The following is a 56082-nucleotide window of genomic DNA, read 5'->3' as shown; positions in this document are numbered from 1 at the left end:
CCTTGCTGGGCGCTCCAGCCCGCCGCCATGTAGGCCGGGGCCAGCCAGGCCACGACGATGCCGTAGCCGCTGTTGATGATGCCAAAACAGGCGATGAGCAGCCAGGTGCGGGGCAGGGGGTGCAGCCGCTGCTCCCCGGTGGGGGCGGGCGTGCAGGCCGGGGCGGGCAGGGGCACCCGCCAGGCCAACCAGCCGAGGGCCAGCAGCACCGGCAGGCCCCAGAGCGCCAGCGCCCGAGACCAGTCCAGATACTCGGCAAGGCGCGGGGTGAGCACGGCCCCGAGCGCCCCGCCCCCCATCATGCAGGCGGAGAAGATCCCCATCACCAGGGGCACCTTTTGGGCGAACCCCTCCTTGATGAGGCCGGGCAGCACCCCCTGCACCAGGGCTGAGCCCAGCCCGCACAGGGCGGCGCTGGCGATGAGCAGGGCGCCACTCGCGAGATCGAGGCGCAGGGCGCTGCCAAGGGCAAGCAGCAGCAGGGCCGTCCCGAGCAGGGGGCGCGGGCCCGTGCGACCCAGGAGCGCCGGGGTGAGCAGCACGCCGACCCCGATAAGCCAGAGGGGCAGCAGGGTGACCCAGGCCAGGGTATCCACCCCCAGGGCCAGCCTCGCGTCGATGCGAGGGGCCAGGGGGCCGATGGCGGTGAGGAAGGGGCGCAGGTTGAGGGCGATGTGGATCACCAGCACCAGCAAGGCGCCGCTGCCCGGGGGGAGGAGGCGCTTATGCATGGGGCAGGGGACCGTAGAGGGTTTCGGCCGCGATGGGGCTCGCCAGCTTGATGAGGGGCAGGGGCGGCGGACTCAGCGGCAGTCGCAGCGCGGCGTAGGCTGCGCGGCTGTCATAGCCGAAGGGGGCGGCATCGTCGTTGTCAAAGGCGTAGTAGACCGCCTGGATGCCGTTCATCACCAGGGCCGACAGGCACATGGGGCAGGGGTGCCCGCTGGCATAGACGATGGCCCCTGCCAGCGGCCCCTGGCGACTCCCTTCCCGCAGCGCTTCCAGCTCCGCGTGACGGGTGGGGTCCCCCGCCTCCAGCATGCGGTTGACGGCGCTCGCCACCAGCCGGTTCTCCCTCACCAGCAGGGCGGCGAAGGGGCGCCCCCCTTGCTGGCGATGGGTCAGGGCCAGGTGCAGGGCCTGCTCCAGCCACTCCTGATGGCTGGGGGCCGAGGCGGCGGTGAGGGAGTTGAGGAGGCGGGCACCGGACTGGGAAGGGGGTGGCATGGTCATATCCTGGCAAAAAGGGGGAGGACAGCAGCCTAGAGGGTCGCCGCATCATTTGGAAATTAAATGATAAAATGACTTCCAGTGGTTTTATAAATGGAGATTGCCCATGGAGCGCCCCCTGCTGGACCCCCAATTGCTGCGGAGCTTCGTCGCCATCGTCGAAACCGGCAGCTTTACCCGCGCCGCCGAGCGTATCCACCTCACCCAGTCCACCCTGAGCCAGCAGATGCGCCGCCTGGAGCAACAGCTGGGTTGCACCCTGCTCGACCGATCCGGCCGCCAGGTGGTGACCACGGCCCAGGGGGAGACCCTGCTCGGGCTGGCGCGCCGCATCCTGGGGCTGCTGGCCCGGGCGGGGGAGCGGGTGAGCGAGGCGAGCCACCCCCTGCGCCTCGGGGTGCCGGAGGATTTTGCCGCGGGGGCCATGACCCCGGTGCTGGCCGCCTTCGCCCGCACGCACCCTCAGGTGCGGCTGGAGGTACAAAGCGATCTCAGCCATGCCCTGTGGCAGGCATTCGAAGGGGGAGAGCTGGATCTGGCCCTCATCAAGCAGGGGCGCGGCCAAGGGGAGCCCATCGCCCGCTGGCGCGAGCCCCTGGCCTGGGTTGACAGCCGGGAGTGGCCCGCCGCCGGGCGCGACCCCCTGCCTCTGGTGGTGTTTCCAAGTGAGGGGCTCTACCGGCGCCAGATGACCGACGCCCTGGATGCCGAGGGGATCCCCTGGCGCATCGCCTACGTGAGCGGCAGTCTCGCCAGCCTGCAAGGGGCGGTGAGCGCGGGGATCGGGGTCAGCCTGCTGCCGGCGCGCCTGCTGCAACCGGATCAGGTGGTGCTGGCCCACTGGCCTGCGGTGCGCTCGGTGGAGCTGGCCCTGCACCAGGGACCGGGCACGAGCGAGCCCCTCGCCCGGCTGGGGGAGGCGCTGATCGCGCTCTGTGACGAGGTGATGGGGCCGAGGTAGCCCGGGCGGCCAGGGGTCAGGCCAGGGCCTGTTTTGGTACCACGGCGAGCCAGATTTCCACTTCGCCGCTGCCGGTGACGGCGTCAAAGCGGGCGCCGTAGCGCTCGAAATCCGGCTGCTGGGCAGATTGATAGTCCGATTGCGCGAGCCACGCCAGGGCCTGGCGCCAGGTGTGTGGCAGGGTCGCGACATGCCCCTCATGCAAGAAAATGGCGTAGGTCTGGGGGGCGATGCGCATGCGGCCAAGCCCGGGAGGCAGCACCTCCAGGGCGGCGACCTCCACCCCGCAGAGGTATTCGCAGTGGGTGTCGGTGGCGGCGCAGATGACGCCATAGGCGTGCTCCCCGAGCTGGCCCGGCAGGGGAAGCAGGGCGCTGAGGTCGCGCCACTGGCCGGCGAAGTCCCCCTGCTCAAAGGGGTGGTGACGGCGCAACCCCCCGAGGAGCATGGCGCGGCCTTGTTCGATGCGAATGGGTGCTGACATGGTGCCTCCTGCGGGGGCGCTCAGGCCTCCCGACCTTCCTCGAGCTTGCGCTCATAATCCCGGCGAACGATGGCGAGTGCCGCCAGGGCCAGCGCGGGGGCGATGTGGTTAGTTTCCAGCAGTTCAATCAGATCCACCGCGAGCTGGACCTCGGGGGGGGCATTTTCCAGGGACATCTTGGGTTCTCAAGGGCAAGGGTGGTCGCCATTATAGCGCCCGGCGGCGCGAAGACACGCCCCGGCTGCCCGGGGCGGGACGGGTCACATGTGCTGGCGCATCTCCTTGTCCAGCTCCTCGCGCAGGGCCATCAGCTTTTTGGCGTACTGCTGCAACTGCAGATCGCTCTCGCTCACCGGCTGCCACTGGGGCACCGGAGTGGGTTTGCCATGCTCGTCCATGGCCACGAAGATGATGATGCAGTGGGTGGTCTTGCGCCGCTCCGGGTCGGTGGGGTGGCGGCTGTAGACATCCACCGCCAGGTGCATGCTGGTGGTGCCGGTGTGGATCACCTTGGCGTGCACCTCCACCAGTTGGCCTATCTGGATGGGGCGCAAGAAGCGGATGCCCCCCACATAGACGGTGACGGCATAGCCGCCACACCAGCCGGCGGCGCAGGCGTAGCCGGCCTGGTCAATCCACTTCATCACCATGCCGCCATGGACTTTGCCGCCAAAGTTGACATCGGCGGGTTCGGCGAGAAATTGCAGGGTCAGTTCACGGGCGCTCATGGTACTTCCTTATGTCGAGGCAAGGGGGGACTCCTTGGCTGTCCCCCGGGGACAATAGCAGCGGGCGGGGCCGGCACTGATCCAACCAGCGCCTCTTCTTGTCTGCGCCGTCATTCACCTTGAGTTCAGCGCAGGCGGCCCAGCATGACTCATCACGCGAGCGAGGAGGCCCCATGAAACAGATGCTGGAGCAATTGATGGGAGCTGGCAAGGGCTGGCTCAACGACGGTGGTGACACGCGCAAGGCCCAGATGAAGGGCATGGCCCAGGGGGGGTTGGCCGCCGGGGCCATGGCGCTGCTGCTTGGCAACAAGAAGATGCGCAAATATGGCACCAAGGTGGCGGCGGTGGGGGGGGCGGCAGCTCTCGGGGGGCTGGCCTACAAACTCTATCAGGACTGGCAGACCCAGCAGTCCACCCCGGCCCAGCCGACCCAGCCCCTGGACACCCTGGAGGGCAAGGCCCTGGATGCCCGCGCCAACCTGCTGGTGCGCGCCATGGTGGCGGCGGCCCGGGCCGACGGCCACATCGATGCCGCCGAGCGCCAGAAGATCCAGGAGTACCTGACCGAACAGGGGGAGCGGGATGCGGCCCGCTGGATTGACGCCGAGCTCTCCCGCCCCCTCGACCCCCATGTCCTGGCGCGAGAAGTGACGGACATGGAGCTGGCGACCGAGGTCTACCTCGCCTCCCTGCTCACCATCGAGGTGGATCACTTCATGGAGCGCGGTTATCTGGACGAGCTGGCGCGTGCCTTGAAGCTGGATGACAACCTCAAGGGGAGCATAGAGCGCCAGGTGGCCCAGCTGGGGGCGCCGGGCTGAGCCCGCATTGCCATCAGGATTGTCCACAAGGCCCCGTCATGGGGCCTTGTCGTTGCCGGGGCTGTTGATTGCCGTGACGAGCCGATAAGATGCGGGTTCCAAAGGGTGACCGCCGAGCCTCTTTCCTCGCTGGCGACCCTCACTGCAAGGAGCATCAGGTGAACATTCGCAAGGCAACTGAACAGGATATCGACGCCATTCTGGCCCTGAACCGGCAGATAGGTCAGCTCCACTTCGAGCAGGTGCCCGAGGTGTTCTGCCCCCCGTCCCCGGAGGACAGGGCCTTCTTGCTCGGCGCCATAGCCGACGAGGCGCGTCTTTTCTGCGTGGCGGTGGTGGCGGGGGAGGTGGCGGGCTTTCTCACCGCCCGCATCGACCTCAACGAGAGCGTCCCCTTTCTCAGCAAGCTGCCCGTCTGCCGCATCACGACCGTGGTGGTGGATGAGGGGCAGCACTCCCGGGGCATCGGCCGGGCGCTGATCGCCCACGGGAACCAGTGGGGCAAGGCGCGGGGCGCAAGCCAGCTGCGCCTGGAGGTGATGGCTTTCAACGAGCGGGCCAGGGCCCTCTACGAGCGATTGGGCTTCAAGGCCCAGTCACAGACCATGGCCAGATAAGGCGCACTCGCTTGCAAAAGGGCCCGTTACGGGCCCTTGTCGTGTGAGGCGTCAGGGGGGCTCTGCCAGGTTTCCCGTTGCCGGGCGATGAGGCCCGCCAGCCGGGTGAGGGCCGCGTCCAGTTGCGGGCTCCAGGGATGGGAGCTGTTGAGGCGCAGGCAGTGGTTGTGCTGGCCCTGGCTGGAGAAGAGGGCCCCGGGGGCGATGGAGACCCCCTGTTCGATGGCGCTGGCATAGAGCGCCCGGCCATCGAGGCGGGCGTCAAATTCGAGCCAGAGAAAGTAGCCTCCGTCCGGGGAGGAGATGCGCGCCTCGGGGAAGAGGCGCATCAGGGCTGCCCGCATCTGCTGCTGGCGCTGGGCCAGGGTGTGGCGCAGGCGGCGAAAGTGGGCGTCCACCCCGCCCTGGCGCAACATGTCGGCCAGCGCCAGCTGACTGGGCACATTGGTCGAGAGCGTCGACATCAGTTGCAGCCGCTGGATGCGCTCGGCGTGGCGCTTCGCCACCACCCAGCCGACCCGAAAGCCGGGCGCCAGACACTTGGTCCAGGAGCCGCACAGCAGGCTCTCTCCCCGCACATCCCAATGGGTGATGGGCCTTGGCCGCTCGCGCCCGACATAGAGCTCCGCATAGACGTCATCCTCCACCAGGGGGACCTGATGGCGGTTGAGCAGCCCCATCAGTGCCTGCTTGTGCTCATCCGGCATGGTGTGGCCGAGGGGGTGCTGCACATTGCCCATCAGCCAGCACGCCTTGACGGGGCGCTGGGCGAGGGCCTCCTCCAGCAGGGCGAGATCGATGCCCACCCCGGGGATCACCGGGATCTCCACCACCTTGAGCTTGAGCCGCTCGATGGCCTGCAGGGCGCCGTAGAAGGTGGGGGACTCCACCACCACCCAGTCGCCGGGCTCGGTCAGCACCTGAAGGCTGAGGGAGAGCGCCTCCATGGCCCCCGTGGTGATGATGATCTGCTGGGGATCCACCGCCATCCCCTCGCCGGCGTAGCGCCGGGCGATGGCGCGGCGCAGTGCCTCGTTGCCGGGGGGCAGATCTGCCACCGTGCTGAAGGGATCGAGGCGGCGCATGCAACTGCCGAGGGCCCGGCCGAGCTGGGGGTGGGGGAAGAGTGTCGGGTCCGCCACCGCCATGCCAAGGGGCACCAGCTCCCGTGACTTGCTCGCCTGCAGCACCTCGAACACCAGATCGTTGATGTCCACCGAGCCGCTGTAGCGGGCCTGCTGGGGCTGGCTCTCCCGCCGGGCCGTGCTCGCGGCCTTGACGTAGTAGCCTGACTGGGGCCGCGCCAGGATGAGGCCCCGGCTTTCGAGCAACTGATAGGCCTGGAGCACCGTCATGGGGCTGAGGCCATGGGTCTTGCAGCTCTGGCGGATGGAGGGGATGCGCTCCCCCGGCTGCCAGAGGCCGCTCGTGATCTGCTGTTGCAGCTGGTCTGCCAACTGGCCGTAGCGGGACATGGTGGGCCCAAACTGTTATAGGTGTTTTTCACTATAACTGCATCTGTTATAGGTGTCATGGACCATGGTGTACTTGGCGGGCGAAAACCTGTCCGTTAAATGCAACATAGAGAGTCATGCATGATAAGCCTGGATGATGTGGTCAGCCTCTCCCGAATACAGTTCGGGGCGACGGCGATGTTCCACTTTCTGTTTGTGCCCCTCACCCTGGGGCTGTCCTGGATCCTGGTGATCGCCGAGTCGGCCTACGTGATGACCGGCAAGGTGATTTACAAGGACATCACTCGCTTCTGGGGCAAGCTGTTTGGCATCAACTTCGTGATGGGGGTGACCACCGGGATCACCCTGGAGTTCCAGTTCGGGACCAACTGGGCCTATTACTCCCACTATGTCGGCGATATCTTTGGCACGCCGCTGGCGGTGGAGGGGCTGATGGCCTTCTTCCTCGAGTCCACATTGGTGGGCCTCTTCTTCTTCGGCTGGGACAAGCTCTCCCGCGGTCAGCACCTGCTGGTGACCATGCTGGTGGCGCTCGGTTCCAACCTCTCCGCCCTCTGGATCCTCATCGCCAACGGCTGGATGCAAAACCCGGTCGGCGCCGAGTTCAATCCCATGACCATGCGCATGGAGCTGGTGGACGTGGCCGCGGTCATCTTCAACCCGGTGGCCCAGGTCAAGTTCGTCCACACGGTGGCGGCAGGCTATGTGGCGGCCTCCCTGTTCGTGATGGGGGTGAGCAGCTGGTATCTGCTGCGCGGCATGGAGGTGCGCTTCGCCCTGCGATCCTTCGCCATCGCCTCGGGCTTTGGCCTCGCGGCCATCCTCTCTGTCATCGTGCTCGGGGACGAGTCGGGCTATCGCTCGGGGGAGGTGCAGAAGGTCAAGCTCGCCGCCATCGAGGCGGAGTGGGAGACGGAGCCCGCCCCGGCTTCCTTCACCCTGTTCGGCCTGCCGGATCAGCGTGCCGAGACCACCCACGCGGCCATCAAGATACCCTATCTGATGGGCATCATCGCCACCCGCTCCCTGGATGAGCAGGTGACGGGGCTCAAAGATCTGAAAGCGCAGCACGAGGCGCGCATTCGCAGCGGCATGTTGGCCCACGAGGCGCTCGAAGCGATGCGGGCAGATGGCAGCAACCAGGCGGCCCGCGCCACCTTCGAGCGCCACCGAGGCGATCTGGGCTACGGCCTCTTGCTCACCCCCTATGCCAAGGAGATTGGCAAGGCGGACGAGGGGGCCATCGCCAAGGCGGTGGCGGACTCCATCCCCCAGGTGGCGCCGCTGTTCTGGAGCTTTCGCCTGATGGTGGGCATCGGCGTGGCGCTGCTGGTGCTCTTTGCTGCCGCCTTCCTGCAACTGTGCCGGGGCCGGCTGGTGCAATCCCCGCGGCTGCTCAGGGCCCTGCTCTGGTCTATTCCGCTGCCCTGGATTGCCATCGAGGCGGGCTGGTTCGTGGCCGAGTTCGGTCGCCAGCCCTGGACCATCAGCGACGTGCTGCCGGTGTCGGCCTCCGTCTCCCTGCTGCAACCGGGGCAGCTCTGGTTCAGCCTCATCGCCATCTTCCTCATCTACAGCAGCCTGCTGGTGGTGGAGTTGTTCTTGTTGCGTCATGTGATCCGCAAAGGGCCTGCCAGCCTGCAGACGGGTCGTTATCAAGGTGAAGTGTTGCAAAACGGGAGTCCTGCCTGATGGATTACGAAACCCTGAAAGTGATCTGGTGGGGGCTGGTGCTCTTCCTGCTGGTCGGCTTCGTGGTGATGGATGGCTTCGATCTCGGGGTCGGCATGCTGCTGCCCGTGGTCGGCAAGACGGATGACGAGCGGCGGGTGCTGCTCAACAGCGTGGGGCCGGTGTGGGAGGGCAACCAGGTGTGGCTCATCGCCGGTGCCGGCACCCTGTTTGCCGCCTGGCCCCTGGTCTATGCCGCCGCCTTCTCGGCACTTTACGTGCCCTTCATGTTCCTGCTGTTCGGTCTCTTTTTGCGCCCGGTGGGCTTTGACTATCGCAGCAAGCTGCCGGACCCGGTCTGGCGCCGCTGGTGGGACCGTGCCCTGGTGGTGGGCGGTCTGCTGCCGACCCTGGTGTTTGGTGCCACCCTTGGCCTGGTGCTGCAAGGGCTGCCGTTTCGCTTCGATGCGGCCCTTCGTATCCACCATGGCGCCTTTGCGTTCCACTGGCCGCTGCTGTTGACCGCCATGGGAACGGCGCTGGCGCTGCTCTTGCTGCACGGTGCCAGCTTCCTGCAGTGCAAGACCCTGGGGGCCATAGCGGCGCGCAGCGCCCGCCTCGCCCTCTGGCTCGGCCCCCTGGCGAGCGCCCTCTTTGCCCTTGGCGGCGTCTGGCTTGGAGAGATGGCGGGGTATCGCATCACGGCCATCGGCGATCTCAACGGCGCCCTCACTCCGCTGATGAAAGAGGTGGTGGCGGTGCCGGCGGGCTGGCTTGGCAACTTTGTCGCCCATCCGGTGCTCTGGGCCGTGCCTGTGCTCGGGCTCCTGCTGCCCCTGGTGTGCGCGCTGGCAAGCCGCCTCGGCAAGTCCGGGCTGGCGCTCGTGGCCAGCGGCGGTGCCTGCGCCGCCATGATGCTGACCGTGGCCATCGCGCTCTTCCCCTTCGTGCTGCCCTCGTCCCTGGATCCGGCCAGCAGCCTGACCCTGTGGGACAGCACCTCCAGCGAGCGCACCCTGCTTATCATGCTGGGGATCGTCGGGGTACTGATGCCGGTCAACATCGGCTACACCCTCTGGGTCTATCGGGTGGTGCGCGGCAGGGTCAGCGCCGAACAGGTGCGCCAGCACGGCCACAGCCTCTACTAATCCGCTTCAACACAAGGATCAACGCGATATGTGGTATTTCACCTGGTTGCTGGGGCTGGGGTTCGCCTTGCTCTGCGGGCTGGTCAACCTGCTCTGGCTGGAGGCGCGCTGGGCTGCCGATGAGGATCTCAAGGAGCCCTGAGCCTCGCATCTTGCCCATGAAAAAGGCCGACACAGGGTGTCGGCCTTTTGCTTGCCCGGGGTCAGGCAAGGGCGGCGCGGCGCTCGCCCGCTTCGCTGACATGGGTGAGGCCGTAGGCCAGCAGGACGATGAGGGCGCCAATCCAGGGGGTGTGCATCAGGCCGAGGTGCTCCACCACGAAACCGCCGACCACGGAGCCCAGCGCAATGCCGACGTTGAAGGCGGCGATGTTGAGGCCGGAGGCCACATCCACGGCATTGGGGGTGTGGCGCTCGGCCTGTTTCACCACCAGTACCTGCAGACCCGGCACGTTGCCAAAGGCGAAGGCGCCCCACACCAGCACGGTCAGTACCGCCAGCACCGGGTGCGGCGCGGTGAAGGTGAGCACCAGCAGCACCACGGCGAGACCTGCAAACAGCAGCTTGAGCGCAGGCAATGGGCCCATCCGGTCGGCGAGCTTGCCGCCCCATATATTGCCGACGGCGACCGATACCCCGTACACCAGCAGAATGAGGCTCACCGCGCCGGCGCTAAAGCCGCTCACCTGTTGCAGGATGGGGGCGAGGAAGGTAAACGCCGTGAAGGCACCGCCGTAACCGAGCGCCGTCTTGGCGTAGACCAGCAGCAGCGGTTTCTTGGTGAGCACCGAGAGCTGCTCGCGAACGCTGGAGGCGGCCCCCTTCGGCAGGTTCCCCGGTACCAGCAGCAGGCTGCCCACCATGGCGACGAGGCCGAGCAGGCTCACCACCAGGAAGGTCTCGCGCCAGCCAAAGACCTGACCAATCCAGGTGCCAAGCGGGACGCCGGTCACCAGGGCGACCGTGAGGCCGCTGAACATGATGGCGATGGCGCTGGCCGCCTTCTCTTTGGCCACGAGACCCGTGGCGATGGTGCTGCCTACCGAGAAGAAGACCCCGTGGGCCAGCCCGGTGAGGATGCGGGCCACAATCAGGCTCTCGTACCCGGGGGCCTGCCAGGCCAGCAGGTTGCCGACGGTGAAGAGGGCCATCAGCCCCACCAGCAGCCACTTGCGCGGCAGCTTGCCGGTGAGTGCCGTGAGCACGGGGGCGCCGATGGCGACGCCGAGGGCATAGAGGCTGACCAGGAGGCCCGCCGAGGGGAGCGAGACATTGAGCTGCTCGGCGATGGTGGGGATGAGCCCCACGATCACGAATTCGGTGGTGCCTATGGCAAAGGCACTTAAGGTGAGGGCAAATAACGCCAGTGGCATAACAACTCCTTGGATTGGGACTCCCGACGGGAGAATGGCGCCAGTATGCCGAGGGTGTTTGTTGGTAAAAATGACGGCAACGTCAAATTACTTTTGCCAAATCAGCAGCAATGGGGCCGTGAAATGGGGTTCCGGGAGTGGGCGAGGCCGCGAGACACACACGGCCATGCAGCACAAGTGAATGCAGAGGCAAAGCCTGTAGAGGCAAGGCGTATAGAGGCAAGGCGTATAGAGGAAGCTGGGGACAAAAAGGCAGGGGCACAAAGAGGAAAGGGCAAGGGAAGGTGGCAGTCGCGCCCGGTATTGAGACAAAAAAACGGGAGGCACAGTGCCTCCCGCTCAGGTTCTCGTCGATGGTGTCGGGTTTTCTTTGCTCCCTTCTCCCCTTGCGGGAGAAGGGCTGGGGATGAGGGGGCTATCTGGTTGAAGGCCTGATGACCTGAATAGAAGAGCCTGCCCTCACCCTCTCCCATAGGGAGAGGGGATAGCCCGTGGTTGCAGTCTGTTCGTGAGGGTCGCCGCTATCCACCGCCAAATCGAGAGGCCATGGTTTAATCCCAATTCGGCGCAAAGTCCGGGTTGGCGCAGCGCTCACCCCGATCCAGGGTGGCGATGGCGGCCATCTCATCGCGACTGAGTTGCACCTTCAGCGCAGCCAGGTTGGCGGCCAGATTCTCCCGTTTGGTAGAGCTCGGGATCACCGTCATGCCCTGGGCCAGCAGCCAGGCCAGCGACACCTGGGCCGCCGAGACGCCGTGGCGCTGGCCGATCTCCATCAGCAGCGGCTCGGCGAGCACCTTGCCATAGGCGAGCGGCATGTAGGCGGTGATGGCGATGCCGTGGGCCTGGCAGAACTCCACCACCTTGCGGTTTTGCAGCAGGGGGTGGATCTCCACCTGCTGGTGGGCGATGGCGCCCGGCCCCAAAATCTTGATGGCTTCTTTAAGCTGGGCCACGGTGAAGTTGGAGACCCCGATCTCCCGGGTCAGGCCCCGGGCTTTGGCCTCGGCGAGCTGCTCCAGATAGACCGCCATCGGCACCTCATCCTGGGGGGAGGGCCAGTGAATGAGCGCCAGATCCAGATAGTCGGTGCCGAGTTTTTCCAGGCTCACTTCCAGGCTCGGGATCACCTTGCCCGGACCGAACTCGCTGGTCCACACCTTGGTGGTCAGGTAAATATCCTGGCGGGGCACGCCACTCTCGCTCATCAACTGGCCGACTTCGGCCTCGTTGTCATAGATCTGGGCGGTGTCGATATGGCGGTAGCCAAGTTCCAGCCCCTGGAGCAGGGAGTCGCGAAGTGGCTGATCTTTCAGGCGGAAGGTTCCAAGACCCAGGTTGGGCATCTTCATCATCAAATTCCTCAGGTTAGTGTTTCTACTGCGTAAAATGATGGGCTTTGCCTGCGCCGAGGGCGGAGGCAGTCAGGCGCGCCGGTAGCGGCTCACGACCCGGTTGGCAAACCAGGGGGAGGCGAGGCTGGCAAAGGCGATGTAGTGGGGCTGCTGCTGGTGGGCGAGCAGGGCGGCTTCACTCTCCCACTCCTCGTACAGCATCCAGCTATGGGGGCTCTCCAGGCTCTGATGCAACTGGTAGCGAAGGCACCCTGGCTCTTGCAGGGTAGCGGCGATCAGCGGCTCGAGGGCGGCGCGAAACTGGGCGGCGAATTCGGGTTTGGCGTCAAGCTGGGCAATCACAATCAGGGGGGATGGCATCTGAACCTCCTTGCAATATCGGCGGTCAGTATGCCCGCCACAGACTGGGGGAAACAGGGCAGCAGTAGCAAAACACTATTGAGATAAGAGCAGCAATGGGGCACATAAATGCCACCGACAAAGGGCGGTGTCAGGTGATAGCTAGATTTGTACAATCCATATGTACAAATCTAGGGAAGGTGCGAATAAGTCATATGGCACGAGAGCATTTACTGGTAACCCATTGATATTAAATGACTAAAATTTTCATTTTTTGTTCTTGGGATACTTGTTCGCACTTTCCATAGAGGTTACCAATCATGGAGTTGGCATCGAATGGCGATGATAATCTATTTGGTCCTCTAATTGGCAGCGCAAAGATCACAAAAATATGTTCACTCAGGCTTTTTGTTGTTGATACAACTAGGGACAACGGCTGGCTTGGTATATGGGGGTGGGGCTGAATTGTTTCTCGCCCCCCCTCGCCATCAGGCCGCCGGTTCGGACCAGACCGCAAACTCGTTGCCGCTGGGTTCCACAAAGTGGAAACGGCGGCCACCGGGAAAATCGAACAGGGGGCGCACTATGGTGCCCCCTGCGCCGGCTACCTTGCTCTGGGTCGCCTCGATATCGGCGCTGTAGAACACCAGGAGCGCCCCGCCCTGAGCACTCTGGCTGCACAGTTCGGTGCGGTAGAAGCCGCCATCCAGCCCTTCTCCCTCGAAGGCGCAATAATCGGGGTCGTAGTCGGCGAACTGCCAGCCGAAAGCGGCCTGAAAGAAGGCTTTGGTGGCGGCAATATCCCTGGCCGCAAACTCCACATAGTTCAGTTTTTCATGGGCCCTGGTCATAAGGCGCTCCTTGTCGACATCGGTGGTTATTTCGGTTGCCAGCGCTTTTGCGTGCGGCTCGTGGAGTGGGGCAAGGCGTCCCAGGGGGTCAGCTTGAGCTGCTTGCGCCTAAACCAGAACCAGGTCCCCATCAGCAGACCGAGCCCGATGCCAAACAGCAGGCTCTGGCGCAGGGCAAACCCCGGGCTCACCTCATCCTGCCAGCCGAGGCACCACATCAACACCCCCCAGATAGCGCCGATGGGGAGTCCCAGGGCAAGAACGTTGATCAGAAAGCGTTCGTAGTGGGGCGGCCTGATGGTGAACCCCGCCTTTCGCAGCAGCCAGATGATCGGCGGGTTGTAGTTGAGCGTTTGCACGCCCTTCTCGGCCAGCTCCCGATGGGCGGCGGCCAGCCTGTTGTCGAATGTCATGGATCGTCCCTGTCATAGTGTGGCGCCATACGGTGCCGGTTGGCGGCATTGTACTGGCAAGGGCGCAGATAAAACAGGTGGTGCGTCACGATACGAAGCGACGCCTGTCTTGCCAACTCCCGGCCATTGCACCTATAAAGACCCATTACTCTTGCCAGGATGACAACAATGAAGACCCATTCCGATGAATTGACCCTGTTTGTGGCGGTGGTGGAGGCGGGCAGCTTTCGCCAGGCGGCGGAGAATCTCGGCATGGATAATTCCGTGGTGAGCCGCGGCATCAAGCGCCTCGAAGAGAAGCTCGCCACCGTGCTCCTCAACCGCACCACCCGCCGGGTCAGCCTGACCGAGGAGGGGAGCTGGTTCTATCAGCGGGCGGTGAAGATCCTGGCCGAGATGAGCGAGGCGGAAGGGTTGCTGCTGATGCGCCGGGAGCAGCCGGAGGGCATATTGCGGGTGGACGCCGCCACCCCCTTCATCCTGCATAGATTGGTGCCCATCATCGGCGAGTTTCGCCGCCGCTACCCCGCCATCGAGCTGCAACTGCACAGCTCCGAGGGCTTCATCAACCTGATGGAGCGGCGGGTGGACATGGCCATTCGCATCGGCGAGCTGACGGACTCCTCCCTGCGGGCCCTGCCCCTTGGCCGCTCGCGGCTGCGGCTGCTGGCCTCCCCCGACTATCTGAAGGCACGCGGTACCCCGCGCCAGCCAGCTGACTTGCTGGCTGGCCACGAGCTGCTCGGTTTTTTGCACCCCGATCACCTCAATCATTGGCCCCTATTGAGCGAGGAGCAGGGGGACCGATTCGCCATCACCCCGACCCTGCGGGCCAGCAGCGGGGAAACCTTGCGTCAGCTGGCGCTGGCGGGGCAGGGGATCGTCTGCCTGTCGGACTTCATGACGGGGGATGACAGGGCGAGCGGGGCGCTGGTGGAGGTGCTGGCCCGCAGCAACAGCGGCGCCTCGCGCCCCATCCATGCGGTCTTCTACTCCGATGCCCAGCGGGACATCCGGCTGCGGGTCTGGCTCGATTTCCTGAAAGAGCAGCTCGGTGCTGAGGCGTTGTAGAGGGCTTGTCGACAGTTCCAACCCCCTCCACGAGGGGGAGGGGTCATTTTCTCCCACCCCTTGGCAAGGGGAGGGCTGGGGTCGGGGGCGGTCAGAACAGTCGTGCTCGCCAATAAAAAGAGGCCGACATCGCTGTCGGCCTCTTTGCTTTTTTCATCTCAAGGACGCGTTGGTTACCCCATCACTCCTCTTCGGCCCAGCGGCGTGAGCGTTCCACCGCCTTCTTCCAGCCGCTGTAGCGCTTGGCGCGATCGTCGCGGTCCATCTGCGGAATGAACTCGCGGTCCACGCTGAACTTGTCTTCCAGCTCGTCGGAGCTCTTCCAGAAGCCCACGGCGAGGCCGGCCAGGAAGGCGGCGCCCATGGCGGTGGTCTCGATGCGGGTCGGACGCACCACAGGGGTGTGCATCATGTCGGCCTGGAACTGCATCAGGAAGTCGTTGGCCACGGCGCCGCCATCCACCTTCAGGGCTGCCAGCTTGATGCCGGAGTCCTGCTGCATGGCATCCAGCACGTCGCGGCTCTGGTAGGCGATGGATTCCAGCGCAGCGCGGATGATGTGGTTGCGGTTGGCGCCACGGGTCAGGCCGACCATGGTGCCGCGAGCATACGGATCCCAGTAGGGGGCGCCCAGGCCCACGAAGGCCGGCACCAGGTAGACGCCGTTGGTGTCGCCTACCTTGCTCGCGAAGTAGTCGGTATCGCGGGCATCGTGGATGATCTTGAGCTCATCGCGCAGCCACTGGATGGTGGCGCCACCCATAAATACCGCACCCTCGAGGGCATAATTCACTTCCCCTTTCGGGCCGATGGCGACTGTGGTCAGCAGGCCGTTGCTGGAGCGAACCGGCTCGGTGCCGGTGTTCATCAGCATGAAGCAGCCGGTACCGTAGGTGTTCTTGGCCATCCCTTTTTCGAAGCAGAGCTGGCCGAACAGGGCGGACTGCTGGTCACCGGCGATACCGGCGATGGGGATGCGGGCGCCGCCGCCACGGGTGGTGTAGCCATAGACCTCGGAGGAGGGTTTGACTTGCGGCAGCATGGAGGCGGGGATGCCCAGCTCGTCCAGCATGCGCTCATCCCACTTCAGGTCGCGGATGTTGTAGAGCATGGTGCGCGAGGCGTTGGTCGGGTCGGTGACGTGCACCTCGCCGTTGGTCATCTTCCACACCAGCCAGGTGTCGATGGTGCCGAACAGCAGCTCGCCGTTCATTGCCTTCTCCCGGGCCCCTTCCACGTTGTCCAGGATCCACTTCACCTTGGTACCGGAGAAGTAGGCATCCAGCACCAGGCCGGTGTTTTCGCGAACGTACTCTTCAAGGCCCCGGGCCTTGAGTTCTTCACAGATGGCCGCGGTGCGGCGGCACTGCCAGACGATGGCGTTGTAGATGGGCTTGCCGGTGGCCTTTTCCCAGACGACGGTGGTTTCACGCTGGTTGGTGATGCCGATGGCGGCGATCTGCTCGCTGTGCAGGCCGCTCTTGGCCAGCACTTCGGTGAAGACGGAGGACTGGGTCGCCCAGATCTCCATGGGGTCGTGCTCGACCCAGCCCGCTTTCGGGTAGTGCTGGGTGAATTCGCGCTGGGAGGTCGCGACGATGTTGGCGTCCTGATCGAAGACAATGGCACGGGAAGAGGTGGTGCCCTGGTCCAGCGCAACGACAAATTTCTTTTCAGCAGACATGATGTTCTCCACGTTTTTATTTTCCACGTTGTTACACGTTGGGGAGGGCCGCTCTCAGGCGGCGGCCTCTTCTTTGTTAGACAGCTTGGAGGCTTCTTCGGTGGCGACGCGGTTGCCCGGGACGCAGGGAGCCAGCACTTTCACATACAGGGCGGTACCGATCTGGGCGCCGACGATGGGGCCAAGGATGGGGACCCAGAAGTAGGGGTTGTCACGACCACCGGTCAGGGCCACGTCACCCCAGCCAGCCACGAAGGCGAACAGTTTGGGGCCGAAATCACGGGCCGGGTTCATGGCAAAGCCGGTCAAGGGGCCGAGGGAGGCGCCGATCACCGCGATCAGGATGCCGATGAGCAGGGCGGCGGCGAAGCCTTTGGGGGCGCCGTTGTTGTTGTCACCCAGTGCCATGATGCCCAGCATCAGGACGGCGGTGATCACCATCTCGACCGCGAAAGCCTGCATGTTGGAGAGCAGGGCATTGGGGTAGGTGGAGAAGATGCCTGCGGTGCCGAGGCTCTCGACGCTGCCGCGCACCACGTTGTGGGTCAGCTCCCACTGGGTGAACAGGTTGCTGTAGAGGGCGTAGACCAGGGCGGCGGAGGCGAATGCCCCGGCTATCTGGGCGATGATGAAGGGCACCACCTTGCGCTTGTCAAAGCCGCAGAAGGTCATCAGTGCCAGGGTCACGGCAGGGTTGAGGTGGGCACCGGAGATGCCACCGGTGACATAGATGGCGATGGCGACACCCAGGCCCCAGGTAATGGAGATTTCCCATTGCCCGAAGTTGGCGCCAGCCAGCACCAGGGCGGCCACGCAGCCGACGCCGAAGAAGATCAGCAGGCCGGTGCCGATAAACTCGGCGAGGCACTCGCCAAGCAGGGTATTGGGTCTTTGTATGCTCATAGTTGTTATTCCTTATATCCACCCACAGTAGGTTTGATGTTCCGTTTTGTTATCTTTCATTCCCATTCATTGCGCCCGAAAACGTTTCTTCTTGTTTTTTGAGCTTGCGCAAACGTTATGCTCGTTTGCGCTCGTTCTTGGACGAGAGAGAAAATAAACCTTCTGCGTCAATTCACCATCCCCCCGCCACCGGAAATGTGGGCAAGATCCCATTCATTGCTAAGAAAATGTGACGAAAAGCAACAGTTGTCGGCCATATTACTCCTTAGTGAGTAGCCAAAAGCCACGCCATGCGTGGGCTGACCCTGGATGCGCGTTCACTCACAGCGTCACAATTTTTGTAATAAAACTGCAATAATTTAGCGCTCATCACAGATTAAATGTTCACAAATGAGCACAATAAGCTCGCTTGCGAATCAAGACGCGTCTGATCGCCGGCATGAGCGGGGCGTCCTCAACCGCCCAGAACAACAATAAAAGGAAGCAGAACATGCTTAGCAACTGCCCCGTAAACCCTCGCCCAATCGGGCGGGGATATAAGGGGAGCTAATCTGGTGTGTTCTGCGAGGCCACATACGCCTTGAGCGTTTCGATAGTGGCCCCGCCAGCACTGCAAGCAAAGTAAGAGCGCGACCACAGGAGCCCGCTATTACTTTGCTTTCGTAGGTGCGTATTCAATATGCGGATCTGGCGGCTACTGATCGACTTCAAATTATTGACCAACACACTGACGGCCAACTTCGGTGGATAGGCTACGAGCAGATGAACGTGATCGGCTTCGCCATCCATCTCCAGAATGTCGATCTCCAACTTCTCTGCCGCAGATAAAAATGCGCCGCGCATCTGCTCGATCATGGTGCCATCAAGCAGTTTGCGGCGGTACTTCGTGGTGAAGATTAAATGCACAACTAGCTTGCTGACGGAGTGACGCCTCCGCAGATACCTAGTCAAATCATCATGATGCACACTCACTTGCAATACTCCGTTAAAAGTCATACTGTATGGGTATCCTAGTAGCGAGCGGTGACTTTGAGAAGAGCAACGAAAGTACGCATTTATCCGACCGACGAACAAGCGGCATTCTTGAATGCCCAGTTCGGCGCGGTGCGGTTCGCGTACAACAAGGCCCTTCATATTCAACGACACATGTTCAAGCGTCACGGGATTTCACTGAAACCGAAACGCGACCTGAAACCCATGCTCGCAGTGGCGAAAAAATCGCGCAAATACGGCTGGCTAAAGGAGTACGATTCACTCGCCTTGCAGCAAGCGGTGATTAATCTCGACAAGGCATTCGCCAACTTCTTCAATCCCAAGCTCAAGGCACGAATGCCTACCTTCAAGAGCAAACGGGGCAGGCAATCCAGCTATCACCCCAACGGAAAGGTGCTCACAGCGGCTATCCAGTTGCCGAAGATGACGCCCATCAGGGCGGTCATTCATCGAGATATTATCGGCGTGGTATCCAGCATCACAGTCAGCCGTGGCCCGACAGGGAAATACTATGCTTCCATCCTTTGCGAGGATGGCTGCGAGGCTCCCGCCAAGCCCACCTTCATCACGGACGTGACTGGCTGTGATATGGGGCTGTCCCACTACCTCATTGAGTCGAGCGGCAAAAAGATTGCCAATCCACGCCACCTTATCAACGCCAGTCGCAATCTACGACGCAAGCAAAAGGCACTGTCTCGCAAGAAAAAGGGCAGCGCCAACCGTGGCAAGGCAAGACGGCAACTGGCCGCCCTGCACGAACGGGTAGCCAATGCCCGCGCCGATTTTCAGCACAAACTCTCTCACACGATGGTTGACGAAAACCAAGCGGTCATCGTGGAGACATTGAAATCAGCGAACATGATGAAAAATCACAAACTGGCCCGCGCCATTGGCGATGCTGGTTGGCATGGTTTCATCATGAAGCTGGAGTACAAGGCACAAGCGGCGGGTCGCCACCTAATCAAACTTGATCAGTGGTTTGCCAGCTCGAAACTGTGTAGCGATTGCGGCCACAAGATGCCGGACATGCCGTTGCATCAGCGGCAGTGGGTATGTCCAGCGTGTGGGGCAGGGCATGACCGCGACATTAACGCGGCCATGAATATCCAGCAACAAGGCATATTGGAATTAAAGGCGGCGGGACACGTCGTTTCTACCCATGGAGGCCAGCGTTAATCTGCCAATTCGGCAGTAGCGGCCTAAGAAGTGGGAAGCCTCGCCGCTTGCGGCGGGGAGCAGTCACTCTCTTCAGGCCTGCACCCCATATCGACCGGCTGCCGGCCGACAAGGTGGATCCCTTCTATAAACGCATGCGTTGGCAGGTGTTCTTCGGGATCTTCTTCGGGTATGCGGGTTACTACCTGGTACGGAAAAACTTCAGTCTGGCGATGCCCTACCTCATCGAGCAGGGCTTCTCCCGCGGGGATCTGGGTCTGGCCCTCTCCGGCGTCTCCATCGCCTACGGTCTCTCCAAATTCCTGATGGGGAACGTGTCGGACAGATCCAACGCGCGCAACTTCCTCTCCGCCGGTCTGCTGCTCTCGGCAGGCATCATGTTCATGATGGGGACCATGCACTGGGCTACCTCCAGCATTGGTATCATGTTCGTGCTCCTGTTCCTGAACGGCTGGGCACAGGGCATGGGCTGGCCCCCCTGCGGTCGCACCATGGTGCACTGGTGGTCGCAGAAGGAGCGGGGTGAGATCGTCTCGGTCTGGAACGTGGCCCACAACGTGGGCGGCGGCATGATAGGCCCCCTGTTCATCCTCGGCATGGGCTGGTTCAACGACTGGCGCAGCGCCTTCTATGTGCCTGCGGCGGCGGCGGCGGCCATCGCAGTGATCGCCTTCTTCGTGATGCGCGATACCCCGCAATCGGTCGGTCTTCCCCCCATTGAGGAGTACAAGAACGACTACCCGAAGGATTACAACGAAAGCCACGAGCAGGAGTTCTCCGCCAAGGAGATCTTCATGAAGTACGTGCTGCACAACAAGCTGCTCTGGTACATCGCCATCGCCAACGCCTTCGTCTACCTCATCCGTTACGGCGTGCTGGATTGGGCGCCCACCTATCTGAAAGAGGCCAAGGACTTCAGCGTGGATCACTCCTCCTGGGCCTATTTCCTCTATGAGTGGGCGGGGATCCCGGGCACCCTGCTGTGCGGCTGGATCTCCGACAAGATGTTCAACGGCCGCCGTGCCCCGGCAGGCATCCTATTCATGGTGCTGGTGACCCTTTCCGTGCTGGTCTACTGGTTCAACCCGGCAGGCAACCCGACCATCGACATGATGGCCCTGGTCGCCATCGGCTTCCTGATTTATGGCCCCGTCATGCTGATCGGCCTCTACGCCCTGGAGCTGGCGCCCAAGAAGGCGGCCGGTACCGCGGCGGGCTTCACCGGCCTGTTCGGTTATCTGGGTGGCGCGGTCGCGGCCAACGCCATGCTGGGCTATACCGTTGACCACTTCGGCTGGGACGGCGGCTTCATGGTGCTCACCGTCTCCTGCATGCTCTCCATCATCCTGCTGGCCATGACCCTCAAGCACGAGAACGAGTCGATTGCCGCCAAGGCGGCTGCCCATAAGGCATAAAACGTGATCCTGCCCTTATCGATTGGAAAAGGGATCAGGTACACTGCCAAAGGCCCCGCACCTGCCGGGGCCTTTTTTCGTCTCATCTGCGGAGTGCAAGCGTGAAGCAAACCCAACGACATCTGGAGATCCTGGACGTTCTGACCCGGCAGGGTTTCGTCTCGACCGACGATCTGGTGACCCATTTTGACGTCAGCCCCCAGACCATTCGCCGGGATCTCAACGATCTCGCCGAACAGAACAAGATCCGGCGCCATCACGGCGGGGCCTCACTGCATTCGAGCACCGTCAACACCGCCTACAGCGCCCGCAAGGTGATGCAGCTCAAGGAGAAGGAGCGCATCGCCCGGGAAGTAGCCGCCAACATCCCCGACGGCTCGTCGCTCTTTATCGACATCGGCACCACCACCGAGGCCATCGCCCGTGCCCTGCTCGACCACCGGGAGCTGCGCGTGGTCACCAACAACCTGAACGTCGCCAGCATCCTGACCGCCAAGGATGACTTCACCGTCATCATCGCCGGCGGCGAAATTCGCAACCGGGATGGCGGCATCGTCGGGGAGGCGACCCGCGACTTCATCGGCCAGTTTCGCATGGACTACGGCGTCATCGGCATCTCGGGCATCGACAGCGACGGTTCCCTGCTCGATTTCGACTATCACGAGGTGAAAATCGCCCAGGCCATCATCGCCCACTCCCGCCAGGTGTTCCTGGCCGCCGACCACACCAAGTTTGGCCGCAACGCCATGGTCAACCTCGGCAACCTCAACCAGATCCACGCCCTGTTCACGGATCAGGAGCCGCCGGAGAAGCTGATGCGACTGATGTCCCAGCATCAGATCGCCTGCCATATCTGCTGAGCTTCCCCGCACAGGCATCAGGCCGCCTCGGGGCGGCCGCTTTTTTTTCTGCCCCCTCCCGGCCTGCGGCGTCTCCCTTGCGTCGCCTAAGCGGCCAGTTCCTGGCGCTGACACTCCTTCTTTGACCCCCTGATGTTGCCCCCGCACTCGGGCACCCGGTTTGCACCGATGCTAGGCGCCTGCGAGGGATTCACGCCATCGCGTTCATCACCTTGCCCCATGGGCGCCCCCATCCGGGACTCTTTGTTCTCCTCCCTGCCCGAAATGGCTGTTTCCGGCAGACCTTAGCCTTGCCAGGCCGTCACCGACTGGCAGCATTTTTAGCATTGTGAAAACAATCGCGATCACATTTCTCTCACGAAATGTTCGTTTATTGGTTTTTCATGTTCTAATATGAGCGAAATCAAACATTGCTGTCATGGCAAACACAAAATAAGAAAGTAGGTGAACATGAGCGAACATTATGATCTGGTCGTCGTCGGCGGCGGCATCAACGGGGTCGGCATCGCGGCAGATGCGGCGGGGCGGGGGCTGAAGGTGGCGCTGTTCGAGGCGAGCGATCTCGCCTCTGCCACCTCGTCCAACTCCAGCAAGCTGATCCACGGCGGCCTGCGTTACCTCGAACATTACGAATTCCGGCTGGTGAAAGAGGCGCTGGCGGAGCGGGAGGTCCTGCTCGGCATGGCTCCCCACATCGCCCGTCCCATGCGTTTTCGTCTGCCTCATCGCCCGCACCTGCGTCCGGCCTGGATGATCCGAGCCGGTCTCTTCCTTTATGACAACCTGGCCAAGCGGGACAAGCTCAAGGGGAGCTGCGGCCTGCGCTTCCTGCCGCAGGACGGTCTCAAGAGCGGCATCAACAAGGGCTTTGAATACTCGGACGCCTGGGTCGACGACGCCCGGCTGGTGGTGCTCAATGCCATGCTGGCGCGGGACAAGGGCGCCGATGTGCAGACCCGTACCCGCTGCGTCAAGGCGGTGCGCGGATCCAAGCACTGGACCCTGACGCTGGAGCGGGAAGGGGGCGAGCAATTCACCGTCAGCTGCCGTGGTCTGGTCAATGCGGCGGGCCCCTGGGTCAAGACCTTCTATGACGAGAGCCTGAGCGAGAAATCCCCCCGCGGCATTCGCCTCATCAAGGGGAGCCACATGATAGTGCCGCGCATCCATGAGCGCGAAGAGGCTTACATCCTGCAAAACGAGGACAACCGCATCGTCTTCGTTATCCCCTACCAGCAGGACTATTCCCTCATCGGCACCACGGACGTGGAGCACAAGGGCAGCCCGCGGGAAGCCAAGATCAGCGATGCCGAGATCAACTACCTGTGCAAGGTGGTCAACGCCCACTTCACCAGGCAGATAAGCCCGGCAGACGTGGTGTGGACCTATGCCGGGGTGCGCCCCCTGTGTGACGACGAGTCCGATTCACCCCAGGCGGTGACCCGGGACTACACGCTCGAGCTCAGTGGTGAATCCGACGGCGCGCCGCTCTTGTCGGTGTTTGGCGGCAAGCTCACCACCTACCGCAAGCTGGCCCAGGCCGCCTGCAACAAGCTCAAGCCCTGGTTCAGCCAGATGGGAGAGGACTGGACCGCCTCCTGCCGGCTGCCCGGTGGCGAGTTCGACTGCTCGGTGCGTGAACTGGCGCGTGCCTTTGCGCTGGAATTCGACTGGCTCGACGATCGCAGCGCCCTGCGCATCGCCGAAGCCTACGGCAGCCATGCCCGGCTCTGGCTGAAGGAGGAGCGCGGCCAGCACTTTGGTGCCGGCCTGTATGAATCCGAAGTGCGTTACCTTATCGAGCGGGAGTGGGCCTGCAGCCTGGAAGACATTCTGTGGCGCCGCAGCAAGCTGGGGCTGCGCCTGTCGGAATCCGAACAGCAGCAGCTCGGTGCCTGGCTGCTCGAACACCACCACGCCCTGCCCGAAGCCTGCTGATGACCCATGGCGGGCGGCCTTTGCCGCCCGCCGTCAAACTGCAATAAACCCCTGCTATAACAATTACCTGCATCTTAGACACCATAACAACGAGACCTCTTGATGAAGCAACCTCACCGTACCCTGATAGCCCTTGGCCTCGGGGCTGCCCTGGCGCTGCCCGCACTGGCGGCCGACGAAGGCAAAATCGTGATCGCCCACCGTGGTGCCTCCGGTTACCTGCCGGAACACACCCTGGAATCCAAGGCCCTGGCCTATGGCATGGGCGCCGACTATCTGGAGCAGGACCTGGTGATGACCAAGGATGACCAGCTGGTGGTGATGCACGATCACTTCCTTGATGGCATCACGGACGTGGCCGAGCGCTTCCCCGGCCGGGCCCGCCCGGACGGACGCTACTATGTGGTGGATTTCACCCTGGACGAGGTGCGCTCCCTGCGCATGACCGAGCCGTTCCAGCTGGTGGACGGCAAGCAGGTGCCGGTCTATCCGGCGCGCTTCCCGTTGTGGAAGTCGAGCTTCAGGATCCACACCTTCCAGGAAGAGATCGAGATGATCCAGGGGCTCAACAAGAGCACCGGCAAGCACATCGGTATCTACCCGGAGATCAAGGCTCCCTGGCTGTTCCGCCACGAGGGCAAGGACATCTCCAGGGCGGTGCTCAAGGTACTGAAGGAGTACGGCTACACCAGCAAGAACGACAAGGTCTATCTGCAGTGTTTCGATGCCAACGAGCTCAAGCGCATCAACGGCGAACTGATGCCCGCCATGGGTATGGACTTGAAGTTGGTGCAGCTGATGGCCGAGACCGACTGGAACGAGACCATGGTCTACGACGCCAAGGGCAAGGCGACCCCCTATGACTACGACTGGATGTTCAAGCCGGGGGCCATGAAGACCATCGCCACCTATGCCGAGGGAATCGGTCCCTGGAAACCCATGGTGGTGACCGAGCCGGGCACTCCCGGCAAGCCGGTCTTCACCGGCATGGTGAAAGAGGCCCACGCGGCCGGTCTCAAGGTGCATCCTTATACCTTCCGTCAGGATGAGGGGCAGATCCCGGCCTATGCGAAAGACTTCACCGACCTGCTCAACATCTTCCTATACCAGGCCGATGTGGATGGGGTATTCAGCGACTTCCCCGACAAGGCGGTCGAGGCTATCAAGGCCCACGGCAAAGAATAAAAGAAGAGCAACACGGGAATGCAAGCGGGGCCAGGTGCCCCGCTTTTTTGTGCCCGGCGTCATCGCCGGGATGAGGGGCCGGATAAGGGGTCATGAGAGGGGGCAGAGAGATGATATTGAAATGGATTGGTGTAATTAAATGTTTACGATTTGATGCTGGTTTGGCCCCGCGAGTCGCTACTTTTGAGTTGTCTTACCCTGCATTATTGGTCATTTATCCATCTATCAGCGCGCAAAGACGCTAGTTTCACTTGATTGTTTGTTTTTCCTTGGTAAGGTGGGGGCGGTTGCGTAACAAAGTGCTGACTTGTGTAAATATAAGTGAACGGTCAGCGCCCTTGGCTTGAAACAGTAGAGAGAATGAGAAAATGCAAAGAGATCCCCTGAACAACATCCATATCCAGTCCGAACAAGTGATGATCACGCCTGCCCAGCTCAAGGAGAAACTGCCCATCTCCGATCGCGCGCTGGCATTCGTGCAAGGGGCCCGCAATACCATCGCCGACATCATCCACCGTCGCGATCACCGCCTGCTGGTGATCTGTGGTCCCTGCTCCATCCACGACATGGACGCTGCCAAAGAGTACGCAACCAGACTCAAAGCGCTGCATGACGCCTATCAGGACTCTCTCTACATTGTCATGCGGGTCTACTTTGAGAAGCCGCGCACCACGGTCGGCTGGAAGGGCTTTATCAACGATCCGAACCTGGACGGCACCTTTGACGTGGAGCTGGGTCTGCACCGCGCCCGCGAGCTGCTCTGCTGGCTGGCCGAGCTGGAGTTGCCCCTGGCCACCGAGGCGCTCGACCCCATCAGCCCGCAATACCTGGCGGAGCTCTTCTCCTGGTCGGCCATCGGTGCCCGCACCACCGAATCCCAGACCCACAGGGAGATGGCCTCCGGCCTCTCCATGCCGGTCGGCTTCAAGAACGGCACCGACGGCAACCTGGGCACCGCCATCAATGCGCTGCAGGCGGCCTCCAGCCCCCACGCTTTCATGGGGATCAACCAGCAGGGTCAGGTCGCGCTGCTGCAGACCCAGGGCAACCCGGATGGTCACGTGATCCTGCGTGGCGGCAAGCACCCGAACTACGACTCGGTCAATGTATCGCTGGCGGAAGAGGCGCTGGAGAAGGCGGGCCTGCTGCCCGGTCTGGTGGTGGATTGCAGCCACGGCAACTCCAGCAAGGATCACCGGCTGCAGCCCAAGGTGGCCGACAACGTCATTCACCAGATCCAGGAGGGCAACCGCTCCATCATCGGGGTGATGCTCGAATCCAACCTGTTCGAAGGCAACCAGTCCAGCGAGCAGCCCAAGTGCGAGATGCGCTACGGCGTCTCCATCACCGATGCCTGCATCGACTGGGAGACCACGGATGCGCTGCTGGCCCGCTGCCACAGCCAGCTGGCGGCACCACTTTTGGCCAGAACATCGGCATAAGCCGTGGTATCTTGTTGTAACTGATTGAACCATCGAGGTATCACTGCCCACGCAGTGATACCTTGTTGCCTCTTGAATGACAGGGCGTCGCTGCGGGCGGCGCCAGCAGGGACTGGACATGGCGGAAGAGTTGAATGCCCTCAGGGACAAGATAGATGCGGTGGACAAGCAGCTGATTGATCTGCTGGCTGCCCGTCTCGCCCTGGTGGGGGAAGTGGGGGAAGTGAAGAGCCGGCACGGCCTGCCCATCTATGCACCGGATCGGGAGGCGAGCATGCTGGCCCGCCGACGCGCCGAGGCCGAGGTACTGGGGGTGCCGGGGGACCTTATCGAGGACGTGCTGCGCCGGGTGATGCGCGAGTCCTATATTCTGGAGTCCGCCAGCGACAAGGAGCACCACTTCAAGTGCATGAAGCCTGAGCTCGGCAAGGTGGTGATCATCGGTGGCCAAGGGCAGCTTGGGCGCCTGTTCGGCAACCTGTTCAGCCTCTCGGGCTACCGGGTCGAAACCCTGGGTCATGCCGATTGGCCACGCGCCGACGAGATCCTGCACGGCGCCGGGCTGGTGATGGTGGCGGTGCCCATCGACGTCACCTGCCAGGTGATCGACCGGCTCGGCAACCTGCCGGCGGACTGCCTGCTGGTGGACGTGACCAGCGTCAAGAGTGAACCGCTTGCCCATATGCTGGCGGTACACCAGGGGCCGGTGCTGGGGCTGCACCCCATGTTCGGGCCGGACGTGGCGAGCCTCGCCAAGCAGGTGATTGTCTGCTGTCAGGGGCGCGAGCCCGCCGCCAGCCAGTGGCTGCTGGAGCAGATGACCATCTGGGGGGCGCGTTTGCAGCAGGTGGAGGCCAGGGCCCACGACGAGGCGATGACCTTCATTCAGGCGCTGCGCCACTTTGCTACCTTCGCCTACGGCTGGCATCTCTCCCGGGAGCAGGCCAACATCGACCGCCTGCTTGCCTTGAGCTCTCCCATCTACCGGCTGGAGCTGGCCATGGTGGGACGGCTGTTTGCCCAGGATCCCCATCTCTACGCCGACATCATACTGTCGTCGCCCCAGAACCTCGCGATGATCCGCCGCTACTACCAGAACTTCGGCGAGGCGCTGGGCCTGCTGGAGCGGGGAGACAGGGAGGGCTTCATCGAGGCCTTCAGCCAGGTCTCCGGCTTCTTCGGCGAGCGGGCGGAGGAGTTCCTGCGCGAGAGCCGCACCCTGCTGGCCCAGGCCAACGATCGTCGTCATCACGGCTGATGCACAAAGATATCCATACAAAAGGGGCCTGATGGCCCCTTTTTCATGTTGTTTGTGCTGCACCGATAACCACGGCAGATGAAAACACAGGTCTGGGCGTGAAATCGCCCTGTTTCATTCGGCAGGCGGTTGACGCAAGTCGGCGTCATGCCAGCCCAGCGGCAGGGTCAGCAGCTGATCGATCAGCTCCCGGCGGTCGGATTTCTCCAGATAGGCGAGGTAGAGCGGGCGGCTCAGGGATTGGCCCCCTTCCACCAGATGAAGCTGCCCCTGCTCCAGGAAGGGGCTCACCATGCGCCTTGGCAGGTAGGCGGCGCCGCCGTTGGCCAGCACGAATTGCAGGGCCATGCTGGCGGAGCTCGAATGCAGAACTGGGGTCTTCTGCAGGCTTTGCAACCGGCTCGATGGCGGTTCGAAGCTGGTGCCCCAGTCGAGATGAATGTGGGGCATCTGCATCAGGCTGTCGGCGTTTGCGGCCGGCTCCCGGCTTACCAGTTCGAACACCAGCTCGCCGATGGGGTGCAGGGCAATCTCGTCGATCTTGGTCGGCTCGGAGAGCAGGGCCAGATCGAGGGAGCGCTCCAGCAACTGGCGACAGAGGTGCTCGCGGGAGGCCGTTTCGAGGCGCACCGCGAGGCCGGGGGCCAGGGCATAGACATGGTTCAGCCAGTCGTTGAAGTCGAGCTCCCAGAAGACGGCGGGGGCACCGATGGCAAGCTGCTGGCTGAAACCGGGGGAGAGGGCCACGTCCTGCTTGGCGCGCCCCAAAGTATGCAGAATGGCGTCTGCGTAGGGCAGCAGACGCTCACCGGAGGCAGTCAGGCGGATGTTGTTGCGATGACGGGCAAACAGGCTGACCCCGAGTTGCTGCTCGAGCTGGCGGATCCGGAAGCTCACCGCCGACTGGGTCAGGTAGAGATTTTCAGCCGCCCGGCCAAAGTGCCGGGTCTTGCTGACCTCGATGAAGGTCCGAAGCAGCTCGGTATCCATTAATCGAGGGACTCGTCGCTGCCGCCACCGCCGCCTTCAAAGCTGCCACCCGCATCTTCATTGGCGCCGCCTGCGACGGTGCACAGACGGTGCACGCGCTTGGGACCAATCACCTTCAGGTATTTGAACCACACCTTGGCGTGGGGGTTGTTGCCGGCTGCGCCGGATTTGACCTGTTCGATAAAGGCACTTTCTACGTCATCGCGCGGGGCCAGGTTGCCCTGATAGAGCGCCAGCATCACGGTGCCATATTTTTCCAGACTGTCCGCTTCTGCCACGGTGAATTCGCCACTGCGACGCAGGCCACGGGGAAAATGTTTGAAGTCGTTGAAACGCTTGTCTGATTCGAAGCTCATAGTGCTCTTGTTCTGGTTAGTTTGACCTTTGCGGGCAAGTATCATCAGGCCGTCGCAGAGTGCAAAATCAATTTTCTTACTATGTTAATAAATATCTTTTATCGAACAGAGTTTGTCGCATCCCGAGGGGGCATTTTGCGGTGCGCTGCACAAAAAAGCCTGAAAAATAGTGGAGTTATGTCAGATTTTGTACAGGAAAAACCGCTCAAAAACGGGCCCGGAAGCTAAAAATAAGGCGCCGTATGGCGCCTTTTTGTCATCATGACTGAGCTGAACCCGAGTGCGCGGCACTCACTCAATCATGGCTGGCTGTGCCAGGTTGTCGGCACGCCACAGACGATAGCGCACCTCGTACTCCTGGGGCACATAGATGACGAAGGGCAGCTTGGAGTTGTAGTTCACGAAGAAGCCCTGACCGTAGATCTGGACGAAACTCTCCTTCTTCTGGCCGTCCGGGCAGGCCATCAGGGTGCTGACGGGGCCGGTGACCTGGCCCAGAGTCAGGTAGTTGTAACCCCAGCCCTTGACGCTGTGCTGTTCCAGATTGCCCGCGAAGCGGGGCAGGTTGCAGTCGACCAGCATCTTCTTGCCGACTTGCAGCTCGACCATCATGTCGGCTTCGTTCTCGACTTCCGGCAGACGGATCACGACACGTTCCTGGTTCACTTCGGCGGCGGGGAACATGCTGATATCAAATTTTTTCGGTTCGGTGGCGAAGGCATGGCCACCCAATAACAAGGCGCCCAGCAGGCTAAAACGCAACACGGTTTTCATCTGTACCTCTTGGGATTGGTTCAACGCCGCTAGACTAACCGCTCTGCCGGTTTCATGCCAGCGCTGCGGCGTGCAAAACCGCCCTGAACAGGCATCACATGACGCAATTTGATGCTTTTTTGACGGCCAGGGTCACCCTGGCGCTTCTTGCCTCGTGTCAAACAGGGGGCCGGGTGGCCCCCATGGCCAGGCTGTCACCTCACCAGCAGAATCTGTTTCGCCCAAGAGCGGGGGGCGCGTTGGGCGACGGAGCCGCTGGTGATGTCCAGGTAAGCGACGCCCTGAAGGGCCGGCACCGGGGTAGAAGACCAGAGATAGACATAGCCGTCGTTCACCTCCTTGCCATCCCCGGCCATGGCGCGGGGGAAGATGGTTTCGTTCAATGCCGGTTTGTAACAGGCGGACTCCAGAATGCTGGCGAGCTCCTTGATGGTGGGCAGGCGCCAGTCGTGATGACCACCAAAGCCATACAGGGCATGGCTCGGTTCGGTGCGGATCCGTTCCGCCGTCTGCAGTGCCTGTTGCCAGTAGAGGCGGGTGGGTTCCCCCTCGCAGCTCTGGTTGCGCCAGGTCTGGCCGAGCTGGCAGCGCATCCAGGTCAGACCGGTGCCCCTGTCAGTGACGGTGCCGTTGCCGTGATCCTGGAAACGGGCGGTGGGGCTGGTACGGGGCAGGGCGTCGTCGCAGATGGCGATGGCCAGTGCCAGGGGGCTGCACAGGGTGAGCAGCAGGGTCAGAAGATACTTGTTCATCGGGTTACCTCGGCCACCAGGCGCAGTTGCAGACCGTTGGCGTCATTGCTGTTTTGAACTGGGGTGGGATAGTCGGCACCGGCGTCCTCGCCGAGGAAGATGTGGGCGATGGCGCTCAGAGGCGCGCTCTCCAGCCGGCGGGACGGGGTCAGGGTCTGGCTCCAGTAGTAGCCGCTGAAGTCTGTGGTGGTGGTACCGACATCGGGGAAGTAGCGCACATCCAGGGTGACGAGCTGGCCATCCTGGCGGGCGAGGGATCCGTAGTGCTGCAAACTCATCAGCTCACGGGCGTGGGGCAGGCGCCAGTGGGTGATGCCGCACAGTTGCTGTGCATTGAGCCACTGACGGTACTGCTCCGTGGTGCAGATGGCCTCCCCTTCGGGGCAGGCGTAATCCCGCTCCTCCTGGGTCGGGTGATAGTCGTCGAACTCCCAGGCGAAGGTGCGGTGCAGATCCCTCGGACTGTCCGGATCCGCCAGCTTCTTCTCCCAGACGAGGCCGGTATTGAGATCCTCCACGCACTCCCACTCGTCGGCATTGTCCGCCAGGGGTTGCCCCTTGCCGTCCAGCTTGCGATAGCGCAGGGGCGCCAGGCCCAGGCTCGCCTCCTGGCCCGGGTGATCGGCAGGCTCCTGGGTGAGCAGGTAATCCACCCCGTCCGTGTAGGTGGTGACGCCACCTGCGGTCACCAACGCCCGGGGTTGCTGCTGCATCAGCACGGCGGCGAGTCTGTCCTGCTGGCTCAGGAGCTCGGGGCTGGCGGCAAAGTGCCGGGCGAGCTCGGGCAGCAGGGTGACCAGCCCCTGCCAGATCTGCAGGCGGCGTTCGCTGGCGGCAAAGGTGGGCAGGGTGGCCTCGTCATCGAAGGCGGTGAGGGCCAGCTCGGCGAGGGCGCGGTTGAAGTCGCCCAGCTGCGCCAGTGCCGCCAGATCTGGGCCGGGGTGAAGGGGCGCCAGGGCGAGCAGCACGTCCGTCAGGGCCTGAGCCGGTGGCAGCCCGTCCGAGATACGCGTCTGCAGCAGGGTGCTGAGGGGGCTGGGGGTGAGGTGCTGGTTGTCCTGGCGCGCCGCCGGGTGGGCCAGGGGCAGGGCGGCGGGATCCGCCGGAATGAACAGCAGGGGAGTGGTGAGCAGATCAGGGTGGCGCCGGGTCAGAGTGTGGGCACCGGCCTCGCCGCTGACGGCGGGCTCATTGGCTTCGCAGCCGTCGTTCTGGTTCAGGTTGATGCACAGGGTGCCCGCAGCGGGCAGGCTGACCGTCAGGCGGTAGTCCGGCGCGGTCAGGGGAGCCTCGTCCGAACCGCCGCCACAGGCGCTGAGCAGGGGGGCCAGCAGGCAGACGATCGGGGTCATTCTCATGGTCATGGTGTGTCCTTGGAGGGGCCTTGGCCCCTCTCTTCTTTATATAGGGAGAGTCAGAGGCGACGCAGACGGCGCCACAGGGCCAGCGGCAGCAGCCAGAGCAGGGAGAAGGTCCCCCCGCCACTGCTGTCCGAGGTATCGAAGCGGATGATGCCGTCATCCGGCACGGGCACGGTGTTGCCGCACTGGGCGCCGGTACGCTGACTGATGCTCCACCCGTTCAGGAAACCCTGATTTCCCGGTTTGCTGTCCACCACCTCCAGGGTCCAGCGACCGGCCAGGGGTTCTCCTTCGAAGGCGCTGAAGGGTTGCAGGGACTGCAACTCGGTGGGGAAGACCCCTTTCAGGCTCGGCAGGGGGCTGTAACCCTTGTCCCAGATCTGGACCCGGGTGCCGGCGGGGGAGCTGAGCCAGATCTCCAGCTCATCCAGCGCCTCGTGCTGCAGATCCAGGCTCAGTTGCAGCCTGTCGCTCACACGGGCATCGCTCTTCTCCAGCAGTAGGCTGGTTTCGCTCAAGCCGCGCACCTCCTCGCTCTGGGCATCGTTCAGTCGCTGTGACCGACCACTGGCCCGGCTGATGACGGGGGTGCCGATGGGCAGGGTCAGGGATTGCTGCCACTGGCGCTCGGTGGGGCTGGTACCGCTCATGGCGAGATTCACCGAGAGGCTCGCCTCGTCGCCGCAGGCGAGCGGGCTCTGGGCCAGCAGGCGCAGGGTGGTGGTCATGCTGGCACCGGCGGCCAGGGTTGCTGGTTGCCAGTTGTCAGGATCGGCCTGCAACCCGGTTGGCAGGGTGAGGGCCAGCTCGTTGAGGGTCACTTCCCCTTTGCCCGGGTTGCTGAGGGTCAGCTGCACCGACTGGCGCTGCCCCAGCGGGATGGCGCTCCCCTCGGCGAGGGCGATATAGACGGGAGCTTGCAGCAGCCCGTGCTGACGAAATGCCTGCTCAAGCAGACGGGCATAGGCTCGCGTCGGGTAGAGACGGGCGGCGGTATCCACGGTGATCCGGGCCAGTTGCGGCATGCGAATGGCCGGCCCCAGGCCGAAGTGGGATTCGATGATGACGCGATCAAACTCGTCCCTAGCCGCCTCGCCGTGCTCGGCCACCGCCGTCAGCAGGGCCTGGAACAGCGGGGTGCCCCAGAGCTGATCCCCGTTGCTGCCGTTGATGGTGCGGTGGGCGGGGTAGCGGTAGTCCGGATGGTAGCGGGCGCGCAGATCGTCGAGCTGGCGCGGGGTGCGGTCGGTGAAGCGGGCATCCCAGTTGAACACCATGGCGGGTTCGAACTGGCGACCGGCTTCGCTGCGCTGGCGATGACTGGCGGCCAGGTAGTCGCCAAAGCCCTCGCCGATGGCTCCCCAGTCACCCTCTTCCCCGAGATCCGGCAGGATGTGGTGCTGTACCCCGTGGCCGAACTCGTGCCAGATGACCATGGGATCCTCGGCATCGGGCACGCCGCTGCGACCCAGCTCCAGCCTGCGTTCGAACGGATCGTAGAGGGAGTTGTCCTGATAGCCCGCGTCCGTGTCGATGTCGAGCGCTCCGGGGATGAGATCGGTGAAGCCGAGCGCCTTGAGGTGGCGCTGGGCGAGATCCAGATGGTAGTAGGCGTTGATGTCCGCAAAGCCGCGATCGTCACGGGTCAGGCGAAAACCCTGCACGTCACTGCTGCTGTAGGGGGCCGATTCGGGGGCCATGACATCCACCACCCTGGCATGGGGGCCGCTCAGGCGATACTGCCCGGCTTGTAGGCTCACCGGCAGGGGAACCGGATCCTGGTAGGCGGCCTGTGCCAGCACCAGCGTGTCGTGCCAGACCAGGCTGGCGTCCTGCAGGCGGGTGCGGGGATCGGGGTCGAACACCCGGGCCTGAACCTGCTGATCGCCTGCGTCGGCGACATGCAGAGGGCGGGTAGTTGCCTGATCCCCGAGACGGCCAAGCTCCTGCTCCCCGTCGCAACGGGCAAACAGCTGCACCTGGCTGGCCTTGGCATTGCCTGCCTTGTGCTCGCGCACCCGCTGGCGCAGGGCAGGCACCAGGGTATCGCCGTCTCGCCAGTACCAGGCTTCGACCGGCCCCAGCGTCTCTATCTGGTTGCCGTCGGTGCGCAGGGTGGCGAGCAGGGGATCCAGGGTGTCGCTGGCATCGCAGCCGGGCGCTGTGCTCTGCAAGGGGCGCAGGTTGTGATAGAGGCGCCAGGGGCGGCCGTCCCCGTCGACACCGACGGCGGCCTGGGTGGCGGCCACCGGCAGGCCGTTCACCAGCTGGCGAAAGCTGTAATGGTGGCCGAGCAGGCTGGCCCTGTCGTAGTCGGGGGCCAGCGTCACGCCGAGGCGGCTCTCGAGCCAGGCCTGGGGCGTGATGCTCAGGGGGTGTTCATCGACAAACTGCAGCTCGGCCGCCAGCAGCGGCGATGAGATCAGGGTTGCCGCCAGCCAGAGGGCCAGGGAAGAGGGTTTCATGGTTCACTCCAGAAAAAGAGGGCAAGGGGTCAGTGGTTGACGCCCGCCAGGGTGAGCAGGAAGGCAAACTCCTGCGCCGCACGCAGCGCCGCCGTTCGGGGGGCGCCCAGGTGGCCGCCGTCGAGTTCGGTGCGCAGCAGATAGGGGCCTGTTCCCGTGCTATGGGATCGCAGGCGGGCTATCCACTTGAGGGGTTCCCAGTAGGGCACCTGACTGTCGTGCAGGCCGCCCGTCACATAGACGGGGGGATAAGGGGCCTTGTGCAGGTTGTCGTAGGGGCTCAGGCTGCGCATCGCGGCATAGTCACCCGGGATGGCCGGATTGCCCCACTCGGCGTACTCCTGCCGGGTGAGGGGCAGCTCGGGATCCTGCATGGTGCCCAGCAGGTCGACGAAGGGAACTTGCAGCACGGCCCCGGCGAAACGGGTGGGCGCCTGGTTGAGTGCCGCTGCCACCAGCAGGCCGCCGGCGCTGCCGCCCATGGCAAACAGCCGGGCGGGATCGATGGCGGGATCCCGTGCCAGGGCATCGGCCACGGCGAGAAAATCATCCACGCTGTGCTGTTTGTCCCGGCCACGACCCTCCCGGTACCAGGATTCGCCGAGCAGACCGCCCCCGCGCACATGGGCGATGGCGTAGACAAAGCCGCGATCCAGCAGGCTCAGCACCCGGGGCTGGTAGTAGGGACGCATGGGGGTGCCGTAGGCCCCATAGCCGTAGAGCAGCAGTGCCCTGGGGTGGGTAATGCCCTTGCGCCAGACCAGGGAGACAGGCACCTTGACCCCATCCTTGCCCGCGATCCAGCGTCGCTCGCTCTGATAGGGAGAAGTGTCCCTGCTCTCGGGTGTCCCCTCCCAGGCGCCGGAGGCGAGATCCAGCCAGCGCTGGTGAGGTGGCTCGGCCATCCCCTGGCGGCGAATGAGCACCTTGTCGCTGGCCGGTTCCTGGCTGCCCTGGATCCAGGCCGTGCCTGCGCCATCGGTGAGCGGCAGGCTGTGGGTCAACGCACCCTTGGCATCCAGCACATCGAGCCAATCATCCCCTTCCTTGCGGTATTGCAGCACGGTGTGCCGGGCAAAGAGGCGCCACTTCTCGAGTTCCCGGCCCTCGCCGGACCAGAGCCGTTGCCACTCTCCCTTCGCCACCAGGCTCAAGTCGGCCACCTGATAGAGGCCGAGGGCGCCGTCCCGGTTGCTCTTGAGCAGCACCCTGTCCCCCTGGGTATCCAGGTAGTATTCGAGGCCGCGCTCGCGCCCCTTGAGCAGGTCGGCCCGACCCGCGTCCAGCAGGTATTGCTCCGAGCTGTCGTGGTTGTTGCTTTGCAGCACCAGGTGGCGGCGATCCGTGGTGCGATAGAGGCCGAGCAGCCAGGCGGGATCGCGCTCCTCATACACCAGGGTCTCCTTGCCATCCTGCCAGGCCAGCAGTTGCCAGGGGCGCAGGGTCTGGCGCTCGTTGGCGAGGGTGTAGAGGGTCTTGCCATCCAGACTCCAGAGCAGATCGCCGGCGCGGTGAGGCAAAGAGGCCAGTGTCTCGCCACTCGCCAGATCCAGCAGGGTGATGCGGTAGTCCCGATCTCCCCTGCGGTCTTCGGCCAGGGCAAGCAGGTGCCCGTCCGGGTGAAGGGCCCAGGCGGCGATCTCGTAGTAACCCTCGGCGGGCTGACGGGGGGCCTGCCGCTGGCGGGAGGCGGAGCGGGCGTCGCTGCGCTGCCACAGGCTGCCGTCCGCCTCCATGCGCCATTGGCTGCCCGCCTGAGTCAGCCACTCCTTTGGCAGGGGCTCGCCCCGCTCCCTGGCCTGCCACTCGCCTTGCAGCGTTGTTTCGAGGGGCTTTTGGGCGGCGAGTTGCTCGTCGGTCCAGCGGTTCTGCTCGCGCAGCAGCGCCAGCAGCTCGGGGGCGCGGCGACTGTTGTCACGCCAGCCGCCATAGGGATCGAGGCGGGCTATCTCCCCCTTCATCAGTTGTGGACGCTCGGGGATAAGGGGCGCTGCCACCTGGGTTGCCTCAGGAAGCGGGGCGGCAGGGGCCGGGGTGGCCAGTAGGCTGGCCAGTACAAACAGGCTGTGCATCAGATCCCCACGAAGGTGTAGCGCAGGCTGGCACTCAAGGTGCGCCCGCTCTGGGTGAAGAGGGAGGCGTCGGTACCGGCTTCCAGCCCGGCCACGTCCTGATAGCGGGTGTAACGGGTGTCGAACAGGTTATCGAGCTTGAGGTTGACCTTGAGGGCATCGGTGACCAGCCAGTCCGCCGTCATGGCGAGACTGAACCAGCCTGCGCTCGTGAGGCAGGCATCCTGGCTCTTGGTCAAGCTGTTGCCGCAGGTGGGCACTCTGTCCATGGCCGCGGCGTAGTCCGCCTGCACCCCCAGGCTCCAATCATGGGTCTGGTAGCTCAGGCGAGTGTTGCCCTCCAGCGGGGTCAGAGTGCGCAGCGCCTCGCCCTGGCTGTCTTCCCCGTCGACCCAGCCGAGCTTGGTGGCCAGCTCCCACTCCTGGGTCAGCCAGTAGCTGGCGGCGATTTCCGCGCCCCAGGTCTCGGCCTTGGCCACGTTGCGGTACTGGCGCAGGATGACGCCGTCACTCAGGCGCAGCCCCACCTCGCGCCAGTCGATGAAGTTGTTGTAGCGGTTGTAGAAGAGGGCCGGCTTGATGCTCCAGTTGTCCCCCTCGCCGCTGAGCCCCCACTCAAAGCTGTGGCTGGTCTCCTCCTTCAGATCCGTGTTGGCGATGATCTGGAATGGCGGCAGGGCGAAGTAGTGGGGAATGTTGCCGTAGACCTTGTCGTAGGAGGGGGCCCGAAAGCCGTTGGCATAGCTGAGCCAGCTGCGCCACTGCTCGTTGACGCGGTAGCTGGTGGCAAGACTCGGGGAGAGATGCCAGCTGTGGTTCTCGCCCTGGTTGCCATCTTGCGGGCGCAGCCACTGGTGATCCATGCGCAGGGTGGGGGTGAACTGCCACCGGCCCAGGGTCGCCACATCGCCGAGCCAGACGCCGGCCCGGTCGGTGCGGGCACTGCTGAAGGGCTCGGACTGGCTGGGCTGGGGCACTCCCGCCTCCAGGCTCAGCTTCTCCACCGGCCGCTCGTGGCGGGTACGCTCCAGCTCGACGCCGTAGCTCAGCTTGTGGGCGATGTCGCCGGTGACGAGATCCCGGCGCACGTCCAGCTCGCTGCCGACCCTCTCTTCGGTGAAGGTGGAGAGCTCCCGCTCGCTGCGGTAGCGGGGATAGCCGCTCAGCAGGTCGTTTTGCAACAGGCTGCGCTTGTTGGCGCTGTTCTTGGAGTGGTTGCCATAGAGGCTCCAGATGAACTGATCCGCCAGCAGACTGCCGAGATCGTTCGCCTCCCAGCCAAGCTTGCCCCCCTGGGTGCGCTGGCTGCCCTGTTCGCTGTACTGGCGCACCTGCCACTTGCCGTCGGGCTGGGGCACTTCGCGCGGCCCCTGATCCCGCTTCGCATTGTCTTCGAAGTAGTCGAGCTCGAGGCGCAGCAGGTGGTGATCGCTTAGCGGGAAGCGGGAGCTGGTGGAGGCGCTGAGGCCGTCCAGATCCGCCGGGATGCGGCTCTCGTCATAGTTGGCGGTCTCGTGCCCCTGCCAGCCGGAGACCCGCAGCAGGTGCTCGCTATCCAGCAGCCGGGCGGCGCCGGTGGCGCTCAGCTTCTGCTTGTCGCTGCTGCCGTCCTGCAGCACCTTGCTGCCCAGATAGGCATCCTGCCCCTGCAGGTAGTCCTCTGGCTGCTTGGTGCTGATGACGATGGTGCCGCCGATGGCGTCCGAGCCATGGAGGGAGGAGCCGGCCCCCTTGGCGACCTCAATCTGCTTGACGTCATCGAGATCGAAGCTGAAACGGCCCACCTTGTCGTTGAGGTCGTCGGCGCCGAAGCCGTCGCTGACCCGCACCCCATCCTTGATGATCAGCACCCGGTTGCCGCCCATGCCGCGGATGATGATGTTCTGCGGCCGGCCGGCGGAGCCGGTCACCGAGACCCCGGGCTCGTTCTTGAACACGTCGGTGAGCTCGGTGGCGATCTGGCGATCCAGCTCTACCTCCGTGATGACGGTGATGGAGCCGGAGACATCGGACAGCTTCTGCTCGATGCGCTGTCCCTTGACCACTATGGTCTCGTGGGCCCTGGGTTCGGGATCTGTCCCGGCGGGATCGCTGGCGGCCAGGGCTGTACCGGACAGCAGCATGGGCCAGTAGTGAAGCAGTGTTTTCATTGTTGATAATGATTTTTATTTAAGCCTGAAGGGCGCGGATTATTGCAGATGAATCCCTTCGTATCAACGATTGATAATCATTATCATCTTTGTTTTATGATCTTGATCAGACTGCATTTTTTTGAGAGATGAATCAGTAGTTGCAGGGCATACGTTTGTGAAGGGCACTGACCGGGGGAGGGGAAGTGGAGTGTCCCGCCTGGATCTTGAGACAATAAAAAGCCCGCCGAGAAGGCGGGCTGGTTGGATGCGTGCGAGCACCTATGGGGTGCGATAGAAGCGGTTGAGCTCGTTCATCACCTGGATCATGGCCCCCATGTCCGGGGTGCCGTGCTTGATGGGGCGATAGGTGGCGCGATCCAGCAGTTCGAAGTCACCCTGCTTGTTGAACTGGGTGATGGTGTTGTCCTGATAGATGGCAAAGTCATTCTGATCGCCGGCCAGCAGCCAGTTGCGCGGGCTGTTGTCGAACAGGCTGCGCCCCGTGCTGTAGTCCCGAGGGGGGTTACGTACCCCCAGCATGCCCTTCATCAGGGTCGGCACCAGATCCAGGTGGCTGCTTGCCTGCTCCTGTGGCTGGCTCTCGACACCGGGCCAGGCGAGCACCAAAGGAACCTGCACCTGATAGGGGGAGTAGTTGCTGCCATAGCCCCAGCTGTTGCTCTGGGTTTCGTTGAACTCCTGGCCGTGATTGGAGGTGATGACGACTATGGTCTGTTCACTCAGCCCCTGCTGCTGCAGCCGGGAGAGCATCTGCTCCAGCAGTTGGTCGGTGTAGAACACCGAGTTCTTGTAGCGATTCTCCAGCTTTTGCAGGTTCTCGGGTCTATAGGCGGTGGCCGGGTTGAAGCGCGTCAGCTCGGGCTGGAAGGGGCCCTTGAGGCTGGCGGGCACCTGATAATCCCCCGGGCTCGAGAGATAGACCAGGGAGAACCAGGGCCTGTCCGCGGTGCGTGTGCCAAGCCACTGCTGCCAGTCGCCGATGAGGCGAGTGTCATCACTCTGGCGGGAGACAAACACCTGCTTGCGCAGGCCAGCGAGCAGGCTCTGCTGATATTGCTGGGCATCTTCCAGCGCACCGAACAAGCCGAACTGGTAGTCCTGGCGCAGCATCTCGTCGAACAGCACCGGCGGGCGCTTGTCGGCACGGATATCGCCATAGTAGTGGCCCGGCAGCCCGTAGAAGAGGCTGAACATCCCCATGGCGTCATCGTTGCCGCCACTCATGTGGTTGGCAAAGTTGAGGTGTTGATCCGCATAGCGCTGCAGATTGGGCATGTTGATGTTGTTGAGCATGTCGGCCCGCAGGGAGTCGACCACCACCACCAGCAGGTTCTTGTGCTCGGCCGGGGCACTCACGCTGAGGGGGCGCAGGGGGTAGAGCAGGCGATGCTCGGCGCTACCCTGGTTCTCGGCCTTCTTCTCATACTGCTCGAGATCGAGCCAGCCATGCTTGGCCAGGAAGCTTCTGGCTGTCATGGGGTAGGAGAGCGGGAAGTTGGCGCGCTGCATGGTGATGGGCTGATACAGGGTTGCATCGGCCCAGCTGTTGACGAGGTGAGTCAGCATGAAGCAGACCAGCAAGGCCAGTCCCACCTGATTGCCGTACTGGCGGCGTTTGCGCTTGTTGATCTTGCGCCACACATAGGCCGACAGCAGCAGTTGCAGCAGGAAGATGGTGGGCACGGCGACGAAGATGATGCTCCAGATCGAGCCCTCTTCGGTCTGGGCCTGATCCAGCAGCAGTTGCCACACCTGGCCATTCAAGTGGAACTTGAACAGCTGGAACACCTGGGTGTCGATGAGCAGCAGCACCTGCGCCAGGGTGGCGATGATGGCCGAGATGAAGCGCAGTGGCTTCTCTCTGGGCAGCACGAAGCTCAAGGGGAAGATGGTCAGCAGATAGGTGACGAAGCTCAGGAACGAGAAATGACCTATCCAGCTGATGATGAGATAGGTGACCCCGAGCGTGGTCGATGGCCAGCTGATGGAACCCAGATAGCGGGTCGCGATCAGCATGGCCAGGAGGATGTTGAAGAAGGAGAACCAATGCCCCCAGGTGATCAGGCGAGAAACGTTATCACGATAGGGGTTGCCGGTTTCGACCATAATGATCCATCTGCTTGAAAAACATCAAAGAATGCGAAGAAACTCAGTGAGCATCGTGGCGATGATCCACCGAGGCGGTGAGCGCCTGGATGTACTTCTCGGTGATCGCCTGACGCTGGGCCGGGGCCATACCGTTGATGATGTTGGTGGTCAGGTTGCCAAGCACCATGAGACTGAGATCCACCGGCGCCTTGTGTTTCTCCAGGGCGGTGATCAGGTCGTTCATCAGGGCGTCAAACTGCTCGTTATTGTACTTTGATACGATGGGCATAATCTTGGGTTCATCTCGGTTCAAAGCGCCTTATAATACTTCACCCTTTCGGCTAACACTATGGCTTTGTGACATGAGTCTCGATATCGACAAGATCATTCTTCACTCCCTGCGCGCCGGCAATGACGGTCAGCCGCACGCCGATACCCGCAGTCAGACTCTGCCTGCCGACGAGGCGGTACAAGGGCTGATGGCAGAACTGCATCGCATCTACAACGGCAAGGGTGGCAAGGGCTTCGGCTTCTTTGCCGACCCGGAAGCCGACGTCGCCGAGCTGGCAGAAGGTGAAGAGGCTCCCAGACAGCCGTCACCGGCCTTTCGCATCGCCCTCGAACAGCTGCTTGGCGAGCAGACCGAATTCGTCCCCTTCTCTATTACCCTGACCCAGATGCTGGTCAAACAGTTGGTGGAGCACGCCTTGGACGAGCAGGGCGTGTTGCTGATTGCCAAATACAACTATGTCGGGGTCGATTACCTGATGATCGCCCTGCTGGAGGGCAAGGAGAGCGTCACCGTCAGCGAGGCGCTGGACCTGCGTCACATTCATTATCTGGATATCGGCAAACTCAACCTGGTGGCCCGCATCGATCTGACCGAGTGGAAAACCCAGGGGGATTCGCGTCGTTATATCACCTTCAGCAAGGGGCGGGTCGGCCGCAAGCTGGGGGACTTTTTCATGGACTTGCTGGGTGCCCGCGAGGGCATGGATGCCAAGGTGCAAAATAAAGGCTTGCTGCAGGCGGTGGACGATTACTGCGACAGCCGTCAGCTCGAACCCGCCGAGCGCAATGATTACAAGAAACAGGTCTTCAAATATTGCACCGAACAGGCCAGCGCCGGTGAAGAGATCGAGATCAAGGAGCTCTCGGCGGAGCTCTCCGCAAAAGAAGCGGGAGGTGGCGACCTCGATTTTTACAGCTTCATCGGTCAGGAATATGAGCTGGAGGAACGCTTCCCGGCGGACAGATCCACCCTGCGTGGCCTGACCAAGTTCGTCGGTTCCGGCGGCGGCCTGACCTTGAGCTTCGAGCAGAAGCTGTTGAACAGTCGGGTGTTTTACGATCCCCAGACCGACACGCTGACCATCCGTGGTGTGCCGCCCAACCTCAAGGATCAGCTGCTGCGCCAGTCATAATGTGATCTACTCGCCATTTCTGGCAAAAAGGCATCGGAGTCCGCTCCGATGCCTTTTTATTTAAGGGGGAGATGAACTTGGAATCCGGCTTGGTACTTTTGTTAACACATTAAACCAAATAATGGAGATGAAAGGGTTTTCATTGAGGTGAAACCCCTTTCATTGGTGTAAATTTATTTCTTTTTGGTAATTAGTTTTCTGTGCAAGGCCAAAAATATGGCGATAAATCCCGATAAGTCGCTGAAATAAGAAAATGTTTTCATAACTTTCTGGAAGAAAATACGTAATTGCATTTCAAAAATGCGAGGCGTGTCATGTGAGGCATTGACTGCTTGGGATAATATGCATCTGCACACAATGCTCTTACAGCGCGGAACTAATACAAGGAAAGGCTCATGAAAAAGAAATTGCTGTCATCCCTGATCGGTCTGGCTACCCTGGGCGTGGCCTGCTCTGCCACTGCTGCCATTGATGAAGGTCAGCTGACCATCTGGATCAACGGTGACAAGGGCTACAACGGCCTGGCCGAAGTCGGCAAGAAGTTTGAAGCCGAAACCGGCATCAAGGTAACCGTCGCCCACCCGGATCAGGTTGAAGTCAAATTCCAGCAAGCCGCCGCCACCGGCAACGGCCCTGACATCTTCTTCTGGGCTCACGACCGTTACGGTGAGTGGGTCAAGTCCGGTCTGCTGGTTCCCGTGACCCCGAATGCCGCCACCAAGGCTAAGTTCGAGCAATTCGCCTGGGATGCCATGACCGTCGATGGCAAGACCTATGGCTACCCGGTCGCGGTAGAAGCGGTCAGCCTGATTTACAACAAGGATCTGTTGCCCAACCCGCCGAAAACCTTCGAAGAGATCGCCAAGATCGACGAAGACCTGAAGAAAAATGGCAAGCGCGCCATCATGTGGGCCTATGACACCCCCTACTTCAGCTACCCCCTGGTGGCTGCCAACGGTGGTTATGCCTTCAAGAAGACCGCCACCGGCTATGACGTCAAAGACACCGGCGTGAACAACGCAGGTGCCAAGGCCGGCGTCGGCTACATCTCCGAGATGATCAAATCCGGTCACCTGGAGAAGGGCATCGACTACGGTGTGATGGACGCCAAGTTCAACAAGGGCGAAGTGGCCATGATGATCAACGGTCCCTGGGCCTGGAGCAACCTGGACAAGAGCGGCATCAAGTATGGCGTAGCCCAGCTGCCGACCCTGAAAGGCAAGCCGGCCAAGGCCTTCGTTGGCGTACTGGGTGCCACCATCAACGCCGCCAGCCCGAACAAGGATCTGGCTATCGAGTTCCTCGAGAACTACCTGCTGACCGATGCCGGTCTGGCGCCGATGAACGCCGACAAGCCGCTGGGTGCCGTGGCTCTGAAGTCCTTCCAGAAGACCCTGGAAGCCGACCCCAACATCAAGGCCACCATGCTGAACGCCCAGAACGGCGAACCGATGCCGTCCGTGCCCGAGATGAGCCGTTTCTGGTCCTCCTTCGAAACCGCCCTCAAGAACGTCACCTCTGGCCGTCAGGGTGTTGACGAAGCCCTGGATACCGCTGCCAAGCGTATAGTCCAGTAAGCATGCACTACCCGGGAGGCCTTCGGGCCTCCCACTCTCTCAATCTCTCTTGGCGCAATAAAGGTTAATTGGCATGGAAGTAGTACCTTCTATCGAATCCTATGCCGGTCCGAAGAAAGACAAGTACGTCTGGCTGAAATGGACCATGGCGGCACTGATCGCAGTGCTTAATGGTTATGCGGCCGTGATGATGTATGCCAGCGGCGAGTGGGTGTTTGCCCTGCTCGATCTGGTGGTCGTCTCCGTCGGTCTCTATGTCTTCATGAACAAGAAGACCTATGCCCACCGTTATATTTTCCCCGGTGTGGCAGGCATGGTTGTTTTTATCATCTTCCCTCTTGCCTACACGATCGGCATCGCCTTCACCAACTATTCGGGATCCAACTTGCTCTCCCTTGAGCAGGCACGGGATTACCATCTGAAAAAAACCTACAAGGTGACCGGCGGTGAATTCGATTTCACCCTCCTGGGTGGTGAGAACAATCAGTTTCAGCTGTTGCTGAAACAGGACGACCAATCCTTTATCAGTCAACCCCTTACCTTGCTAAACAACAAGGCGCGTACCCTGGCCGTCCGTGAAGGACGGGTCCGTGACGAGCCCCAGGTTGTTCAGTTGCAGCCTCTGGACGGGGCCATGGTCGGCGAGGCGGCACCCATTCGTGCCATCGTTGATCACCGCACCCACCTGAGTGCCCTGGATGTGGTACTGCCGGAAGGCGATATCCATCTGACCCTGAGCAGCCTGCGCAAGTTCGCCGCCCAGAAACAGCTCTATACCCAGCTGGTCGACGGCGCCGTGCTCAAGTCCGGCGTCATGATCAAGGACAGCAACCTGCTGCGTGACAACCAGAGCGGCGAGCTGATGCTGCCCAACGGTGACACCGGCTTCTACCAGTACATCGATGCGGAAGGTCACTTCGTCGGCAAGGGCATTGCCCCCGGTTTCGTGGTGAGCGTGGGTTGGAAAAACTTCATGCGCATCGTGACGGACCCGGGTATCCAGAGTCCCTTCATGCAGATCTTCGTCTGGACCGTGATCTTCTCCGCCTGTTCGGTGGCGTTCACCCTGGCGATCGGCATGGTGCTGGCGTGTCTGGTGCAGTGGGAGCAGCTCAGGGGGCGTGGTTTCTACCGGGTCATGCTGATCCTGCCCTATGCGATACCGGCGTTCATCTCCATCCTGGTGTTCAAGGGCTTGTTCAACCAGAACTTCGGTGAAATCAACCTGTTCCTGGAAGCGGCCTTCGGCATCAAGCCGGACTGGTACACCAATCCCTTCCTGGCCAAGGTGATGATCCTCATCGTCAACACCTGGCTCGGTTACCCCTACATGATGATCCTCTGCATGGGCCTGCTCAAGGCCATTCCGGAAGATCTCTACGAGGCGTCCGCCATGGACGGGGCGGGGCCGGTACAGAACTTCTTCAAGATCACCGTACCGCTCTTGATGAAGCCGCTGACACCGCTGTTGATTGCATCCTTTGCCTTCAACTTCAACAACTTCGTACTTATCCAGTTGTTGACGAACGGGGCGCCGGACATCATCGGGGCCACCACGCCGGCCGGGACCACCGACTTGCTGGTGAGCTACACCTACCGGATCGCGTTCCAGGGCTCGGGTGGTCAGGACTACGGTCTGGCCAGTGCCATCGCCACCGCCATCTTCCTCATCGTGGGTGCGCTGGCCTTGCTCAACCTGAAATTGTCCAAAGCCGACAAGCAACTGTAAGGAGGCTTCAACATGGCAATCGTACAACCCAAATCAGTCAAATACCGGGTGTGGGCAACCCACCTGGTGATGTGGGGCTTCCTGGCACTGATCATCTTCCCGCTGATCATGGTCATCGCCATCTCGTTCCGTAACGGCAACTTCTCGGTAGGGGAGATCATCCCCACCAATCCGACCCTGGATCACTGGAAGCTGGCGCTCGGCATGTCCATCACCAACGCCGATGGCAGCATCACGCCGCCGCCGTTCCCGGTGCTGACCTGGCTGTGGAACTCCATCAAGGTGGCGGGCATCACCGCCCTGATGATAGTGGTGCTCTCCACCACCTGTGCCTACGCCTTCGCCCGTCTGCGGTTCCGTGGCAAGTCCACCATCCTGCAGGGCATGCTGATCTTCCAGATGTTCCCGGCGGTGCTGGCACTGGTGGCCATCTACGCGCTCTTCAACAAGATCGGTGACTACATCCCCTGGCTGGGTCTCAACACCCACGGCGGCCTGATCCTGGCCTACATGGGGGGCATTGCCCTGCACGTCTGGACCATCAAGGGCTACTTCGAGACCATCGACTCTTCCCTGGAGGAGGCGGCGGCCATCGATGGCGCTACTCCGTGGCAGGCGTTCCGCCTGATCCTGCTGCCCCTGTCGGTGCCCATTCTGGCGGTGGTGTTCATCCTGGCCTTCATCGGCTCCATCACCGAGGTGCCCATGGCCTCCATCCTGTTGCAGGATGTGAACAATCTGACCCTGGCGGTCGGGGCTCAGCAGTACCTCTATCCGCAGAACTACCTGTGGGGTGACTTCGCCGCAGCCGCCGTGCTGTCAGGCTTCCCCATCACGGTCGTCTTCCTGCTCGCCCAGCGCTGGCTGGTGGGTGGTCTGACCGCAGGCGGCGTGAAAGGTTAACGGTTCATGGCCGGGGGAGCTGGCTCCCCCCGTCATCACGATTTGCAAAGATTCAAGAGCGGAGCTCGACATGGCTGAAGTAGTACTCAACAACGTTCGCAAAAATTACGACCCGGCTGTCCACAAGGACACCCTGCGCAGCATCAACCTGGACATCAAGGAAGGGGAGTTCATCGTCTTCGTCGGCCCGTCCGGCTGCGGCAAGTCCACCCTGCTTCGGATGATCGCGGGTCTGGAAGACATCACCAGCGGCGAGCTGACCATCGGCGGGCGCTACATGAACGACGTGCCGCCGGTGGAGCGCAACGTCGGCATGGTGTTCCAGTCCTACGCCCTCTACCCGCACATGAACATCTACGAGAACATGGCTTTTGGCCTCAAGCTCAAGAAGATGGACAAGGAGAACATCCACAAGCGGGTGATGCGCGCCGCCGAGATCCTGGGTCTCGAGCCGCTGCTGGACCGCAAGCCCAAGGCCCTTTCTGGCGGTCAGCGTCAGCGGGTGGCCATCGGCCGCTCCATCGTGCAGCAGCCGCAGGTGTTCCTGTTTGACGAACCGCTGTCGAACCTCGACGCCGCCTTGCGGGTCAAGATGCGCATCGAGATCGCCAAGCTGCACAAGGAGCTCAACTCTACCATCATCTACGTGACCCACGACCAGGTGGAGGCCATGACGCTGGCCAACCGCATCGTGGTGCTGAGCCCGCTCAAGGGCGAGGCGGCCACCAACCTGGAGCAGTTCGGCACCCCCCTCGAGCTCTACCACAACCCGGACAACAAGTTCGTGGCAGGCTTCATCGGCTCCCCCAAGATGAACTTCCTGGCGGGCGAGCTGGTGGAGATCGGCGAGCAGGAGTGCGTGGTCAAGCTCACCTCCGGCGATACCGTGCGTGCCCGGGTGGATGCCCGTCGCGGCGCGGTGGGCGACAAGGTGGAGCTGGGCATTCGCCCCGAGCACCTGGTGCCGCTGGGTCATGCCCATGCCGACAGCCGCGTGAGCGGCGTGGTGCAGGTAGCCGAACACCTGGGGGCAGAATCCTTCGTCTACATGGACGTGGATGGTCACGACTTCACCGTCAAGGCGAGCTCCGACATCGACGTGGCCACCGGCCAGGAGTACAGCGTCGGCATCCCGGCCGAAGCCTGCTACCTGTTCGATGCCAAAGAGCAGGCGTTCCCGCGCACGGCCAAATATATCCGCGCCTGAGAGGGCGAGAGGGCCAGGTTTTCCTTTCTATACGTTCAATGCCTTTTGCCGGTCGCAAGACCGGCTTTTTATTGCCCGTCATCCGAAGCCCGGGTTCCGGCCAGCGGGGGCGGCTGGCCGGAACCCGTCACTGCCCGTGCTTGTCTGACTCGAGGGCGGCGGTGACGTCCGGCACGAAGTGCTGGCTGGTGAGCGGCGGGCGCTCATACCCTTCGGTCTTGATGGGAGGCAGGGTGATGGGCTCGTAGTGGATCGCCTCGTAGGGCACCTTGCCAAGGAGGTGGGAGATGCAGTTGAGGCGGGCGCGGCGCTTGTCGTCGGCGTCCACCACGAACCAGGGGCAATCCTCGGTATCCGTGTAGGTGAACATGTCATCCTTGGCGCGGGAGTATTCCACCCAGCGGGAGCGGGATTGCAGATCCATGGGGCTGAATTTCCAGCGCTTGATGGGAGTATTGATGCGCTCCTTGAAGCGTTTCTCCTGCTCTTCGTCGCTGACCGAGAACCAGTATTTGATGAGGGTGATGCCGGAGCGGATCAACATCCGCTCGAATTCGGGGCAGGCGCGCAGGAATTCGCGATACTCGTCATCGCTGCAAAAGCCCATCACCCGTTCGACCCCGGCCCGGTTGTACCAGGAGCGGTCAAACAGCACCATCTCGCCCGCCGAGGGCAGGTGCGCCACGTAGCGCTGGAAGTACCACTGGGTGCGCTCCCGATCCGAGGGGGCGGGCAGGGCGGTGACCCGGCAGACCCGGGGGTTGAGGGGCTCGGTGATCGCCTTGATGACGCCCCCCTTGCCCGCGGCGTCGCGCCCCTCGAACAGCACCACCACTTTGAGCCCCTCCTGCTTGACCCACTCCTGCAACTTGACCAGCTCCTCCTGCAGGTGGGCGAGGTGATGTTCGTAGGTCTTCTTGTCCAGACGGGGGCGTTTCTTGCTCTTTTCCTTGGCCATCATCCTCTCCTTGGTGACTCCTCGTTGTGAGTCTCTCCAGCTTGCACCAGGCGGACACCCCTGCCAAGGGTGGCGTGTTACACTGCCGCCTCATCAGCCGTTGGCAACAGAAAAACAGGAAAGCCAGTTTCATCGCCGCTGGCAACAGGAGAAAACATGAAGCAGTTTATGGAGATAGCGGGCCGCCGCATGGCCTATCTGGACGAGGGGCAGGGGCCGGCACTGCTCTTTGGCCACAGCTACCTGTGGGACAGTGCCATGTGGGCACCGCAAATCGAGGCCCTTAAGGAGCATTATCGCTGCATCGTGCCCGAGCTTTGGGGTCACGGGGATTCCGATGTGCTGCCCGAGGGGCCCTGCACCCTGGCGACCCTGGCCCGGGATCACCTGGCGCTGCTCGATGCCCTCGGCATCGACGAGTGCGTGCTGGTGGGGCTCTCCATCGGTGGCATGTGGGGCGTGGAGCTGGCGCGCATGGCGCCTGCTCGCCTCAAGGGCCTGGTGCTGATGGACAGCTTCGTCGGCCTTGAACCCCAGATCACCTGCGAGCGCTATCTCGGCATGCTGGCGATGATCGAGCAGGTCGGCGCCGTGCCTGCGCCCATCGCCGATCAGGTGGCTCCGCTCTTCTTCGCCCATCAACCGGACGCGGCCCTGATGGCCGGTTTCAAGGCACGGCTGGCCCAATGGCCCGCCGACAAGGTGGCGAGCCTGGTGGCGGTGGGGCGCAGCTTCGTGACCCGGGAGGATCGCATCGACTGGCTCGAAGAGATGAGGCTGCCCGCACTGGTGATGACGGGGTGCGAGGACAAGGCTCGCCCTGTGCTGGAGGGGTATCTGATGGCCGAGGTGCTGGGGTGCCCGTTCAGGGAGATCCCGGGGGCCGGTCACATCTCGACCCTGGAGAACCCCGCGTTCATCAACCGGGCGCTCGCCGAATTTCTCGCCGAAGTGGCAGGGTGACGCTGCGCCGGATAGCCGTAAAAAAGGAGCCATGGGCTCCTTTTTTGTTGCCCAGTCCGGATGGGGCTACCAGATGTAGCCCACCCCGAAGCCTGCATAGAGTTCTCCCTGATGCTGGACGATGGGGCTGTCCGCGATGTCGTCGTCGTAGCGCTCGTAGTTGATGCCAAAGCCGCCAATCCAGTTGGCGCTGAAGCGATAGCTGCCGATGAGGGAGACCATGGGGGAGAGGGTGGTGCCCGTGTTCCACGCCGGCCTGTCCGCCCTCGCTTCGTCTTGCGAGACACCGCCGAAGTAGTAGTTGGCGAGGTTGTGGCTGCGCAGCATGATGCCGGCTCCCGGCATCAGCAGCAGGGGGCCGCGGATGATGGGGAAGTTGGCCCACAGCATCAGCTCCTGACCGTTGCTGGTGCCGGTCACATCCGTGGTGGCCCGCACGCTCCAGAGGGCGTAGGGAGTGATGAGATCGGCCCCGAACCCCGCTTCGAACTGCCCCTTGCGCTTCTCCAGGCCATGGAGGAAGGGGTCGTCGTCCGGGTCCAGGTTGCCAAAGCGCATCCGGCCGAAGGCATAGGTCGAGAGGTTGCCATTGCGGCTCAGGTAGTAGCGGGCCCTATCCCCCAGATACATCAGGTTGTCACCAAAATAGAGGGCTCCCGGGATGGGCATCAGGGTGTCGTCCTGGTGCTGGTAACGTGCCTGACCGCCGATGACGGCCCCGCCCAGCACCAACCCCTTGGGAATGGGGCTGTCAGGGCTGTCGCTGGAGAAGGCGCTGAGGGCCCCGATATCGAGGTCTGCCCGGACGGGAGAACAGAACAGCAGTGCCAGAAAGGCACCCAGAGAGGCATGGCGCAGGGCAGGGAGTGGGGGCATGACAGATCCTTGTCGGTGGGTGGGCAGTGGGAACGAATCAGACCGGCGTAGCAAGTCAAACGGATGTCGGTTTTCAATTAAACCCGACAAGGCAAGCATGAGCCAGCGTCACGGAGGTGCTGCTGGTGGCTGGTATCTGGAAGGGGCGAGACCCGGCCTCGCCCCTTGCCAGGGTCAGGGGGCGGGGCGGGGGAGATCTTCCCGCTTGGGCCAGGCGTTGAGCACCGCTTTGACCAGTGTGGCGAGGGGAATGGCGAAGAAGACGCCCCAAAAGCCCCACAGACCGCCAAACACCAGCACGGCGATGATGATGGCCACCGGGTGCAGGTTGACCGCCTCGGAGAAGAGCAGGGGGACCAGCAGGTTGCCGTCGAGGGCCTGGATCACGAAATAGGCCACCATCAGCCAGGCGAAGTCGGGGGTCAGCCCCCACTGGAACAGGGCCACCATGGCCACCGGCACGGTCACCGCGGCGGCACCGATATAGGGGATGAGCACGGAGAAGCCCACCGCGACCGCCAGCAGGGCGGAGTAGCGCAATCCCATCAGGGCGAAGGGCACATAGGTGGCGATGCCGACGATGACGATCTCGATCACCTTGCCGCGGATGTAGTTGATGATCTGGTCGTTCATCTCCACCCAGACCCGGTTCACCAGGGTGCGGTTGCGGGGCAGGAAGCGGCGCAGGCCGCCCATCAGCACCTGTTTGTCCTTGAGCATGAAGAAGACCATCAGGGGTACCAGGATGGCGTAGATGAGGATGGCCACCACGTTGATGAGGGAGCTCAAAGAGGCGCTCACCAGTTGTTCGCCGCCGGTCAGGATGCGCTGGCGAATGTTGTCGATGATGGTTTCCACCAGGCTGACGTCGATGATCTCGGGGTATTTTTCCGGCAGGGTGCGCACATAGTCCTGGGCATGGGCCAGCATGGCGGGGGCCTCCTTGGCCAGGTTGACCCCCTGGCTCACCAGCGTCGGGATGAGGCCCAGCAGCATCAGGGTCGTCACCGTGATGAACAACAGCAGGACCAGGCTGGTAGCGACGGTGCGAGAGAGGCCGCCCCGTTGCAGGCGACTCACCGGCCACTCCAGCAGATAGGCCATCACCAGGGCCACCAGCAGCGGTGCCAGCAGATCCCCAAACAGCCAGAGCACGGCAAAGCAGAAGACCAGCAGCAGGAAGAGGGTGACGGCATCGGGGTCGGAAAAACGGGTCTGATACCAGCGCTTCAATACATCTAACATCGAGGCTTCCTTGAATGGCGGCTCACGCGGTGGGTGGCATGGGCTCGGGGGTGAGCAGGGCGTCCCGGGGGGGACGGGCAACGACGAGCAGCAGGGAGAGGCGGGTAGCTGACTCTTCCCGGGTCTGGACATGATGACCCTGACGGTGCAGATAGGCGGGAATATCCTGCCGGGAGCCTGCATCCCCGAGCTGGATGCACACGGATTGACCGGGCCGGGCCTGGCGCAACCAGAGCTTGAGCCGGATGAGGGGCTCGGGACAACGCCAGGGGGTCAGGTCGAGCTGTTCCATGAGAACTCCATCGCGTGCGTGGCGGTCATTATGGCCGTGATGAGAGGATGAAACAACGCTTGTGGGCCTTGAATGGCAAGGGTATTCTGCCGATGCCCGCTGGGGTCTGATTGGAGATAGAGATAACGTGGCACGTTTTTCCCCCCTGATAGCATCGCTTCCCCTGTTGGTCACCCTGATGGGGGCGACCTTCCACGCCCAGGGGAGCAACCAGTTGCCCGACATCGGTACCGCCGGGGTCGCCGCACTGCCCATCGAGCAGGAGGTGCGCTACGGCAACGCCTTCATGCGTTTTGCCCGGGCGGGCCTGCCCATCATCGATGACCCCGTGCTCAACGAATACATCGACGATCTGGGCCAGCGGCTGCTGACCAATGCCGACGGGGTGCGCTTCCCGTTCACCTTCTTCCTCATCAACGATCCCAGCATCAACGCGGCGGCCTTCCTCGGTGGCCGGGTCAAGGTGCACACCGGCCTCTTCCTTTACGCCGAGAGCGAGAGCGAGCTGGCCTCGGTACTGGCCCACGAAATCACCCACGTGACCCAGCGTCACATCGCTCGTTACATGGAGGCACAGGCGAGCAGCTCCGCCATGACCCTGGCCGGCCTGGTGGGCTCCATTGCACTCGCGGTGATCAACCCCACCGCCGGCATCGCGGCCTTGCAGACCACGCTTGGCTTGTCGATGCAGTCGGCCATCAACTACACCCGGGACAACGAATACGAGGCGGATCGCATCGGCATGAAGACGCTGTATGACGCCGGATTCGATCCCATGGGCATGGCCAACTTCTTCCAGAAGCTGGCGGCGGAGTACCGCTATGCCAGCAAGCCGCCGGAGATGCTGCTGACTCACCCCCTGCCGGAGACCCGGATCAGCGAAGCCCGTGCCCGGGCCGGGAGCTATGGCGCGCGCGCCCTGCCGCCGAGCCTGGACTTCTGGCTGGCCAAGGTGCGCATCCAGGTGCGCTATGGCACCGAGACGCCCCAGGCGCTGCTCACCTACTTCGACAGCCGCCTGCAGAAGGGGGATTACCCCCTCAAGGATGCCGCCATCTATGGCAAGGCGCTGGCCCTGTTGCAGCTCAAGCGCACCGACGAGGCCGACACCCTGATGCAGGAGCTGGCGACCCGTCACCCGGAGGATCTCTTCGTGGTGGATGCCCTGACCGACATCGATCTCGCCAAGGGGCGCAGCGCCCAGGCCATCGCCAGACTGGAGCGCTTCCGCACCCGGATGCCGGACAACGAGGTGGTGGTGGTGAACCTCGGCAACGCCTATCTGGAGGGGGGCAACTACAAGAAGTCCATCGCCATCCTGGACCCTTATGCCCGGGAGCACGACGAGAACAGCCTGGCCTGGAGCCTGCTGTCGGACGCCTACCGCAAGGCGGGCAGAATGACGGACCTGCACATGGCACGGGCGGAGACCCTTTCCCTGCGCGGGGACTACCAGGCGGCCATCGACGAACTGATCGTGGCGCGGGGCACCACCAGTGACAAGCTGACCCTGGCCCGCATCGAGGCGCGTATCACCCAGCTGGAGCGGGCCAAGAAGGATCTGGACAGCCTCAAGGGCTGAGTCCGGAGCGGGTTGATGGCAGGCGGGGTGCTCCTTTGGGGGCATCCCGCCTTGTTTTGCAGGCTAAAATAGGGCCTTTCATCGGTTTCAACGCATCTTGATGATGAAGAAATGAGAGTGATGGATGGCTCTGCTATGGGGCGCTCGCCAGGCGGCGTTTTATCTCGGCGAGCTTCTGTTCGTCCAGCTCTCCCACCAGGGTCTCCAGCAGCGTTCCCCTGGCATCAAGCAGATAGCTGGTGGGCAGCGCCCCGGGCCTTGGGAACGGGAGGCGGGCGTCGTCATCCGGGATCATCAGGGGAACCCTGATGGCGTGGCGCTGTGCCAGCTCGGTCAGTTCGGCGGGGTAGGCGGGGTCATAGTTGATGGCGATCACCCGGATCTGGCCTTCCTGGTGCAATGTTGCCAGCAAGGGCATCTCCCGCAGGCAGGGGGCGCACCAGGGGGCGAAGTAGTTGACCAGCAGCGGTTTGCCACCGAGATCCGCGAGGCTGACCTTCTTTCCCGCGCCGTCGGTGAAGTCGGGTGCCGGGCTGCAGGCCCCCAGCAGGGTTGCCACAATCAGCCAACAGATCCGTTTCATTTCCATAGCCTTCCCGCTTACCCTGACCATCCGTTTCCCCTACAATAGCGCCATTTCTTGTCCCATCTTGCGATTAATCAGGGAGTTATCATGAGCGAGACCCAAATCTACCACAATCCGCGCTGCTCCAAGAGCCGTGAAACCCTGGCCTTGCTGGAACAGCACGGGGTCGCCCCCGAGGTGGTGCTCTATCTGGAGCAGGCCCCGAGTGAGGCACAGATCCGCACCCTCCTGAGTCAGCTTGGCTTCACGGATCCCCGACAGCTGATGCGCACCAAGGAAGAGCTCTACAAGGAGCTGGGGCTCGGCGAGGTGAGCGGCGATGATCTCATTCGTGCCATGCACCAGCACCCCAAGCTCATCGAGCGCCCCATTGTCATCAAGAACGGGCAGGCCCGCATAGGTCGTCCGCCCGAGCAGGTGCTGGAGATCCTCAAGTGAGCACCCGCTTCGCTCGCCTGCTGACCCTGGCCGGTTTTTTCGGCCTGCTGGCCTGGGTGCTGCTCTGGCACCTCTGGCTCTCGCCCCACCCGGATCTCGCCCCCTGGCTGTTGCCGGTGATCTGGACGGTGCCGCTGCTCTTCCCCCTCAAGGGCATAGTGCAGGGCAATCCCTACACCCACGCCTGGGGCAATTTCGTGCTGATGCCCTACTTCCTGCACGCCCTGACCCTGATCACCACGGATGAGGGGGAGCGGTGGCTGGCGGTGGTGGAGCTGGTGCTCACCACCCTGGCGTTTGTGGGCACCATCTATTATGCCCGCCTGCGTGGCCGCGAGCTGGGGCTGAGTATCCGCAAGAAGGAAGGCTGAGCCCCTCCCTGTCCGCCTGCTGGCGGGCAGGGTATGTGTCTGAAACCGACGCAAGCCAGCGAATGGCATCTGGCGGTATCGCCCCGAAGTGGCTTGCTTATCTTTTTGATTAATTTATGGATATTGATCGCTGATTGGCAGGGCAGCACCTCTGTTGATAGATCTGTCACCTGGTTTGCCAGCCTCAGTCAGCCCCTGTTATGCAAAAAGGGGTATGCTTGTGTTTTCAACAGACTCGAGTGATCCATATGACAATCCTGCGTTCCCCCCTGTTGCATAAGACCCTGCTGGCCCTGACCGTCTCCCTCTCCGTCAGTTCCCTCGCCGATGCCTGTACCCGCGCCGTCTATCAGGGGGAGGGAGCGCTGGTGGTGACCGGTCGTACCATGGACTGGCGCAGCGCCATGCCGACCAATCTCTGGGCGCTGCCCCGTGGCATCGCGCGGGAAGGGGAGGCCGGTGCGCACTCCATGACGTGGACGTCGCGCTACGGCTCCGTGGTGGCGGCAGGCTTCGATGCGGGCACCGCCGACGGCATGAACGAGAAGGGGCTGGTGGCCAACCTCCTCTATCTGACCGAGTCCGAGTATGTGACCCCGAGCGACAAGGATCCGCGCAAGACTCTCTCCATCTCGCTCTGGGCCCAGTACGCGCTGGACAACTTCGCCACCGTGGCCGATTCGGTCGCCGCCCTGTCGAAGGACGAGTTCTATGTGGTGACCACCCTGACCCCGGATGGCAAGCCGGGCCAGCTGCACCTCTCCCTCTCCGATGCGAGCGGCGATTCCGCCATCTTCCAGTACGTGGGGGGCAAGCTGCAGAGCTACCACGACCGCAGCTATCAGGTGATGACCAACTCGCCGACCTTTGACAAGCAACTGGCCCTCAACGACTACTGGGAGGAGATTGGCGGTCTCACCATGCTGCCCGGCACCAACCGCTCGGCGGACCGTTTTGCCCGCGCCTCCTTCTACATCAAGACCCTGCCAAAGACCGACCAGGCCAACGAGGCAGTGGCCGGGGTGATGAGCGTGATGCGCAACGTCTCGGTACCCTTGACATCCTCCCCCACCTTAGCGCTTCGCGTCACAGGAGGGGGATTCCCATTACTGGGTGATAGCTGCTCGCGCAGTACCGGGTTCCTGCTTCATCGGGCGGCCTGATTGCACCGCGCCTCCACAGGCTAAAACGGCGTGTCCCGCCGCTAAAATATTGCGAGCGCCATTCACATCGGCGTTCGCCTCATAACCACACGCAGCGCATTTAAACTGGCTTTGCGTCTGGCGGTTATCCTTCGCAGTATGCCCACAACAGGCGCACTGCTGGCTGGTGTAGGCCGGGTTTATCGCCAACACCTGACCACCTCGCCATGCCTGCTTGTATTCGAGCTGGCGGCGCAGCTCAAACCAGCCCTGATCTAATATCGAACGATTCAGCCCTGATTTTGCCCGGACGTTGCGCCCCGGCTGGCTGGTCGTGCCCGCTGCTGATTTTGACATGCTGGCAACCTTCAAATCCTCAATGAC

At 62.7% G+C, this 56082-nt stretch carries 54 protein-coding genes (1 of these 54 only partly in view); 24 read left to right on the top strand and 30 right to left on the bottom strand.

All coding sequences use genetic code 11. The annotated features are described in order from the left end of the window. Both MUW49_RS00270 and MUW49_RS00265 read right to left on the bottom strand, forming a co-directional pair. Positions 1-731, bottom strand: the 5' portion of a protein-coding gene (locus MUW49_RS00270; protein WP_244812286.1) for an MFS transporter. The gene continues 502 nt to the left of window position 1, outside the view; 731 of the gene's 1233 nt are visible here — the first part of the coding sequence; the start codon lies at positions 729-731; the stop codon falls past the left edge of the window. Beyond that, positions 724-1233, bottom strand: coding sequence for a nucleoside deaminase (locus MUW49_RS00265; protein ID WP_041215485.1), 510 nt, complete (start codon positions 1231-1233; stop codon positions 724-726). Before MUW49_RS00265 ends, MUW49_RS00270 begins: the two co-directional genes overlap by 8 nt. A 115-nt stretch (positions 1234-1348) precedes the next feature. Between MUW49_RS00265 and MUW49_RS00260 the strand changes: the two genes are divergently transcribed. Beyond that, on the top strand, positions 1349-2191 hold the full coding sequence (locus MUW49_RS00260; protein WP_180911703.1) for a LysR substrate-binding domain-containing protein: 843 nt from the start codon (positions 1349-1351) through the stop codon (positions 2189-2191). 16 nt (positions 2192-2207) lie between these two features. Here MUW49_RS00260 and MUW49_RS00255 read toward each other — a convergent pair whose 3' ends face one another. The 3 genes from MUW49_RS00255 to MUW49_RS00245 form a co-directional block, all read right to left on the bottom strand. After that, positions 2208-2675, bottom strand: coding sequence for a GyrI-like domain-containing protein (locus MUW49_RS00255; RefSeq protein ID WP_141116469.1), 468 nt, complete (start codon positions 2673-2675; stop codon positions 2208-2210). Positions 2676-2695: 20 nt separating this feature from the next. Next, positions 2696-2851, bottom strand: coding sequence for a pleiotropic regulatory protein RsmS (rsmS, locus tag MUW49_RS00250; RefSeq protein WP_010674200.1), 156 nt, complete (start codon positions 2849-2851; stop codon positions 2696-2698). Positions 2852-2935: 84 nt separating this feature from the next. Next, positions 2936-3403, bottom strand: coding sequence for an acyl-CoA thioesterase (locus MUW49_RS00245; protein ID WP_010674201.1), 468 nt, complete (start codon positions 3401-3403; stop codon positions 2936-2938). A gap of 173 nt (positions 3404-3576) precedes the next feature. Between MUW49_RS00245 and MUW49_RS00240 the strand changes: the two genes are divergently transcribed. Then, positions 3577-4227 carry a tellurite resistance TerB family protein gene (locus MUW49_RS00240; RefSeq protein ID WP_042015902.1) on the top strand — a complete coding sequence of 217 codons (651 nt, stop codon included), beginning with the start codon at positions 3577-3579 and terminating at the stop codon, positions 4225-4227. A 158-nt stretch (positions 4228-4385) separates the two neighbouring features. Next, positions 4386-4844 carry a GNAT family N-acetyltransferase gene (locus MUW49_RS00235; RefSeq protein WP_244812285.1) on the top strand — a complete coding sequence of 153 codons (459 nt, stop codon included), beginning with the start codon at positions 4386-4388 and terminating at the stop codon, positions 4842-4844. Between the two features lie 26 nt (positions 4845-4870). On the opposite strand, the gene MUW49_RS00230 is transcribed toward MUW49_RS00235, so the two are convergent. Next, positions 4871-6319, bottom strand: a complete 1449-nt coding sequence (locus tag MUW49_RS00230; protein WP_244812284.1) for a PLP-dependent aminotransferase family protein — start codon at positions 6317-6319, stop codon at positions 4871-4873. A 120-nt stretch (positions 6320-6439) separates the two neighbouring features. On the opposite strand from MUW49_RS00230, the gene MUW49_RS00225 reads away from it, so the two are divergent. Genes MUW49_RS00225 through MUW49_RS00215 form a run of 3 tightly spaced genes read left to right on the top strand, consistent with a single transcriptional unit; the run spans position 6440 to position 9280 of the window. Beyond that, positions 6440-8011, top strand: coding sequence for a cytochrome ubiquinol oxidase subunit I (locus tag MUW49_RS00225; protein ID WP_113725513.1), 1572 nt, complete (start codon positions 6440-6442; stop codon positions 8009-8011). After that, entirely contained in the window at positions 8011-9138 is a 1128-nt protein-coding gene (gene cydB / locus MUW49_RS00220) for a cytochrome d ubiquinol oxidase subunit II (protein ID WP_049636797.1), read from the top strand. The genes MUW49_RS00225 and cydB overlap by 1 nt, the downstream gene beginning before the upstream one ends. 28 nt (positions 9139-9166) lie before the next feature. Next, on the top strand, positions 9167-9280 hold the full coding sequence (locus MUW49_RS00215; RefSeq protein WP_010674207.1) for a CydX/CbdX family cytochrome bd oxidase small subunit: 114 nt from the start codon (positions 9167-9169) through the stop codon (positions 9278-9280). A gap of 61 nt (positions 9281-9341) precedes the next feature. Here MUW49_RS00215 and MUW49_RS00210 read toward each other — a convergent pair whose 3' ends face one another. The 5 genes from MUW49_RS00210 to MUW49_RS00190 form a co-directional block, all read right to left on the bottom strand. Next, the gene (locus tag MUW49_RS00210; RefSeq protein WP_052815812.1) at positions 9342-10511 is read right to left on the bottom strand and encodes an MFS transporter; all 1170 of its coding nucleotides are present in this window, start codon (positions 10509-10511) and stop codon (positions 9342-9344) included. 551 nt (positions 10512-11062) lie between these two features. Further along, positions 11063-11866 (bottom strand): 2,5-didehydrogluconate reductase DkgB, encoded by an 804-nt coding sequence (gene dkgB, locus MUW49_RS00205; RefSeq protein WP_198497447.1) that lies wholly within the window; start codon positions 11864-11866, stop codon positions 11063-11065. A gap of 69 nt (positions 11867-11935) precedes the next feature. Continuing rightward, on the bottom strand, positions 11936-12226 hold the full coding sequence (locus tag MUW49_RS00200) for a putative quinol monooxygenase (RefSeq protein ID WP_041212774.1): 291 nt from the start codon (positions 12224-12226) through the stop codon (positions 11936-11938). Positions 12227-12693: 467 nt separating this feature from the next. Next, entirely contained in the window at positions 12694-13056 is a 363-nt protein-coding gene (locus MUW49_RS00195) for a VOC family protein (protein ID WP_198497448.1), read from the bottom strand. Positions 13057-13082: 26 nt separating this feature from the next. Further along, positions 13083-13469: a DUF6404 family protein gene (locus tag MUW49_RS00190; protein WP_102948236.1), complete on the bottom strand. Its 387-nt coding sequence runs from the start codon at positions 13467-13469 to the stop codon at positions 13083-13085. A gap of 168 nt (positions 13470-13637) precedes the next feature. Here MUW49_RS00190 and MUW49_RS00185 point away from each other — a divergent pair, with 168 nt between their 5' ends. Then, a complete protein-coding gene (locus MUW49_RS00185) occupies positions 13638-14540 on the top strand; it encodes a LysR family transcriptional regulator (protein ID WP_102948237.1) in 903 nt (300 codons plus the stop codon). 181 nt (positions 14541-14721) lie between these two features. Here MUW49_RS00185 and glpK read toward each other — a convergent pair whose 3' ends face one another. The 3 genes from glpK to tnpA form a co-directional block, all read right to left on the bottom strand. Then, positions 14722-16224, bottom strand: a complete 1503-nt coding sequence (gene glpK / locus MUW49_RS00180; protein ID WP_043155270.1) for a glycerol kinase GlpK — start codon at positions 16222-16224, stop codon at positions 14722-14724. A gap of 54 nt (positions 16225-16278) precedes the next feature. Next, complete coding sequence (locus tag MUW49_RS00175; RefSeq protein WP_042880435.1) at positions 16279-17127, bottom strand: MIP/aquaporin family protein; 849 nt, start codon at positions 17125-17127, stop codon at positions 16279-16281. A 546-nt stretch (positions 17128-17673) separates the two neighbouring features. Next, a complete protein-coding gene (gene tnpA / locus MUW49_RS00170; protein ID WP_041205574.1) occupies positions 17674-18099 on the bottom strand; it encodes an IS200/IS605-like element ISAeme8 family transposase in 426 nt (141 codons plus the stop codon). A gap of 57 nt (positions 18100-18156) precedes the next feature. Here tnpA and MUW49_RS00165 point away from each other — a divergent pair, with 57 nt between their 5' ends. From MUW49_RS00165 to tyrA, 7 genes are all read left to right on the top strand, one after another. After that, positions 18157-19296 carry an RNA-guided endonuclease TnpB family protein gene (locus MUW49_RS00165; RefSeq protein ID WP_041206863.1) on the top strand — a complete coding sequence of 380 codons (1140 nt, stop codon included), beginning with the start codon at positions 18157-18159 and terminating at the stop codon, positions 19294-19296. A 47-nt stretch (positions 19297-19343) separates the two neighbouring features. Further along, on the top strand, positions 19344-20711 hold the full coding sequence (gene glpT, locus MUW49_RS00160; RefSeq protein WP_244812283.1) for a glycerol-3-phosphate transporter: 1368 nt from the start codon (positions 19344-19346) through the stop codon (positions 20709-20711). A 101-nt stretch (positions 20712-20812) separates the two neighbouring features. Next, positions 20813-21571, top strand: coding sequence for a DeoR/GlpR family transcriptional regulator (locus MUW49_RS00155; protein ID WP_010674233.1), 759 nt, complete (start codon positions 20813-20815; stop codon positions 21569-21571). Positions 21572-22021: 450 nt separating this feature from the next. Continuing rightward, positions 22022-23509, top strand: coding sequence for a glycerol-3-phosphate dehydrogenase (gene glpD / locus MUW49_RS00150; RefSeq protein WP_244812282.1), 1488 nt, complete (start codon positions 22022-22024; stop codon positions 23507-23509). 102 nt (positions 23510-23611) lie between these two features. Then, positions 23612-24694, top strand: a complete 1083-nt coding sequence (gene glpQ / locus MUW49_RS00145) for a glycerophosphodiester phosphodiesterase (RefSeq protein ID WP_109112656.1) — start codon at positions 23612-23614, stop codon at positions 24692-24694. Positions 24695-25062: 368 nt separating this feature from the next. Beyond that, positions 25063-26136, top strand: coding sequence for a 3-deoxy-7-phosphoheptulonate synthase (locus MUW49_RS00140; protein WP_010674236.1), 1074 nt, complete (start codon positions 25063-25065; stop codon positions 26134-26136). Positions 26137-26254: 118 nt separating this feature from the next. Further along, positions 26255-27394: a bifunctional chorismate mutase/prephenate dehydrogenase gene (tyrA, locus tag MUW49_RS00135; protein WP_183148687.1), complete on the top strand. Its 1140-nt coding sequence runs from the start codon at positions 26255-26257 to the stop codon at positions 27392-27394. Between the two features lie 114 nt (positions 27395-27508). Here tyrA and hdfR read toward each other — a convergent pair whose 3' ends face one another. The 10 genes from hdfR to MUW49_RS00085 form a co-directional block, all read right to left on the bottom strand. Next, positions 27509-28384 (bottom strand): HTH-type transcriptional regulator HdfR, encoded by an 876-nt coding sequence (gene hdfR / locus MUW49_RS00130; protein WP_039038620.1) that lies wholly within the window; start codon positions 28382-28384, stop codon positions 27509-27511. After that, entirely contained in the window at positions 28384-28740 is a 357-nt protein-coding gene (locus tag MUW49_RS00125) for a DUF413 domain-containing protein (protein WP_010674239.1), read from the bottom strand. Before MUW49_RS00125 ends, hdfR begins: the two co-directional genes overlap by 1 nt. Positions 28741-29031: 291 nt before the next feature. Next, entirely contained in the window at positions 29032-29514 is a 483-nt protein-coding gene (gene eco, locus MUW49_RS00120; protein ID WP_244812281.1) for a serine protease inhibitor ecotin, read from the bottom strand. A gap of 194 nt (positions 29515-29708) precedes the next feature. Next, positions 29709-30266, bottom strand: a complete 558-nt coding sequence (locus tag MUW49_RS00115; protein WP_244812280.1) for a DUF1566 domain-containing protein — start codon at positions 30264-30266, stop codon at positions 29709-29711. After that, on the bottom strand, positions 30263-31630 hold the full coding sequence (locus MUW49_RS00110; RefSeq protein ID WP_244812279.1) for a DUF1566 domain-containing protein: 1368 nt from the start codon (positions 31628-31630) through the stop codon (positions 30263-30265). The genes MUW49_RS00115 and MUW49_RS00110 overlap by 4 nt, the downstream gene beginning before the upstream one ends. A 50-nt stretch (positions 31631-31680) precedes the next feature. Further along, the gene (locus MUW49_RS00105) at positions 31681-34092 is read right to left on the bottom strand and encodes a proprotein convertase P-domain-containing protein (RefSeq protein ID WP_244812278.1); all 2412 of its coding nucleotides are present in this window, start codon (positions 34090-34092) and stop codon (positions 31681-31683) included. A gap of 29 nt (positions 34093-34121) precedes the next feature. Then, on the bottom strand, positions 34122-36164 hold the full coding sequence (locus tag MUW49_RS00100) for a prolyl oligopeptidase family serine peptidase (RefSeq protein WP_244812277.1): 2043 nt from the start codon (positions 36162-36164) through the stop codon (positions 34122-34124). Beyond that, a complete protein-coding gene (locus tag MUW49_RS00095; RefSeq protein ID WP_043155298.1) occupies positions 36164-38314 on the bottom strand; it encodes a TonB-dependent hemoglobin/transferrin/lactoferrin family receptor in 2151 nt (716 codons plus the stop codon). Before MUW49_RS00095 ends, MUW49_RS00100 begins: the two co-directional genes overlap by 1 nt. 261 nt (positions 38315-38575) lie before the next feature. Beyond that, on the bottom strand, positions 38576-40423 hold the full coding sequence (locus MUW49_RS00090; RefSeq protein WP_244812276.1) for a DUF3413 domain-containing protein: 1848 nt from the start codon (positions 40421-40423) through the stop codon (positions 38576-38578). A 43-nt stretch (positions 40424-40466) separates the two neighbouring features. Continuing rightward, complete coding sequence (locus MUW49_RS00085; RefSeq protein ID WP_011705556.1) at positions 40467-40694, bottom strand: DUF1414 domain-containing protein; 228 nt, start codon at positions 40692-40694, stop codon at positions 40467-40469. 73 nt (positions 40695-40767) lie between these two features. On the opposite strand from MUW49_RS00085, the gene yejK reads away from it, so the two are divergent. The 5 genes from yejK (at position 40768) to ugpC (ending at position 47245) form a co-directional block, all read left to right on the top strand. Further along, on the top strand, positions 40768-41829 hold the full coding sequence (gene yejK, locus MUW49_RS00080) for a nucleoid-associated protein YejK (RefSeq protein WP_244812275.1): 1062 nt from the start codon (positions 40768-40770) through the stop codon (positions 41827-41829). A gap of 395 nt (positions 41830-42224) precedes the next feature. Beyond that, positions 42225-43406, top strand: a complete 1182-nt coding sequence (gene malE / locus MUW49_RS00075) for a maltose/maltodextrin ABC transporter substrate-binding protein MalE (RefSeq protein ID WP_010674249.1) — start codon at positions 42225-42227, stop codon at positions 43404-43406. Between the two features lie 73 nt (positions 43407-43479). After that, positions 43480-45135 (top strand): maltose ABC transporter permease MalF, encoded by a 1656-nt coding sequence (malF, locus tag MUW49_RS00070; protein ID WP_171865600.1) that lies wholly within the window; start codon positions 43480-43482, stop codon positions 45133-45135. A 12-nt stretch (positions 45136-45147) separates the two neighbouring features. Next, entirely contained in the window at positions 45148-46038 is an 891-nt protein-coding gene (malG, locus tag MUW49_RS00065; protein WP_010674251.1) for a maltose ABC transporter permease MalG, read from the top strand. Between the two features lie 70 nt (positions 46039-46108). Further along, the gene (gene ugpC / locus MUW49_RS00060) at positions 46109-47245 is read left to right on the top strand and encodes a sn-glycerol-3-phosphate ABC transporter ATP-binding protein UgpC (protein ID WP_010674252.1); all 1137 of its coding nucleotides are present in this window, start codon (positions 46109-46111) and stop codon (positions 47243-47245) included. Between the two features lie 127 nt (positions 47246-47372). Here ugpC and ppk2 read toward each other — a convergent pair whose 3' ends face one another. Continuing rightward, entirely contained in the window at positions 47373-48203 is an 831-nt protein-coding gene (ppk2, locus tag MUW49_RS00055; protein ID WP_010674253.1) for a polyphosphate kinase 2, read from the bottom strand. 156 nt (positions 48204-48359) lie between these two features. Here ppk2 and MUW49_RS00050 point away from each other — a divergent pair, with 156 nt between their 5' ends. Beyond that, a complete protein-coding gene (locus MUW49_RS00050) occupies positions 48360-49166 on the top strand; it encodes an alpha/beta fold hydrolase (protein WP_244812274.1) in 807 nt (268 codons plus the stop codon). Positions 49167-49232: 66 nt separating this feature from the next. Here MUW49_RS00050 and MUW49_RS00045 read toward each other — a convergent pair whose 3' ends face one another. The 3 genes from MUW49_RS00045 to MUW49_RS00035 all read right to left on the bottom strand — a co-directional run bounded on the left by MUW49_RS00045 (position 49233) and on the right by MUW49_RS00035 (position 51579). After that, on the bottom strand, positions 49233-50042 hold the full coding sequence (locus MUW49_RS00045; RefSeq protein WP_244812273.1) for a MipA/OmpV family protein: 810 nt from the start codon (positions 50040-50042) through the stop codon (positions 49233-49235). 174 nt (positions 50043-50216) lie between these two features. Next, positions 50217-51287, bottom strand: coding sequence for an AI-2E family transporter (locus tag MUW49_RS00040; protein WP_029314318.1), 1071 nt, complete (start codon positions 51285-51287; stop codon positions 50217-50219). Between the two features lie 22 nt (positions 51288-51309). Continuing rightward, on the bottom strand, positions 51310-51579 hold the full coding sequence (locus tag MUW49_RS00035; RefSeq protein ID WP_244812272.1) for a sulfurtransferase TusA family protein: 270 nt from the start codon (positions 51577-51579) through the stop codon (positions 51310-51312). A gap of 127 nt (positions 51580-51706) precedes the next feature. On the opposite strand from MUW49_RS00035, the gene MUW49_RS00030 reads away from it, so the two are divergent. Then, entirely contained in the window at positions 51707-53161 is a 1455-nt protein-coding gene (locus tag MUW49_RS00030; RefSeq protein ID WP_223918331.1) for a M48 family metalloprotease, read from the top strand. 133 nt (positions 53162-53294) lie between these two features. Here MUW49_RS00030 and MUW49_RS00025 read toward each other — a convergent pair whose 3' ends face one another. Beyond that, entirely contained in the window at positions 53295-53774 is a 480-nt protein-coding gene (locus MUW49_RS00025) for a TlpA disulfide reductase family protein (protein ID WP_069785093.1), read from the bottom strand. Positions 53775-53834: 60 nt separating this feature from the next. On the opposite strand from MUW49_RS00025, the gene arsC reads away from it, so the two are divergent. The 3 genes from arsC to MUW49_RS00010 all read left to right on the top strand — a co-directional run bounded on the left by arsC (position 53835) and on the right by MUW49_RS00010 (position 55719). Beyond that, on the top strand, positions 53835-54185 hold the full coding sequence (gene arsC, locus MUW49_RS00020) for an arsenate reductase (glutaredoxin) (RefSeq protein WP_043155313.1): 351 nt from the start codon (positions 53835-53837) through the stop codon (positions 54183-54185). Next, entirely contained in the window at positions 54182-54556 is a 375-nt protein-coding gene (locus MUW49_RS00015; protein ID WP_043155315.1) for a DUF2069 domain-containing protein, read from the top strand. Before arsC ends, MUW49_RS00015 begins: the two co-directional genes overlap by 4 nt. A 248-nt stretch (positions 54557-54804) precedes the next feature. Then, positions 54805-55719: a linear amide C-N hydrolase gene (locus MUW49_RS00010; RefSeq protein ID WP_234924985.1), complete on the top strand. Its 915-nt coding sequence runs from the start codon at positions 54805-54807 to the stop codon at positions 55717-55719. Here the strand turns inward: MUW49_RS00010 and MUW49_RS00005 are convergent. Continuing rightward, a partial coding sequence (locus MUW49_RS00005; RefSeq protein WP_244812271.1) for an RNA-guided endonuclease TnpB family protein occupies positions 55663-56082 on the bottom strand: 420 nt, incomplete at its 5' end. The genes MUW49_RS00010 and MUW49_RS00005 overlap by 57 nt on opposite strands.

Origin of the sequence: Aeromonas sp. LsrichE-8G (genome assembly GCF_022869435.1) — a bacterium.
GTDB classification, from domain to species: domain Bacteria; phylum Pseudomonadota; class Gammaproteobacteria; order Enterobacterales; family Aeromonadaceae; genus Aeromonas; species Aeromonas caviae.
The sequence above is the reverse complement of the archived record's forward strand: the minus strand, read 5'-3'. Positions and strand labels throughout refer to the sequence as shown.

Excerpts from the sequence above, each read along its gene's own strand:
- MUW49_RS00265 (WP_041215485.1), bottom strand. The coding sequence starts at position 1,233 with ATGACCATGCCACCCCCTTCCCAGTCCGGTGCCCGCCTCCTCAACTCC.
- MUW49_RS00255 (WP_141116469.1), bottom strand. The coding sequence starts at position 2,675 with ATGTCAGCACCCATTCGCATCGAACAAGGCCGCGCCATGCTCCTCGGG.
- rsmS (WP_010674200.1), bottom strand. The coding sequence starts at position 2,851 with ATGTCCCTGGAAAATGCCCCCCCCGAGGTCCAGCTCGCGGTGGATCTG.
- MUW49_RS00245 (WP_010674201.1), bottom strand. The coding sequence starts at position 3,403 with ATGAGCGCCCGTGAACTGACCCTGCAATTTCTCGCCGAACCCGCCGAT.
- MUW49_RS00240 (WP_042015902.1), top strand. The coding sequence starts at position 3,577 with ATGAAACAGATGCTGGAGCAATTGATGGGAGCTGGCAAGGGCTGGCTC.
- MUW49_RS00230 (WP_244812284.1), bottom strand. The coding sequence starts at position 6,319 with ATGTCCCGCTACGGCCAGTTGGCAGACCAGCTGCAACAGCAGATCACG.
- MUW49_RS00225 (WP_113725513.1), top strand. The coding sequence starts at position 6,440 with ATGATAAGCCTGGATGATGTGGTCAGCCTCTCCCGAATACAGTTCGGG.
- cydB (WP_049636797.1), top strand. The coding sequence starts at position 8,011 with ATGGATTACGAAACCCTGAAAGTGATCTGGTGGGGGCTGGTGCTCTTC.
- MUW49_RS00215 (WP_010674207.1), top strand. The coding sequence starts at position 9,167 with ATGTGGTATTTCACCTGGTTGCTGGGGCTGGGGTTCGCCTTGCTCTGC.
- MUW49_RS00210 (WP_052815812.1), bottom strand. The coding sequence starts at position 10,511 with ATGCCACTGGCGTTATTTGCCCTCACCTTAAGTGCCTTTGCCATAGGC.
- dkgB (WP_198497447.1), bottom strand. The coding sequence starts at position 11,866 with ATGATGAAGATGCCCAACCTGGGTCTTGGAACCTTCCGCCTGAAAGAT.
- MUW49_RS00200 (WP_041212774.1), bottom strand. The coding sequence starts at position 12,226 with ATGCCATCCCCCCTGATTGTGATTGCCCAGCTTGACGCCAAACCCGAA.
- MUW49_RS00195 (WP_198497448.1), bottom strand. The coding sequence starts at position 13,056 with ATGACCAGGGCCCATGAAAAACTGAACTATGTGGAGTTTGCGGCCAGG.
- MUW49_RS00190 (WP_102948236.1), bottom strand. The coding sequence starts at position 13,469 with ATGACATTCGACAACAGGCTGGCCGCCGCCCATCGGGAGCTGGCCGAG.
- MUW49_RS00185 (WP_102948237.1), top strand. The coding sequence starts at position 13,638 with ATGAAGACCCATTCCGATGAATTGACCCTGTTTGTGGCGGTGGTGGAG.
- glpK (WP_043155270.1), bottom strand. The coding sequence starts at position 16,224 with ATGTCTGCTGAAAAGAAATTTGTCGTTGCGCTGGACCAGGGCACCACC.
- MUW49_RS00175 (WP_042880435.1), bottom strand. The coding sequence starts at position 17,127 with ATGAGCATACAAAGACCCAATACCCTGCTTGGCGAGTGCCTCGCCGAG.
- glpD (WP_244812282.1), top strand. The coding sequence starts at position 22,022 with ATGAGCGAACATTATGATCTGGTCGTCGTCGGCGGCGGCATCAACGGG.
- glpQ (WP_109112656.1), top strand. The coding sequence starts at position 23,612 with ATGAAGCAACCTCACCGTACCCTGATAGCCCTTGGCCTCGGGGCTGCC.
- MUW49_RS00140 (WP_010674236.1), top strand. The coding sequence starts at position 25,063 with ATGCAAAGAGATCCCCTGAACAACATCCATATCCAGTCCGAACAAGTG.
- tyrA (WP_183148687.1), top strand. The coding sequence starts at position 26,255 with ATGGCGGAAGAGTTGAATGCCCTCAGGGACAAGATAGATGCGGTGGAC.
- hdfR (WP_039038620.1), bottom strand. The coding sequence starts at position 28,384 with ATGGATACCGAGCTGCTTCGGACCTTCATCGAGGTCAGCAAGACCCGG.
- MUW49_RS00125 (WP_010674239.1), bottom strand. The coding sequence starts at position 28,740 with ATGAGCTTCGAATCAGACAAGCGTTTCAACGACTTCAAACATTTTCCC.
- eco (WP_244812281.1), bottom strand. The coding sequence starts at position 29,514 with ATGAAAACCGTGTTGCGTTTTAGCCTGCTGGGCGCCTTGTTATTGGGT.
- MUW49_RS00115 (WP_244812280.1), bottom strand. The coding sequence starts at position 30,266 with ATGAACAAGTATCTTCTGACCCTGCTGCTCACCCTGTGCAGCCCCCTG.
- MUW49_RS00110 (WP_244812279.1), bottom strand. The coding sequence starts at position 31,630 with ATGACCATGAGAATGACCCCGATCGTCTGCCTGCTGGCCCCCCTGCTC.
- MUW49_RS00105 (WP_244812278.1), bottom strand. The coding sequence starts at position 34,092 with ATGAAACCCTCTTCCCTGGCCCTCTGGCTGGCGGCAACCCTGATCTCA.
- MUW49_RS00100 (WP_244812277.1), bottom strand. The coding sequence starts at position 36,164 with ATGCACAGCCTGTTTGTACTGGCCAGCCTACTGGCCACCCCGGCCCCT.
- MUW49_RS00095 (WP_043155298.1), bottom strand. The coding sequence starts at position 38,314 with ATGAAAACACTGCTTCACTACTGGCCCATGCTGCTGTCCGGTACAGCC.
- MUW49_RS00090 (WP_244812276.1), bottom strand. The coding sequence starts at position 40,423 with ATGGTCGAAACCGGCAACCCCTATCGTGATAACGTTTCTCGCCTGATC.
- MUW49_RS00085 (WP_011705556.1), bottom strand. The coding sequence starts at position 40,694 with ATGCCCATCGTATCAAAGTACAATAACGAGCAGTTTGACGCCCTGATG.
- yejK (WP_244812275.1), top strand. The coding sequence starts at position 40,768 with ATGAGTCTCGATATCGACAAGATCATTCTTCACTCCCTGCGCGCCGGC.
- malE (WP_010674249.1), top strand. The coding sequence starts at position 42,225 with ATGAAAAAGAAATTGCTGTCATCCCTGATCGGTCTGGCTACCCTGGGC.
- malF (WP_171865600.1), top strand. The coding sequence starts at position 43,480 with ATGGAAGTAGTACCTTCTATCGAATCCTATGCCGGTCCGAAGAAAGAC.
- malG (WP_010674251.1), top strand. The coding sequence starts at position 45,148 with ATGGCAATCGTACAACCCAAATCAGTCAAATACCGGGTGTGGGCAACC.
- ugpC (WP_010674252.1), top strand. The coding sequence starts at position 46,109 with ATGGCTGAAGTAGTACTCAACAACGTTCGCAAAAATTACGACCCGGCT.
- ppk2 (WP_010674253.1), bottom strand. The coding sequence starts at position 48,203 with ATGGCCAAGGAAAAGAGCAAGAAACGCCCCCGTCTGGACAAGAAGACC.
- MUW49_RS00050 (WP_244812274.1), top strand. The coding sequence starts at position 48,360 with ATGAAGCAGTTTATGGAGATAGCGGGCCGCCGCATGGCCTATCTGGAC.
- MUW49_RS00045 (WP_244812273.1), bottom strand. The coding sequence starts at position 50,042 with ATGCCCCCACTCCCTGCCCTGCGCCATGCCTCTCTGGGTGCCTTTCTG.
- MUW49_RS00040 (WP_029314318.1), bottom strand. The coding sequence starts at position 51,287 with ATGTTAGATGTATTGAAGCGCTGGTATCAGACCCGTTTTTCCGACCCC.
- MUW49_RS00035 (WP_244812272.1), bottom strand. The coding sequence starts at position 51,579 with ATGGAACAGCTCGACCTGACCCCCTGGCGTTGTCCCGAGCCCCTCATC.
- MUW49_RS00025 (WP_069785093.1), bottom strand. The coding sequence starts at position 53,774 with ATGGTCAGGGTAAGCGGGAAGGCTATGGAAATGAAACGGATCTGTTGG.
- arsC (WP_043155313.1), top strand. The coding sequence starts at position 53,835 with ATGAGCGAGACCCAAATCTACCACAATCCGCGCTGCTCCAAGAGCCGT.
- MUW49_RS00010 (WP_234924985.1), top strand. The coding sequence starts at position 54,805 with ATGACAATCCTGCGTTCCCCCCTGTTGCATAAGACCCTGCTGGCCCTG.